General features: G+C 42.1%; 34 protein-coding genes (1 of these 34 cut by a window edge). 20 read left to right on the forward strand and 14 right to left on the reverse strand.

Going from position 1 to position 41,307, the window contains the following annotated elements:
• Nucleotides 1-84 carry the 5' end (the start) of a fumarylacetoacetate hydrolase family protein gene (locus tag FCR06_RS18510; RefSeq protein ID WP_138502254.1) on the reverse strand. Its footprint begins 690 nt before the window's first position, so 84 of the gene's 774 nt are visible here — the first part of the coding sequence; it begins with the start codon at nucleotides 82-84; the stop codon falls past the left edge of the window.
• Between the two features lie 402 nt (nucleotides 85-486).
• Here FCR06_RS18510 and rpsF point away from each other — a divergent pair, with 402 nt between their 5' ends.
• Together rpsF and FCR06_RS18520 are read left to right on the forward strand one after the other, a co-directional pair.
• Nucleotides 487-813 carry a 30S ribosomal protein S6 gene (gene rpsF, locus FCR06_RS18515; protein ID WP_138502256.1) on the forward strand — a complete coding sequence of 109 codons (327 nt, stop codon included), beginning with the start codon at nucleotides 487-489 and terminating at the stop codon, nucleotides 811-813.
• 254 nt (nucleotides 814-1,067) lie between these two features.
• Nucleotides 1,068-1,628 (forward strand): Npun_F5560 family protein, encoded by a 561-nt coding sequence (locus FCR06_RS18520; protein ID WP_138502258.1) that lies wholly within the window; start codon nucleotides 1,068-1,070, stop codon nucleotides 1,626-1,628.
• A 401-nt stretch (nucleotides 1,629-2,029) separates the two neighbouring features.
• Here FCR06_RS18520 and FCR06_RS18525 read toward each other — a convergent pair whose 3' ends face one another.
• Nucleotides 2,030-2,383 (reverse strand): STAS domain-containing protein, encoded by a 354-nt coding sequence (locus tag FCR06_RS18525; protein WP_138502260.1) that lies wholly within the window; start codon nucleotides 2,381-2,383, stop codon nucleotides 2,030-2,032.
• A gap of 488 nt (nucleotides 2,384-2,871) precedes the next feature.
• Between FCR06_RS18525 and FCR06_RS18530 the strand changes: the two genes are divergently transcribed.
• Nucleotides 2,872-3,504 carry a DedA family protein gene (locus FCR06_RS18530; RefSeq protein WP_138502262.1) on the forward strand — a complete coding sequence of 211 codons (633 nt, stop codon included), beginning with the start codon at nucleotides 2,872-2,874 and terminating at the stop codon, nucleotides 3,502-3,504.
• Between the two features lie 125 nt (nucleotides 3,505-3,629).
• Here the strand turns inward: FCR06_RS18530 and FCR06_RS18535 are convergent, their stop codons facing one another.
• Nucleotides 3,630-4,832, reverse strand: a complete 1,203-nt coding sequence (locus tag FCR06_RS18535; protein WP_138502264.1) for an argininosuccinate synthase — start codon at nucleotides 4,830-4,832, stop codon at nucleotides 3,630-3,632.
• A 268-nt stretch (nucleotides 4,833-5,100) separates the two neighbouring features.
• On the opposite strand from FCR06_RS18535, the gene FCR06_RS18540 reads away from it, so the two are divergent.
• A complete protein-coding gene (locus FCR06_RS18540) occupies nucleotides 5,101-5,661 on the forward strand; it encodes a PEP-CTERM sorting domain-containing protein (RefSeq protein ID WP_138502266.1) in 561 nt (186 codons plus the stop codon).
• A 58-nt stretch (nucleotides 5,662-5,719) separates the two neighbouring features.
• On the opposite strand, the gene FCR06_RS18545 is transcribed toward FCR06_RS18540, so the two are convergent.
• Nucleotides 5,720-8,080 (reverse strand): PhoX family protein, encoded by a 2,361-nt coding sequence (locus FCR06_RS18545; protein WP_138502269.1) that lies wholly within the window; start codon nucleotides 8,078-8,080, stop codon nucleotides 5,720-5,722.
• Nucleotides 8,081-8,493: 413 nt separating this feature from the next.
• Between FCR06_RS18545 and FCR06_RS18550 the strand changes: the two genes are divergently transcribed.
• Both FCR06_RS18550 and FCR06_RS18555 read left to right on the forward strand, forming a co-directional pair.
• A complete protein-coding gene (locus tag FCR06_RS18550) occupies nucleotides 8,494-9,462 on the forward strand; it encodes a glycosyltransferase family 2 protein (protein WP_138502271.1) in 969 nt (322 codons plus the stop codon).
• A 181-nt stretch (nucleotides 9,463-9,643) separates the two neighbouring features.
• A complete protein-coding gene (locus FCR06_RS18555; protein ID WP_138502273.1) occupies nucleotides 9,644-11,959 on the forward strand; it encodes a caspase, EACC1-associated type in 2,316 nt (771 codons plus the stop codon).
• A gap of 156 nt (nucleotides 11,960-12,115) precedes the next feature.
• Here FCR06_RS18555 and recG read toward each other — a convergent pair whose 3' ends face one another.
• The 4 genes from recG to rpsB form a co-directional block, all read right to left on the reverse strand.
• Entirely contained in the window at nucleotides 12,116-14,599 is a 2,484-nt protein-coding gene (gene recG, locus FCR06_RS18560) for an ATP-dependent DNA helicase RecG (RefSeq protein WP_138502275.1), read from the reverse strand.
• Between the two features lie 53 nt (nucleotides 14,600-14,652).
• Nucleotides 14,653-15,522 (reverse strand): hypothetical protein, encoded by an 870-nt coding sequence (locus FCR06_RS18565; RefSeq protein ID WP_138502277.1) that lies wholly within the window; start codon nucleotides 15,520-15,522, stop codon nucleotides 14,653-14,655.
• A 400-nt stretch (nucleotides 15,523-15,922) separates the two neighbouring features.
• On the reverse strand, nucleotides 15,923-16,867 hold the full coding sequence (tsf, locus tag FCR06_RS18570; protein ID WP_138502279.1) for a translation elongation factor Ts: 945 nt from the start codon (nucleotides 16,865-16,867) through the stop codon (nucleotides 15,923-15,925).
• Between the two features lie 334 nt (nucleotides 16,868-17,201).
• Nucleotides 17,202-17,996, reverse strand: coding sequence for a 30S ribosomal protein S2 (gene rpsB / locus FCR06_RS18575; protein ID WP_138502281.1), 795 nt, complete (start codon nucleotides 17,994-17,996; stop codon nucleotides 17,202-17,204).
• Between rpsB and FCR06_RS32795 the strand changes: the two genes are divergently transcribed.
• Nucleotides 17,921-18,085 (forward strand): hypothetical protein, encoded by a 165-nt coding sequence (locus FCR06_RS32795; RefSeq protein ID WP_189523485.1) that lies wholly within the window; start codon nucleotides 17,921-17,923, stop codon nucleotides 18,083-18,085. The genes rpsB and FCR06_RS32795 overlap by 76 nt on opposite strands.
• Nucleotides 18,086-18,264: 179 nt before the next feature.
• Here the strand turns inward: FCR06_RS32795 and FCR06_RS18580 are convergent, their stop codons facing one another.
• Nucleotides 18,265-19,317 (reverse strand): hypothetical protein, encoded by a 1,053-nt coding sequence (locus FCR06_RS18580; protein ID WP_138502283.1) that lies wholly within the window; start codon nucleotides 19,315-19,317, stop codon nucleotides 18,265-18,267.
• Nucleotides 19,318-19,930: 613 nt separating this feature from the next.
• Between FCR06_RS18580 and FCR06_RS18585 the strand changes: the two genes are divergently transcribed.
• Nucleotides 19,931-21,859 (forward strand): alpha-amylase family glycosyl hydrolase, encoded by a 1,929-nt coding sequence (locus tag FCR06_RS18585; RefSeq protein ID WP_138502285.1) that lies wholly within the window; start codon nucleotides 19,931-19,933, stop codon nucleotides 21,857-21,859.
• A 212-nt stretch (nucleotides 21,860-22,071) separates the two neighbouring features.
• Here FCR06_RS18585 and FCR06_RS34290 read toward each other — a convergent pair whose 3' ends face one another.
• Nucleotides 22,072-22,197, reverse strand: coding sequence for a hypothetical protein (locus FCR06_RS34290; RefSeq protein ID WP_262984683.1), 126 nt, complete (start codon nucleotides 22,195-22,197; stop codon nucleotides 22,072-22,074).
• A gap of 126 nt (nucleotides 22,198-22,323) precedes the next feature.
• Here FCR06_RS34290 and FCR06_RS18590 point away from each other — a divergent pair, with 126 nt between their 5' ends.
• Nucleotides 22,324-23,472 (forward strand): S-layer homology domain-containing protein, encoded by a 1,149-nt coding sequence (locus FCR06_RS18590; protein ID WP_138502287.1) that lies wholly within the window; start codon nucleotides 22,324-22,326, stop codon nucleotides 23,470-23,472.
• 299 nt (nucleotides 23,473-23,771) lie between these two features.
• Here FCR06_RS18590 and FCR06_RS18595 read toward each other — a convergent pair whose 3' ends face one another.
• Nucleotides 23,772-24,209: a CAAD domain-containing protein gene (locus tag FCR06_RS18595; RefSeq protein WP_138502289.1), complete on the reverse strand. Its 438-nt coding sequence runs from the start codon at nucleotides 24,207-24,209 to the stop codon at nucleotides 23,772-23,774.
• Between the two features lie 716 nt (nucleotides 24,210-24,925).
• Between FCR06_RS18595 and FCR06_RS18600 the strand changes: the two genes are divergently transcribed.
• The 7 genes from FCR06_RS18600 (at nucleotide 24,926) to FCR06_RS18630 (ending at nucleotide 33,642) form a co-directional block, all read left to right on the forward strand.
• On the forward strand, nucleotides 24,926-26,650 hold the full coding sequence (locus FCR06_RS18600; RefSeq protein ID WP_138502291.1) for an ATP-binding protein: 1,725 nt from the start codon (nucleotides 24,926-24,928) through the stop codon (nucleotides 26,648-26,650).
• A gap of 139 nt (nucleotides 26,651-26,789) precedes the next feature.
• Nucleotides 26,790-27,224 (forward strand): CU044_2847 family protein, encoded by a 435-nt coding sequence (locus FCR06_RS18605; RefSeq protein ID WP_138502293.1) that lies wholly within the window; start codon nucleotides 26,790-26,792, stop codon nucleotides 27,222-27,224.
• 219 nt (nucleotides 27,225-27,443) lie between these two features.
• Nucleotides 27,444-28,412, forward strand: a complete 969-nt coding sequence (locus FCR06_RS18610; protein ID WP_138502295.1) for an AAA family ATPase — start codon at nucleotides 27,444-27,446, stop codon at nucleotides 28,410-28,412.
• 1 nt (nucleotide 28,413) lies between these two features.
• Complete coding sequence (locus FCR06_RS18615; protein WP_138502297.1) at nucleotides 28,414-28,632, forward strand: hypothetical protein; 219 nt, start codon at nucleotides 28,414-28,416, stop codon at nucleotides 28,630-28,632.
• A 39-nt stretch (nucleotides 28,633-28,671) separates the two neighbouring features.
• Nucleotides 28,672-30,273: a hypothetical protein gene (locus tag FCR06_RS18620; RefSeq protein WP_138502299.1), complete on the forward strand. Its 1,602-nt coding sequence runs from the start codon at nucleotides 28,672-28,674 to the stop codon at nucleotides 30,271-30,273.
• Complete coding sequence (locus FCR06_RS18625; protein ID WP_138502301.1) at nucleotides 30,270-31,559, forward strand: CHAT domain-containing protein; 1,290 nt, start codon at nucleotides 30,270-30,272, stop codon at nucleotides 31,557-31,559. Before FCR06_RS18620 ends, FCR06_RS18625 begins: the two co-directional genes overlap by 4 nt.
• A gap of 4 nt (nucleotides 31,560-31,563) precedes the next feature.
• The gene (locus FCR06_RS18630) at nucleotides 31,564-33,642 is read left to right on the forward strand and encodes an ATP-binding protein (RefSeq protein ID WP_138502303.1); all 2,079 of its coding nucleotides are present in this window, start codon (nucleotides 31,564-31,566) and stop codon (nucleotides 33,640-33,642) included.
• 45 nt (nucleotides 33,643-33,687) lie between these two features.
• On the opposite strand, the gene FCR06_RS34295 is transcribed toward FCR06_RS18630, so the two are convergent.
• Complete coding sequence (locus FCR06_RS34295; protein WP_262984684.1) at nucleotides 33,688-33,819, reverse strand: hypothetical protein; 132 nt, start codon at nucleotides 33,817-33,819, stop codon at nucleotides 33,688-33,690.
• Nucleotides 33,820-34,011: 192 nt separating this feature from the next.
• Between FCR06_RS34295 and FCR06_RS18635 the strand changes: the two genes are divergently transcribed.
• The 4 genes from FCR06_RS18635 (at nucleotide 34,012) to FCR06_RS18650 (ending at nucleotide 39,145) form a co-directional block, all read left to right on the forward strand.
• A complete protein-coding gene (locus tag FCR06_RS18635; RefSeq protein WP_138502305.1) occupies nucleotides 34,012-35,379 on the forward strand; it encodes an NAD-dependent succinate-semialdehyde dehydrogenase in 1,368 nt (455 codons plus the stop codon).
• Between the two features lie 111 nt (nucleotides 35,380-35,490).
• A complete protein-coding gene (locus FCR06_RS18640) occupies nucleotides 35,491-37,134 on the forward strand; it encodes an acetolactate synthase large subunit (RefSeq protein WP_138502307.1) in 1,644 nt (547 codons plus the stop codon).
• A gap of 374 nt (nucleotides 37,135-37,508) precedes the next feature.
• On the forward strand, nucleotides 37,509-37,799 hold the full coding sequence (locus FCR06_RS18645; RefSeq protein ID WP_189523483.1) for a hypothetical protein: 291 nt from the start codon (nucleotides 37,509-37,511) through the stop codon (nucleotides 37,797-37,799).
• Nucleotides 37,800-38,020: 221 nt separating this feature from the next.
• On the forward strand, nucleotides 38,021-39,145 hold the full coding sequence (locus tag FCR06_RS18650; RefSeq protein ID WP_223280193.1) for an ATP-binding protein: 1,125 nt from the start codon (nucleotides 38,021-38,023) through the stop codon (nucleotides 39,143-39,145).
• A gap of 554 nt (nucleotides 39,146-39,699) precedes the next feature.
• Here the strand turns inward: FCR06_RS18650 and FCR06_RS18655 are convergent.
• Together FCR06_RS18655 and FCR06_RS18660 are read right to left on the reverse strand one after the other, a co-directional pair.
• Nucleotides 39,700-40,089, reverse strand: a complete 390-nt coding sequence (locus tag FCR06_RS18655) for a PLP-dependent transferase (protein WP_189523484.1) — start codon at nucleotides 40,087-40,089, stop codon at nucleotides 39,700-39,702.
• A 612-nt stretch (nucleotides 40,090-40,701) separates the two neighbouring features.
• The coding region (locus tag FCR06_RS18660; protein ID WP_138502311.1) for a radical SAM protein at nucleotides 40,702-41,307 on the reverse strand (606 nt) is incomplete at its 5' end.

Raw genomic sequence — 41,307 nt, forward strand, 5'->3', positions numbered from 1 at the left:
CACTTGAACGTCGAGGGATAGTTGTAGTAACCCATAATAAATCTGTCCTTCTTGATTTTGAATTCGCACATAGCGCTGCGCCATAACCTTGATGAATATCCTTTTGTCTTTTATTAAAACTTGTAAGCGCCTACTAGCAATCCTCAGTTAGCTTTTTGGGAACTGATTGAGCCTTGAGCAAATAAGCGATCGCTACAGATGTCCTTGGGGAAAGACTAAGCTGATAGCTAGATGATTTGCTGGCGAACACCAAAAGCTGGATTCTTATTTGCTAAAGAAATCTGGGGGTCAGCTGCCGACCTAGTATTTCATTAGGGACATCCAACAGATGAAATCCAAAGTTGGGCGGATCGGCTAATGATTCAAATTGAAAACTGGTAAGATTATAGTTCCTTGTTGCTTCAGATGTTGATCAATACTAGTATTTTTATGAGTCTAGTATAAATCTACACTGGCGGCCATATTTGTCCATAAGGAGACTAAAAAATGACTACAAGTTACGAAACAATGTACATCCTGCGTCCTGACTTGGGAGACGAACAAGTAGAGCAAGCTGTTACTAAATATCAGAATTTGCTTCGTGAACAAGGCGTTGAGGAGATCCAAATTCAAAATCGAGGTAAGCGTCGTCTGGCTTATGAAATTAAAAGACACCGGGATGGGATTTATATCCAGTTAAACTATACTGCACCTGCAACTGCGATCGCTCCCTTTGAACGTGCCATGCGCTTGAGTGAAGAAGTAATTCGCTATCTCACAATTAAGCAAGAACTTGAAGAGAATAAAGTCGCTAAAGCGGCTGCAAATGCTTAAGGGACTGGAAACTAGGGACTAGAGACTAGGGACTGGGGACTAAAAAATAAATACTTTAGGAATACTTTCTCAATATCGAGTATTCCATACCCAGCCCCCAGTCACCAATCGCTAATGCCCTTGAATAAAATTTTGTTTTTTCTTTACCAGTAAGTTGGCTCGCAATGCTAAATTAACAAATACTTGCCAAAGGTAGTACTCCCGCAGTTATACCTAAGATTGGACAAGATACCGAATGGGAGATGTAAGCTACTGTGAGCCAATCTAATACACCCAATATTCAAGCTCTCTCTACCGAAGTATCGCAACTACGCCAAGAGTTGCAACTTCGCGATCAATTAGTGCAACAGTTATCTCAAGAACTGTTTCGGCTGGTAAAAGGTAATACAAATTTTATGCCCCAGCAGTCAGATCTTGAGCGCGATATCACGCAGTTACAAGCTTTACAAGAACAACTCCAAGCTGTGGAAGAGCAGGTAGGATTCTATCAAGAGCAAATATCAACTCGTGACTCCGAAATTTACCAATTGCGACAGTCAGTCCAAGAACTTACCGATCGCAGTCGGATGTTGGAGCAAGTAGTCCAAGAGTTGCCTCAAATTTACCGTCGGAAGTTTGAGGAGCGAATGACACCAGTTAGAGAAAAAGTGGCAATCTTACAACGGGAAAACCGCCAACTACAAGCAGAACTGCAAAGTGTTAGTTACCGCTTAGCAATTAAAACCCGTAATTCTAGTCACAGCGGCATTGATTTGCCAAATTTTCCCCGGACTGTATCCGAACAAACTCAGATTTCTACTCCCCAGAATGCTTAAAAGAGGATGTTTTCAAAGCATTAACTGATGGATTAAAACTCTAGATCCCCTTACTCCTCTGATTAAAAAGAGGATTTTGATTGGGTTATTCCGAAAAATGTGTATACGACGATAAACTTTTCAAACTACTCTCGAAGGATGTTTGAAAAGCCATGCTTTCATGAGGCTGGGGAGTCTAATAAATAATTGCATCTGTTTTAACTAACTTTGGCCATTTACCATGCTACATAGGTAGCTGTAAAACTACGAGTTTTCCTCAATATTGATTCTTTAGGTAAAATAGGAGATTAGCCTACTAGCACCAGACTCTTATCTTTAAGACGAGGTGAGGATAGACATCATAGTGTAAATAAATGCAAACTCGCTTGACTCCACCATCCTTCTCAAGGTAGATTTATTTATTAGCCTGCTAGCACCAGAGTCTCATCTTTGATAGTGGTAAAGATGTCATCGTAAGTGTGAAAAATCTCAAACACAGTATCTAATTGGGTAAGTTCCAAAATTAATCTTACAGGAGTTTGCACGTTGCATAAAACTAAACGACAACCGCTCTGACGTGCAGCTTTCAAACCTTTTACTAGAGGAACTAAACCAGAACTGTCCATAAAGTTAACTTCTGCTAAGTCTATAACCCAGAGTTGATGGGGTTGGGGCACTACTCCAGCCATCTGTTCGCTCAAAGCCATACCAACTTCCAAATCGATGCTTGCTTGGGGTTTGAACAAAATCACTTGAAGTTCTTGTGTGAGAATCATGAATTTAACAGGGTAGTTGGAACACTTAACAAAAAACCGAAAAAGGACATAAATACATTTTCTCTTTCAACAGCAAAATCACTGTCTTACCTCAAAATTTAGGTAATTCCAGCCATGAAATTGAGAGAGATATTTTCAGTATTCATGTCGTATAATTTGTAATAACTTTTCCCAATATAGGCATAAGCGCCTAACAAATTCGGTATCAGCTGCGTCTTTTACAAAATTTTCATAATTATCTAAGATATTTATAAATTTTTTATAAATATTTTTTATTTATCTTACAAAAGTATGGTTTTGTGGTAGTAGATACTCAAAAAAATGATAATTAATAGTCAAAATTTGATAATCACCATAGATTAGAATATATGGATTATTCCAAATTAAAATTGAGTCAATAAATCTATGTAGCGGTTTGCATTGACAGCTTAGCCAAAAACAAGCAAAGATATAGTAAAAGTAAAAATTTATAAAGACGGCGGTGCGGGATGTCTTTAGAACTGATTTCACTAGAAAACATCCAGGAAGTCGCCCACAACTATGGCTATTGGGCAATCTTTTTGGGAATTTTGCTAGAAAATTTAGGCATTCCTGTTCCAGGCGAAACTGTGACCATAGTGGGTGGATTTTTAGCTGGTAGCGAGGAACTGAATTTCTGGCTGGTTCTCGGTAACGCAATTATGGGTGCTGTAATTGGCGGGGTTTGTGGCTATTGGATTGGTAGAGTTAGCGGTTGGCCTTTCCTGGTAAAAGTTGGTAGCATCTTTCGGATTTCAGAAGTGCGAATGCTCAATATTAAAGAGCAATTTAGTCAAAATAGTGCAAAAGCAATATTTGTTGGACGTTTTGTGGCATTGCTGCGGATTTTGGCTGCACCACTAGCTGGTATAGCCGAAATGCCCTTTAGAAAATTTTTTTTATACAACTTTTTAGGAGCAGTAGCTTGGGCTAGTTTAATGGTGACATTAGCTTTCTTTGCTGGCAAAATTATCTCCTTAGAACAATTGGTTGCTTGGGCCAGTAAATTTGCGCTCGTAGCATTACTGATCGTGGCAACTTTAATTTTTGTTCCAGTGTGGTTAGAGTCTCGTCAAGTTAAAGAAATGGGTAATGAGAAGTGAAGCAGTAGACACAAAGACGCTCTGACAAACAGACGTGGCCAAAGAGGATGCAGGGAATTATATCACAAACACTCTCTGCGTCGCTGCGTCTTTAGATCGGAGCGTCTCCCACTCTTTGCGTCTCCCTAACCCCTAGTTAACTGCGACCAAATACGAGTTGGTAGTCCCCAAACGTAGATAAAGCCTTCAGCAGCTTTATGATCGAATTGATCTTCGGCTCCGTAGGTTGCCAAATCGGGACTATAGAGAGAATTATCGCTCGAGCGTCCAACTATGGTGGCATTACCCTTAAATAACTTCACGCGCACAGTTCCAGATACTTGCTGTTGTGTCTTTTGAATAAAAGCATCCAGTGCGGCTTTGAGTGGACTGTACCACAGACCGTTATAAACGATTTGGCTATAAGTTTCTTCAATCCCACGCTTGTAATGAGTAACATCTGCTGTGAGAGTCAAACTTTCCAAATCCCTATGTGCTTGAATTAAGACTAACATCGCTGGTGATTCGTAGATTTCCCGTGATTTGATACCTACTAGACGGTTTTCGATCATATCAATCCGTCCAACACCATGATTTCCTACAAGCTGATTAAGTTGTTCAATTAACTCTGTCGGCTTTTTAGTTAAACCATTGAGGGTGGTGGGAATACCACAGTAGAAACCAATTTCGATGTACTCTGGTTCATTGGGAGTGTGAGCGATCGCTTTAGTCATCTCATAGATTTCTTCTGGTGGCTCAAATGAGGGATCTTCAAGTGAACCAGCTTCAATACTACGACCGAGCAAATTCTTGTCAATGCTGTAAGGAGAAGATTTTTTGACTGGTGAGGGAATACCAAACTTTTCACCATAGGCGATGGTTTGCTCGCGGCTCATTCCCCATTCTCTGGCTGGTGCAAGGATCTTCAGGTTGGGGTTGAGGGCGGTAACCGAAACATCGAAACGAACTTGATCGTTACCTTTGCCAGTACAGCCATGAGCGATCGCATCAGCACCATATTTTTCGGCTGTTTCTACTAATACTTTGGCAATCAACGGACGGGCAAGGGCAGTTCCTAGTGGATAACGATTTTCATAAAGGGCGTTAGCTTGAATTGCTCCAAAAGCATAATCTTTAACGAAGCTGTCTTTAACATCCGCTACTAAGGATTCACTTGCACCTGATTTGAGGGCTTTTTCTCTGATTGGCTCTAATTCATCTCCCTGACCCAAATCTGCTGCTAGGGTAATCACCTCTTCCACACCCCACTCATGTTTCAGGTAAGGAATGCAAACAGAGGTATCTACTCCGCCAGAATATGCCAGAACAACCTTTTTAGCGCGACCCATTAATTTCTCCAGTTAGGAAAACAAAGAATGAGTAATTATTATATCGAAACTAATCCATATATACTTTCTTCATGCAACAACCTATAGCAGGAGTTAAGAGTTAGAATTCAGATTCCAGTCTGCTCATAAAGCGATCGAATATTTTTTGATCTGGTTTTCAACGAAGATCATCTTTTGTTGGTTATTTCTTAACCTGTATACATTGGTTCAAAGCTTATTTAAGTGAAACTACAAAATTATTCATTTTTGAGCTTTGGAGTATTTTCTGATGAAATTAGCTAAAGATATTATCATTGCTGGTTTTGCAGTTACTATCTTGGTTGCTGCTGTTGCTAAACCAACACAAGCTGCCTTGGTTAATTACGGTTTCACCGTAAATGCAACATCTGGTCAGAATCCCGGTCAATATTCTGGCTCTTTTCAGTATGATGACTCGACCTTAACCGGAATAGGTGAGGAAAATCTAGGGGTTAGCAATGGATTATCCATTTTGTTTGACTACTTGGGTACTCAGTATACGCAGGCAAGTGATTTTGATTACCCAGCATCTCCTATAGTCAGTTTTACAAATGGCAATCTGTCAGGACTGAGCTATTTGGTTGAAGATCGGTTTTTTATTGGTAAGGATTCGGGTAATCCAAATATAGGAGGAACAAAATTTTATAGCATTCTCAGTGCCGACTTATTGTCTACAACAGAGCTGGGTACAGTAACCTACACTAAGAGTACACCAGTACCAGAATCGATGACTGTTGGTAGTGTAGCGATCGCCACTGCTATGGGTTTGGGAATGAAGCGCAAGAAAAAAGTATCTGGACTAGCAAACTAAAGTCAGCATGAAAATTAACGTAGAGACGTTATTATTTAACGCCTCTATACATACGTTTTTAAGTGAAACTACCAGTATAATTTTTACGTCTGATGGCAATCACAGATGGTTTGGGAAGACCTTTAGGTTGACCCTTACCACCGTCAGCTGTTGGGATGTTAGTTGGCCAACTACTGCCACGAGGTACAGTACGAGTCTGATTAAATGTAATACCATTTAAATTCAGTATTTCAATATCACGACTCAGTATCGTACCATCGTTGATTGGGCTATCTTCGCCGGGATGCTGTACCGAAATAATTAGAGTATCTCCCACAAAAGTTGGGCCAGTCATCTCACAGCGTACTGGGCCTTGAGCAAAAGGTATTAGCTCTCCTGCATGAGTACCAGAAGTAGGAATGTAGAATAGCCAGTTATTACCGAAAACTCCTGTCAAGTTGGAAACATTACCACTGGCTGTATGGTCGATGATAGTTACAGTGCCAGCTGCACCAACATTAAAACCATTATGAGTAGTGGTAGACATATCCGTCACACCCCAAATATTTGCCTTATTGTCGAACACTAAATTATCCACATTGGCAAAACCAGCACCAGAAATAGATCCGGCTTCTCCACCTTGAGCAAATCTCTGCCAATGGAATGTTAGACCTGTACCATCAGCACTATCTTCAATAATCTTGTACAATCCTCCCGATTGCTGCGTCGCGTTTGGATCTTTACTTAACTTGGCAACCTGGAAAATCCGGGAATCTGGATAACCGTCGCTTCCCGGCGCACCATCAGTATAGGAAATGAACACTTCTTTGGTACTTGGATGCACTTCCAAATCTTCTGGACGTGCGGTGGGAGTGCCACCGGCCAAGTTGGCTGCTAAGAAAGCATCAGCGAGAATAGCACCTTGGGAAGGGTAGAAATCAGATAGCTTTTTACTTTGATAAGCAGGCAGTATAACTGCTTCATTGGTGCGATCGACTGCGAGGGAGCCACCATCTGTGGTTTGACCTGCAATTCCATTACGTTTTGGTAGAGATAAAAGACCATTTCTTTGAGCCGAACCCAAAGCGCCAAACTCCACAGAAGAAATTATTGATGGTGCAATGGGATTGGTGGGACTGTTTAAATTTAAGGGTATCCATTGACCCGTACCATTTGGATTGTAGCGGGCGACATATAAAGTACCACTTTCCCACAAACTGCTGTTGGCTTTATTGGTTGGTGAAGAAATCACACCTGCACTGACAAATTTCCAGGTGTGTCCCCCACGCCTATCATCACCCATGTAGGCGATTGATGGCTTTTGAGCTTCGGCACGGATGGCAACGTTTTCATGGCGGAAACGACCCAATGAAGTATGTTTGCGGGGGCGGAAATTCGGATTAACGGGGTCAATTTCCACAATCCAACCGTATTTTTCCCCAACTAAGCCGAAGGTTTTACCTGTAGTACCATCGGTATAACCTGTTTGAGTACCGTTAGGGTTGACTGATTCTGTGACACCAACAAAAGCTGCCGCACTTCCTTGAAAGTTTTCTTCACCACTTAAAATAGTTCCCCAAGGAGTTGTACCGCCAGAACAGTTATAGCTAGTGCCAATAATTTTGTTACCTAGTCCATCAGAGGAGAGGTTAAATACTTGGGTGGCGGCTGGGCCAGTTGCGATTAAATAATTTTGGTCGCCTTTTTGGTAACTGCGACTTCCCCAAGAGGTGACATTTTTATATTCATCAGTTCTTTGGCTATTAATTCCCAACCCAGACAGACCGTGAAGGCGGCGGTTTCTCGCATCACCTTTAACCACGGCATAACGGTTATTAGAATTACGGCTGGAGATGCGGACGATTGAACCGCCTAAGTTATATAGAACTTCGCCGTCAAATTCAACACCTCTAGCGGCAGGTAAAGCCCAGCCAATAACTGATTCAAAGGTCGTAGGCAATCCTTTAACATCAGCGGGGGCTTCTGGTGCAAGATCGGAAAAAGGAAAACTCACGTATTCATGATTGACCCACAAATAGCCTACGTCGTTGGTTCTGCCAAGGGGAATAAAAGCCGTATAATCGTTGTTATAGCCGAAATAATCATCGCTGTTGGGAAATACGCGATCGCCCCAGCTGACAATTACATAACGGTCGTACTCTGGTGGTACTACTAGATCGTCAACTACGTTGTAGCTATTTAACTTCGTATTTGCAGATGCATTGATTACCTGTCCCTGGCCGATTCCCGTTGGCAAGAAACTTTTCTGCTGTTTATAAATGGGTAAAGAATGGGGTAAGCGCACTGGTGTAAAGCTCAGTGGCTTGTTGTTTGCTCCAGCAATATTAGAAACACCATCTATAATTGTCTCTCCCAACACAGCAGCACCAGCACTGCCAGCAAAAAATACTAAAATTTGTCTGCGACTTAATTTAGACATTAAACTCTCCTCTCTTGTGACATAAAAAATCTTGTAAAGGCAAATCTTGATTACTGACAGAAAAAGCCATCAATTCTTGATGTGAAATGCCACAGATTTTGAATAGTCAATAACCTCTTCTTAACAAAAGCTTGATTGCGTATTTAGGTCACTTAACTAGACAAAATTTTTTCAGTTTGTCATCTAAATCTAATGAGCAAAAATTAACGCCAGGTTATATCTTGATTAATGGAGATTTCTTGTCTACTTGACTAAAGTCTAGGAAATTTCAGAATCATAAGTTATAGCCGTAGTCACACTCTTTAGGACACTTGAAAAGGGTGAAAGAAGAGAGTTAGCAATAGTTTTACCTCCTGCCTCCTGCTATATCAGGTAAGGAACAGAGTCAGTACCCCATCTGTCCTATCCTGGAGATGGATAAATGTGTTGTGGGTGAGACTGTGTTTTTCAGCGTTGTGATACCGACTTATAATCGCCAACCGATTTTAGAAAAGTGCCTCCGTGCTTTGGAGATGCAGGAGTTGAGTCAGCCAAGTTCGGTTACTGATTACGAGATTGTCTTGGTAGATGATGGTTCTACTGATGGCACATTGGAGTGGTTAGCAGCACACAAAGAAGAGTTTCCTCATGTGCGCTGGTTTGAGCAAGATCATGCTGGGCCGGCTGCGGCGCGGAATTTGGGAGTAGAACAGGCGCTAGGAGACACAATTATTTTTATTGATAGCGATTTAGTAGTGCTGAAGAATTTTCTGCAAGCTCATAGTAAYGCACTTATGCAGGGGAAGGAGAGATTGAGGAGCGATCGCTTTTTCACTTACGGTGCAGTTATTAATACTTGYAATTTCAACAACCCAACTGCTGAACCCTACAAAGTTACAGATTTTTCAGCAGCTTTTTTTGCTACSGGAAATGTAGCAATTCCCAAACATTGGCTAGAGAAAGCCGGACTTTTTGATACTAGTTTTCAACTCTACGGCTGGGAAGATTTAGAATTAGGTGTGCGGCTAAAAAAACTAGGTTTGACACTAATTAAATGTCCAGAAGCCGTAGGATATCACTGGCATCCAGCATTTAACTTGGAACAAATTCCCCGATTGATTGACCAAGAAATTCAACGCGGACGGATGGGAGTTTTGTTTTATCAAAAGCATCCCACATGGGAAGTGCGAATGATGATTCAAATGACTTGGCTGCATCGCTTACTTTGGGGAATTTTGTCACTTAATGGTGCGTTAAATGAACGGACGATGGCTCCATTTTTGCAATGGCTAATTAACTTAGGTAAACCTCAACTTGCTTTAGAAATTGCTCGAATTTTTCTCAACTGGTACAATGTGAAGGGTGTTTATGAAGCCTATGCTCAAATGCAGCAAGTATTGTGATTAAAAATTGATTCCTGCTTATCGAAAATAGGATTGCGATCGCTCTACCTCTAGGTAAATCTCAGCACAGCAATCGAGTCTGGAATGCTCACTAGCTGGATTGTATAAGGTATAAGCTACTTATGATAATCTGAGCATTAACCACAGTAACAGAAATTCGTAGCAGGATAGAGAGTCACAGATGGCTAAGATAGGGTTGCTGATTGGGGTTGGCGAATATGGAAATGGTCTTTCCCCCTTGGCTGCGGCTCCCAAAGATGTGGAGGCGATGTATGAAGTATTGGGAAATCCTGAAATTGGCTGTTTTGATCAAGTGATACCGTTGATTAATCCTGAGCGACAGGCGATGGAGGAAGCAATTTATACATTGTTTGCAAATCGTAAAAAAGATGATCTCCTACTACTTTTTTTCTCTGGTCATGGAGTCAAAGATGATAGTGGCAATCTTTATTTAGCTGCTCATAATACCCGCAAAGAACAAGAAGCACTCGTTCAACCTACAGCGGTAGCAGCGAGTTATGTACAAAATATTATGAGCAGTAGCCGCTCGAAGCGACAAGTAGTGATTCTGGATTGTTGCTTCAGCGGCGCTTTTGCTCAAGGAATGACGGCCAAAGATGATGGTTCTGTGCCTGTCAAGCAACAATTAGGTGGAGAAGGACGAGCTGTTCTCACATCTAGTACCTCAACTCAGTATTCTTTTGAGAGTCAGGGTTTCGACCTCTCAGTTTATACGCATTTTTTAGTTGAAGGTATTAAAACTGGAATAGCAGATAAAGATCAAGATGGAGCAGTTTCTATTGATGAGTTGCACGAATATGCTAGCGAAAAAGTACAAGAAACTGCTCCTGGCAAAATGAAGCCTGAAATCTATCCAATTAGAGAAGGCAGTAAGATACGACTGGCTAAAGTGCGAGTTGAAGATCCAAAGCTGAAATATCGCCAAGATGTTGAGCATCGCCTCAAAGACGGTAATATTCCCCCTATTGCCCGCAAATTGCTAGACCTTAAACGAGATACTTTGCAACTAACTCCTGAAGAAGCTGCTGTCATTGAAGCAGAAGTTCTCAAACCGTATCGAGAGTACGAGGCAAAATTGCAGCAATACGAGCAGGTGTTATCTGAAGCACTTCAAGCTGAAAATCCTATAAGTAACGACACTCGCAACTACTTAAAAGAATATCAAGAATTTTGGGGACTTAAAGATGAGGATGTAGTATCGGTTGAAGCGCGAATTATTCCAGACAGCGAATCGACTAATAGCAATCAAAATGTATTTTCAACTGAAGCATTTAGCTTTAAAGTAAATAAAATTGATACCCCTAACAGCGTTATTTTTAATATTCAAGGCAAACCAACCACAAAATCCAGTTCTACAGAATCTCTAGTTGATGACTTCAGCGCTACGCCAACAACAGACTCTACTCAACTACGAGACTTGTTAGTAGCAGGTAAGTGGAAAGAAGCAGATCATAAAACTAGGGCTATTATGCTTAAGTTATCTGGTCGTGAACAAGAAGGCAATCTCCGATCAGAAGATTGTAGACAATTATCATGTGAAAGTATAAGTGAAATTGATCAACTTTGGGTTAAATACAGCAACGGGCGTTTTGGTTTTAGTGTGCAACAGCGTATTTGGCAAAGTATCGGAGGAAGCAAAAGTGCGGGATACCACACTTTTAAGAGTTTTGGCGATCGCGTCGGCTGGTCTATTGAAGGAAACTGGAGAAGTCAGGATAATCTAATCTTCAGCTTGAACGCTGCTGATGGACATCTCCCATATTGCAGAGAATGGTTGAATTGGAGTTATTCTAATACGGTAGTGCATCGATTTTCTGCACTCATATCAAGACTTGAGGAGTGCGGGATTAAACCTGCTATTGTTAGTACTGAACCTAATCTCAAGTTAGAAAGTCTAAATGCTACTATTATTTCTCCACAACAATTAAACTACCCTCAACTCTGTATATCACAGCCTCAATCAAATTTTGCAAAAGTTTATCAGCATAAAAATAAATTATATGTAGTGGGAGCATTTCTGTTATTTGGCTTCATGGGATATTTAATATATCAATCTTTAGAGAATCTAGACAAACCATCTATATCTAAACTCAATAAACAACTATTTGCTAAGAATTGGCGTGATGCAGATCAAACCACTTCTGATCTCATACGCCAGTTTTCTGGAACACAAGCAGGCTATATTACAAGTATAAACAGCAACAATATTAAATGTGGATATTTAACAGAGATAAATAACCTTTGGGAACAGTCCAGCCGTAACTTCGGTTTTCAGAAGCAACGGAATATTTGGGAAAAAGTCAAACATAACCAAAGTGAATTTGAAAAGAAGATTGACTGGTATGGTAAAAAGAACAGTGACTTCATATTTAACGAGACAGCACCTGTGGGGCATCTACCTGCTGTTGGAAGGATATTCTATAGTACAAAAGATTATACAAACAAACTTGAAGAATGTTTCAAAGCACAAAAATAGAGGATTTTTATAGTTTTCACTATAAAAATTTTCTATACAGCTTGACCTAAACTATGTATAACATTGCCATATTCCCCAGTTTCATCTGAACTTCTAACTAAATTTTCAGGAAAAATAGGTGTATCTAGTCGCTGTTTGTCATTAAGACAAGATATATTATGTCAAAATCGCCCCACCCATCAATCGCTCATACCGATACTTCAACTCTTCTTTCATTAAATACCAACGCTCTAAAGTAACATCCATTTCTATGATTTTCTCCGCTGCTTGGCGCGCTAAAAGTAAAACTTCTTCATCGTCAACTAAACTTGCTAAGGTAAAATCTGGCACTCCTGATTGACGAGTTCCCAGTACTTGCCCTGGACCGCGAAAACGCATATCCATCTCTGAAATGAAAAAACCATCCTGAGACTGTTCCAGCACCCTCAGCCGTTGTTGAGCATCAGGACTCCTAGAACTGCTCATCAACAAACAGTAAGACTGAGCCGCACCACGACCAACACGCCCCCGCAGTTGGTGTAGTTGTGATAAGCCAAATCGCTCCGCATTTTCAATGAGCATTACTGTAGCGTTGGGTACGTCTACACCCACCTCAACTACAGTAGTAGAAACTAGAATTTGTGTTTCGTTATCGCGAAATTTAGTAATTGCTTCGTCCTTTTGTGCTGAACTCATACGACCGTGCAACAGCCCCACTTGAAAGTCTGGAAAAACGCTTTCCTGTAGCTTTTGATGCTCATCTACTGCCGATCGCAAATCTAATTTTTCTGATTCTTCCACCAATGGCAAAACTACATAAACCTGTCTTCCTTGAGCAATTTCTCGACGCATCAAGTCGTAAGCATGGTTGCGTTGCTGACCTGATAATATTGTTGTCTGAATCTTTTGCCGTCCCGGTGGTAACTCATCAATTTGGCTCACATCCAAATCCCCGTGTATAGTCAATGCTAAAGTTCGGGGAATTGGAGTAGCTGTCATAGTTAACACATGAGGTTGATTGCCTTTTTGCTGCAAACGTGCCCTTTGTTCTACCCCAAAGCGATGCTGTTCATCTATGACTACTAACCCTAGTTGTTGGAAGTTTACAGGGTCTTGAATCAACGCATGGGTTCCTACCAAAAGAGGTAATTCACCAGTTCCTAACTGAGAATGTATTTGTCTGCGTTTAGCAGTTTTAGTAGAACCCGTCAGTAATTCCACTGGTAAATGCAGCAGGTTAAACCAGCTAACTAACTTGCGATAATGCTGCTCTGCCAAAACCTCTGTAGGAGCCATCAGCGCCGCTTGGTAGCCAGATTGAATTGCTGCTAGGATAGCCAGCACAGCCACAACCGTTTTACCAGAACCAACATCACCTTGCACCAAACGATTCATCGGTGCAGGTTTTTGCAAGTCGTTGAGGATATCGTTGATAACTCGTTGCTGTGCGCCAGTAAGTTGAAAAGGCAGTATTTCGTGAAACTTCTCTACAAGTTGACCTCGTGGGACAAGGATGGCAGCCTTTTGAATCGCCTTTGCTTGCTGTTGACGTTGGAGTAAACCGAGTTGTAAGTAGAAAAACTCGTCAAAGACTAGGCGACGACGAGCAACTTGCAGAGTTTCGCCATCTTTGGGAAAGTGAATATTAGCGATCGCATCTTTCAATTCCATCAAAACATACTTCTGCCGCAAACCACTTGGTAGAGGGTCTTTCAGGTGAGCCGCAGCAGGCAAAGCAGCAATTACCGCTTGTCGTACTGTATTCGCCACCACGCCCTCAGTCAATCCGTAAATTGGCACTACCCGCCCAATATTCAGCGACTCAATCGCATCTCCAGGATTTGCTAAAACCTCTAATTCTGGATTATCTAGTGTCAAGCCGTATTTACTTTCTTTCACCAACCCACAAGCAGCTACAATACTACCTACCGGATAACGACGTTTTAAACTTTCTTGCCAACCCCGACTACTAAAGCGTGTACCTGCGTAAAAACGCCCAATTTTTATTTGACCGCTGTTATCTTTTACTAGCAGTTCTAAAATTGATAATTTCTGATTCTTGGGGCTAGTAAAGCAGTTGCAGCGCTTCACCGTCGCCACTATTGTCACCGTCTCACCCGCCTGTAACTCGCGGATATTCACCTGACGCGCATAATCAATGTGGTCGCGAGGATAATAAAAAAGCAAATCACGGACTGTATGCAAACCAAGACGCGCTAAATTATCGGCTTTTTTAAAGCCTATTTCTGGTAAATCACTGAGTTTTTGCTCAATTTTCGGAGCAAGCCTGCGATTCACCTCAGCAACAATTGGAGATGTCGGATTTTGAGTTTTGGATTGATAAATTTTCCTTTGCTCCTGTGTTCCTCTGCTTCCCTCCTCTTTTTCCTCTTGCTCTAGTTGGTGAAGATACCTGCGAGTCTCTGCTACTAAATGTTGTCTTTCTTCCAGTGCTAAATGTGGATAACTAGCAAATTGCACCGCTAGTCCTTGCCAACGACGGCGCTCAGTGTGGGGTAAGCCGATGGGAAATTTACCTAAAGTCAGGCTCAGGAATTCGCTGAAGCGATATTGTCTGCCCATCAAGTCTGTAAAGCCATGTTCAGCTTCTATTGCTAGGGCTTTGTGCAATCGTATCCAATCTGGTTTTTCATTAGTCATTGGTTATTTGTCATTAGTCATTGGTCATTTGTCATTTGACTTTGGACAAAGGACTAATCCTCAAACCAACTAGCACGCCATGCAGCTTCAGCTTCAGCAATTGCCCTTTCTCTAAGTTTTTTTTGATACTCTCGCTCTAGCTTGTTTAGCTGAACTAAGATACTACGGATCTGCCTGCGTTCAGATGAAAGTGCAGGGTCAGCAAATTCAATTTCTCCTAGTCGCAAATTAAGAGCCATAATCTGCGTTAGACCAGAATCTTCTGATTGCTGCTCATTTTCAATTTCAATTACTAAGTTTAATAAGTTGGGCGGTCCTGGTATTACCTCAGTGGATGCTTCTGATTCAGCAGCAGCGGCAGCCGCAGCTGCTAAAATTGGTTCTGGTAATTTTTGGGATAATATCCCGGCTTTCTGTAATAAAAGATTAGCATCATGGGAAACTTTCTTGAGTATCTCTTGAGTAACCTGCTCTAAGTTATGTTGCCATTTTGACAGTTCTATAGGACTAGAAGTGTTTGGAGAAAAAGGTTGAAGGTTAGAGACACTAACAAACAGAGCAGATGATGATGTTACTTCCTCATCCTCCTCAGCCCCCTCATCTTTTTCATCCCCCTCGTCTTCCTCATCTGCTGCTGCTTCCTCATTCTTAATATAAGTAAGGAACTGCTCAGATGCCAGTTGACCTAACTTACGGATGGCTTGTTGCAATTGTTGGCGCTGATTTAATGACAAATGCAGGAAGTTTTCGGGATACCCTTGAGTACAAAGGTGGTAAGTAGCTAGAATCAATTGTCTTTGTACAGCTAGCCCCAAAGTGGTTAGATAACTAGCATAAGCGGTTTGTAGTTCTAGTGCGATCGCTCTAATCGCTTCTTTGAGTGCTGCAATATCCCGCTCTATTCGCTCGATTGCTCTTGCCATAACTTCTCGTTCTGACCCATATCAACCATTACATAGTACAAATGTACAAATTTATTTTAAGATAACTTTCCCAAAAATTTTAAATGCTTCTTTACTAATAAAATACAGGTCAGGCTATTGGCTTGACCTGTCTGGTAAAGGGTCATTTGTCATTTGTCCTCTCTCACAAAGTTCAGACTGACTCAAGTCGGCGAGTCGTGACTTTACACTTTGTCTTTTGTACTTTGTGCTTTGTCATTTGTTCTTCGTTTTTTAACTAATCACCAATGACCAATGACTAAGGGCATCAAGCCACTGCTACCTCAGCGCCCTGCGTCCCAAAGCAAGTGGCGTTGAGCGGAGGTTTCCTCTAATCGGAACTTTGTAAGAATGACCAATGACTAATAACCAATAACTAATACTACTTGCTGCCCATTTGTGCAGCGACTTCTTCAGCAAAGTTACTTTCTTGCTTTTCAATGCCTTCGCCCAGTACATAGCGGACAAAGCGATTTACTTGGATGTCTTCGCCTACTTGCCCCTTAACTTGCTTCAACAATTCTTCGACAGAAATACTTTGATCGCGAATATAAGGTTGATCTAGCAAAGTCAGTTCTTTGAGGCGTTTTTCAATCCGTCCCTGAACAATCTTTTGTTTGATGTTATCTGGCTTATTCGCTAAATCATCCTTGCCCATTTCAATATCTTTTTCTTTTTGGGCTACTTCGGCAGGAATTTGATCTAGGCTGACATATTCGACATTGGGGCAGGCTGCAACTTGCATGGCTGCATTCCGTGCCAAGCTTTGGAACTCTTCTTTGGCAGCAGCTGAATCTGTTTGGGAACCCAACTCTACCAACACACCAACTCGACCGCCAGTGTGAATATAGCTGTCCACTATACCTTGCGTGCCTTCTGCTAGTGCAAAATTGATAAACCGACGCAGTTGGATGTTTTCGCCAAGCGTGCCAATAGTTTGCTTGATGAATTCATCTACAGTCACGCTTTGATCATCAATATACGGTTGAGCTAACAAGGACTCAACACTATCAGCAGTTGTTGCTTGCTTGGCTAGGTTCTTAACCAAAGCTTTAAAAGCTTCGTTACGAGCAACAAAATCTGTTTGGCAGTTGACTTCTATGAGTACACCCACCCGACCACCTGGTTGAATGTAGGTGTCTACTAAACCTTCAGCCGCAATGCGATCGCTTTTTTTACCCCCGGAAGCAATCCCCTTTTTCCGTAGCCAGTCTATAGCTTCTTCTATGTTGCCATCAGTTTCTTTTAGTGCCTTTTTGCAGTCCATCATGCCAGCACCAGTTTTTTGGCGTAGCTCTTGGACGAGTTTTGCAGATATTTCCGCCATGTTCCCTCAATTCCTAACTTGACCTCGAGTTGTAATCGTTTATTTAGTTTAGTGCTGAGTCACCGTTCGCTGTTAACGTCCCCTTTGGGAGAAGTTCAAATGTCTTCTCTTGTGTAAAAGACACTAACAGCGAACGACAAGCCGCCATTTGGGCGTCTACAGCAAAAGCTGCTCTCAACTCCTGGCTGAGTTTTGAGTGCTGAGTTTTAAGTGTTTAGTTATCAATTTTAAATTGATGACTTACAACTTTCTACTTCAAAAATCAAGACTCAGCACTATCCAATTTGCTAAATATTTCTATCTTACTCAGCACTTTTGCACCAAGCATCAAGCACTATTCATCATCTTCATCGTCATCGGGAATCAGGCTGTCAGTATACTCACCTTCCTCGTAGTCTTCGTCATACTCAGCACCTTCATCCTCGTAATCCTCTTCAGCATCGAGTTGACCGTGACGACCTTCGTAAATGGCATCTGCCAATTTTCCGACTATCAGCTTAATCGATCTGATAGCATCGTCGTTTGCTGGGATAGGGATATCAACTACATCCGGGTCGCAGTTTGTATCCAGCATGGACACAATGGGAATGTTGAGTTTTTGGCATTCTTGAACAGCGTTATATTCCCGTCGTTGGTCTACAATTACCACGATATCGGGGACTTTTCGCATTGTTTTAATGCCACCTAAGTATTTTTGCAGCTTTGTCATTTCCCGACGCAGCATTGAGGCTTCTTTTTTGGGCAATAAATCCAGCGCGCCGCTTTCTTCCCGGCGTTCCAAATCTTTGAGACGGTCTACCCGTGTTTTGATGGTTGCCCAGTTGGTCAACATTCCGCCCAACCAGCGCTGGTTAATGTAGTGCGAACCGCAACGGCTGGCTTCTTGGGCTATAATTCCAGCAGCTTGCCGCTTAGTGCCAACGAAAAGAAATTTCTTTCCTTGCTCTGCCTGCGATCGCATATAAGTATAAGCATCTTCCATCAACTGGGCAGTCTGCACCAAGTCAATGATATGTACACCATTGCGAGAAGTGTAAATGTAAGGAGACATTTTTGGGTTCCAACGCCGGGTTTGGTGCCCAAAGTGAACCCCTGACTCCATCATTTGAGCCAATGAAACAACTGGCATATATTTTTTTAACTCCGATTCGGGTTAAACCTCCATCTAAGCGTATTTCCTCATTGGAAACACCCGAATTCTTAGATGTGCGAGATTAGTTAACCATACTAGGTTAGCATATTTGCCAGGGCATTGGCTAAACAGGGAGTGTGGGAGGATGGGAACAAATGCAGGTGTGGGAGGAAAAGGAGGTGTGGGAGGATGGGGAAGAAATCTTTCCCTCCTCTGTTCCCACACTCTCCACACTCTCTACACTCCCCCATCTCCCTATGCCTAACTATACAAACTCAATAGTCTCAACAAATTCTAAAATATTCTCCTTAATGTATTCGGCTTCTTCTTCAATAGAATCAGGAGTATCGCCGTTAAAAAAGCTGTGCTGGCTGCTAACTATATACAAAAATTCACCACTGATAAACGCAAGCAGCCCTCGATAGGCATCTAATCTCACAGGAGTTCCATTACTTTCTTGCTTGGAAATCGTCGAACCTTTGGGCATATCAACTAATGCGTAGTAAGCACCTTGCAAAATGTCCTCAAAATAACCAGTATATTCTATAGTTGCATCTGGTACATTAGCCAAAATTGCTTGAGGCACGTACTTGTCTAGTAAGATTGCTCGTAAATATTTTTGTTGTCCAGCAGACTCGATTTCCTCTAGCTGTTCTAGGGGGAAAGGATAATAATCGATTCTCAGCAAAGTACCAATGTCATCAGAAAAGCCAACTACTCCTTCCTGACTTTGGATTCTACCGCCATTTTCGGGGTCAACTGGAATCGGTACTGTAAAATTACCTAAGGGAGATTCATAAGTCTGTTGACTATATTCTTCTATAACTACTGTTTCATCTTCGTCATCCTCATCTGCATATTCTTCTTCTGCTTCTTGAAAAGCTGCAATTACCTCCTTAATGATTTCTTCTGCTTCTTCGTCTTCAAGTTCCAAGGCTGTTTGTAGCTTTTTAAGGTAGGCTTGTTTCTGTTTGGCAATGGCAAGTTCATCGTCTAAAAGCACTATTACACCGGCGGCGAAGCCATCCAATACTAATTCATCCGAAAGAGAAATTTTGGCAGTATTAAATAAGCAAGCGAGTCCTTCGTCTTCTGCAATACCTATGAGTCGATCAACAATTTCGACAATTTCATCTTCTGAGTATTCCTCAAAGACCTCGAATTCCCAGAGGATGCCTGCTAAACTTTCTGCATCTACATCTTCTATGGATAAATCAGCGATCGCTGTAACAGTTGCAATCGCTGCCACAGCTTCCTCTGGACTTAATGATTCCTCTGATGCCTCTGATGAGTTAAAAATCTTGTCATATTTGCTCATAATTGTTACCAGCAGCGATTGCTTTTTAGTAATAACAGTTTGAAAGTAGCAATGGTCAGTTTAGTAATCGAGTGAATCTCCAACAGAGAAACTTTAGTAATACGTGAATTACACAAATTTAATTTGAGATTAAAAGTCTTTACACAATATAGTGTTCGCTAAAATTTAAATAACACTATATTTTGTAGTACTTAATATTTGATTGTATTAATCAAGGTTTGTTCTAATCTAGCTGCATAAATTCTTGACTTTCCCTTTCCTGATTAGTGACATACACAAAGCAATGGTTATGTTTTCGTGATAATTCGTATTTTATAAACAAACTAAGTGTTTCTAATAACATTAAAAATAGTATTACTAAGGTAGATTTAAATAAAAATTAATAGTAAAAATTTTTACTATTCACCAATGACCGTTAAAAACTGCTGTGTTCCTTTGCTTTTATCCTCTCACAGATGAATTATATCTACCGATAGAATTATAAACTAGCTGGCGATAGATACCTACATCGCGAGCAGGATGTCAAAATACCGAAGTTTGTAATCACACAAAATATTTAAAATACTTACTGTCGGGTATACAAACGCAAATCCAGTGCAATTTTGAGTTTTTTATGGTAAAAACCCCTCCATCCCAATTTTCACCAGATCAATATAAAGTAGATCCTGCAAAGGAAAACGTAGAAGCTCTTATACAAGAACCGCAGTTAGATATTGAAATTGCTCTAGAGTTCCTTTACACCAGAGATATTGAATTTCGTCAAGAAACAATTTATTTTCTCGTAGTTGATCGCTTTTATGATGGCGATCGAGAAAACAGCGAAGGTGCAAACTCAGAATTATACGATCCAACTAGACAAGATTGGGGTAAGTACTGGGGTGGCGACTTACAAGGTGTGATCGATAAATTAGATTATCTCAAAAATATGGGAGTGACTGCCATTTGGCTGACTCCACTGTTCGAGCAGGTGGAAGAGTTATTTGTTGGCAATGCAGCAATACATGGTTATTGGACAAAAGACTTTAAGCGACTCAATCCTCGTTACATTGCTAACGGAGAGAACCCTTCTTTAAACGCTACTCAAGAAGAAAAAAATACAACCTTTGATCGGTTAATTACAGAACTGCACAAGCGCAATATGAAGCTAGTGCTGGATATTGTCTGCAACCATAGTACACCTGATACTAGCGGTAGCAAAGGTGAATTGTATGATGATGGCGTCAAAATTGCTGACTTCAATGATGATGTTAATAATTGGTATCACCACTATGGTCATGTCCAAAACTGGGAAGACGAATGGCAAGTGCAGAACTGTGAATTATCTGGTCTAGCAACCTTCAATGAAAACAATACTGAATATCGAGAGTATATCAAGTCAGCCATTAAACAATGGCTAGACCGGGGTGTAGATGCACTGCGGGTGGATACTGTCAAGCACATGCCGATTTGGTTTTGGCAAGAATTCACTGGCGAGATGACAAATCACAAACCAGATGTATTTATTTTTGGTGAGTGGATTTACAGTAATCCGAATGACGAGCGCTCGGTGGAATTTGTTAACCACTCAGGCATGACACTTCTAGACTTTGGCTTGTGTGTGGCAATTCGAGCCGCACTGGGACAAGGTTCAGAAATGGGATTTGAAACAATTCAATACATTTTTGATCAGGATTATCGCTACAAGGGGGCAACAGAGCTAATTACCTTCATTGATAACCATGACATGTCCCGCTTCCAATCGCTCAACCCCGACCCAGCGATGCTGAAGGTAGCGATCGCCTTAATTATGACCTGTCGCGGTATTCCCTGCATATATTACGGCACAGAACAGTATTTGCATGACGACACCGATGGCGGTAACGATCCATATAATCGCCCAATGATGGAAAATTGGGATACTAATAGTGAAATTTATCGTTGCATCAGGCTGCTGTCTGGTTTACGACGACTCAATCCAGCCGTATCAATGGGTAGCCACTGGCAAAAATACTTAACACCTGATATTTACTGCTATGTACGCCGTTATCGTGACTCTGTGTGTTTTGTAGCTTTAAATCGGGGAGGAGAAGTCACCCTACCAGAAGTAGAAACAGAATTGCCCGATGGAGAACACACCTGTATAGTGACTCGCAATAAGTATGAAGTCAAAGATGGAAAAATTTATAATTGGCAACTCGAAGAACGGGGAGTAATAGTTTTGAGCCACGTCGGAGAGCGGATTAAAGCTCAGACAATAGTACGGGTACAACTCAACGGCGTGCAGACCCAACCAGGTGAAATTATTGTTGTCATGGGAGACTGTCCAGAGTTGGGCAATTGGGATATCAGCAAAGCCTATCCCCTAGAGTACATCAACACTAATACTTGGTTTGCGGAAATACCCTTTAATGAAAGTGCTGGAAATCTCATATCTTACAAATATGCCATGTGGCGGCAAGGGCGATCGCCTCTGCGGGAAAATCTCGTGAACCGCCGCTGGGTGATTGCCAAAGAAGGTACTGTCAAATGGCGTGATACCTGGGCCTCTGGACCAGAATCGTAGAATGGGGTATTGGCCAAACAGGGCATTGCTTATTCTCAGCTCAGAGCGTCAGAGCATTTCCCTCATCTCCCTATCTCCCTATCTCCCACCTCCCCACTAAATGCGTCTGTGCTTGTTAAACTAAAGAACAAACTTCACAAAGAGCAGAACGCCTAACCGCTCAATTGCATAGACGCAAAGCGGCTTGTCGTTAGGGACTTCCAGAAAATAAATTATCTAATTTCATGCCCATCAAAACCACTTTCTCTCCCCCTGCTCCCTGCTCCCCTGCCCTCAAGGCGTTCGCGTAGCGTCCCGCAGGGATGGAATATTTTTTTAATTGGAAGTCCCTTAGACATCGCTCGGTCTTGAACCAGAAGCTTGATATTTTGCTATGAATTATTAATTCAATATGACTGGTGTAAAATTATCATCATGGCTTAATTTCTAGAGACACAGATTTTACTGCTAACAGGGTAATCACGATGACAAATAGACCTCCTTCCGAACCTGAGTCATCTCAAAGAACTGCCCTTGGCTTTGATGAATTTATAGCCATCCTGGTTGCTTTCACTACTATCGGAGCAATTCTTTTTTGGTCATTGTCCCGCAGAGATTCTAGCTGGAATTTCAACACTTTGCTGCCACCTGCCTCCACCCCGTCTAGTAAGGTTGAACCAAATCAAGTATTGCCCTCCCCTACTTCTAAAGTAGAACCAAATACAGCCTCTGAATTTAACTCGTCTCCTCCTGCAACTGTTGAACCCAAGACACCTTACCCGACTAATAACGCAACTCCTTCCCCCGAAGTATTACCACCTGCTGAGGTAACCCCGACTCAATCCCCACAACCACAAACGTCTGTACCCTCTTCAGTAGACCTTGAGTCATCAATTACATCATCAGCCTTGCCTTTAGTAACTCCAGCAAAACAAAAATCGATTATTCCGCCGCCAATTGCATTTAACGATGTGCCTAATAACTTCTGGAGTCGGCGTTTTATAGATGCTCTTTCTTCCCGTGGGATTCTTAAGGGGTTTCCTGACTATTCTTTTAGGCCAAATCAGCCTGTAAACCGTGCCGAATTTGCTGCCATACTGGAAAAAGCTTTTGACCAAGAACTGTCTAAAAGTGCGATCGCATTTCAAGATGTACCAGTAAAATTCTGGGCAAATCCAGCAATTAACCAAGCCATTAGTGGTGGATTTCTCAAAGGTTATCCGAAAAACACCTTCAAGCCACAACAAAATATTTCGCGAGTCCAAGTTTTAGTAGCTCTTGTTAGTGGGTTGAATTTGAAAACACCTACTTCGCCAAATCAGATTTTAAGTATTTATAAAGATGCTAAAGAGATTCCGCCGTATGCTAGCRGTAAAATAGCTGCTGCTACAGCTAATGGCCTTGTAGTTAACTATCCAAACCCACAAGTCCTTGCTCCTAACAAAGTAGCGACTCGCGCTGAAGTGGCGGCGATGATTCATCAAGCTTTAGTCAAACAAGGCAAGTTGAAAGGAATTTCATCTGAAAACATTGTACGTAGGCATAGCCAGTCGCAGGCATCACCAAATCTATCTCCAGAACCCTTGTACACTCCAAAACAGAACCCAAAAGTTAGTTTATCAGCAGGGGGCTGATCTCAATAAACTACCATTTTGATTTTTAGATTTGGATTTAAGATTCAGCTTTGGTAAATTTTGGTTTATTCAATCCATCTTTGGCAATCATTTTTATAAAAAAGAAAATTAAAAAAGTTTTTCATTTAAAAAAATCTCACCCTCAGCTTTTGATAAATCAACAATCTTGAGTTTATTTAGAGCAAAACTTCTCCCACAAAAGATGCTACGTTAAGCAAGATCCCACACTCACAGCAGTGGATGATTTTGGATTAGAGCATTAGCTTGACATCTTTGCAGGAGAAGCGATAGTTCAGATATTAAGCTTCTGGAATTTCTTTACCGACAACTTGTGATTTAAGAGTAGTGATTTCACTATTTAACTCTTTCCTTGTTGAGGCTTTGAGTAAATAGCGGTAAACAAACCAAGCAGAGTAACCAATACCAATCAACTCAAAAGTAGGAGCTACTAAGGGAATATCATTCAAGGCGTCTAATACTGCTAAGAGTACTCTAACCCCAACAATCGCTCCCAAAATTAAACCAATGGTAACCAGGGGCTGCTTATATCGATTAAAGAAGATTGCCACATATTCGGGCAATGTTGCTAAAAAGCTAGAAATTTGCTCTCCGTATTTTAGCCATTCATCTTGAGGCTGCACTGGCGGTTGGAGTTTGGTTATAGTTCCCGTTTGACTGTTGATTTCTGGCACTGTAGCCTCTTTAGATGTGGTTTCCGTAAATTCTTGTTCTGGCATTTTCACTTCCATAAATTTGACAGTTGAGTTTTTCTAATCTCGATGATTACAACCAAGAGGCTGTTGATTAGGTAATACACTCCACTACAATCGGGTCAAGAGCAGAAAACAGTTTTAGTATCCTATAACCATAATTGCCCGGTAATATCTACTGCATCAACTACAAGGTAGAAAGTCAGTAGAAGGATAGAACTCAAAAGGCAGCAAAATGTATTATAATCAACTCTCTAAGTTGTATTTTTGATCATCAGCTAGAATCCTCAGGTTGTAGATTATCCGATCCCGTGTCATTTGCTCATAATCGTACTAAATCTAAGTACAAATCATGCAAAAATCAATCCACTTCTCATTTATATAAGCTTAAAAGTCGATTAGATTCCATATTAAAGCTATCTTAAGGCGGGATGCTTAATCAGCGCATTGGTATTGATATTAATACGTAATATCAGTTTTTCTGTGTTTGCGTATACTAGACTTTAAAATGGTTTTATGATATGGGCATTGGAGATTCGGTTGTGGTATTGGCAAATTTTACTAATCCCTAATCCTCAATCCCCAGTCCCTAGTCCATAGCATAAGCTTATGCTAATTATCTTGAGAGTAATGATTTGCTCTTGCTATAAAAGAGGATAATCTAGATGTTAATCACCGTTGAAGTGTTTGCACAAGCTAGACTGATTTGGTGATGTTTGCGGGAAGGCAAGGAGGTTTGAGAAATGCCAACTCAAAAGCCAACCCCTATCGACAGCAGTTCAGAAAGCAAAAAAGTGTCAGCGTCAGAGCCATCAACAGACGAACTCCCCACTATAGAGTTTCCCTCACGAGGGAAACTCAAAGCCAGTTCTTGGCGCATTCATCAAAAAATTGGCTATGGCTACTTTGTAGCTATTGGAATTGGCTTTTTTGGTTCACTGATTGGGTTGGTAATAGCCAACTATTACCGAGGAAGGGAAGTCAGGCAATTAAATCAAGCCCATGAACAAGGACAACTATTGAGTAATTACAAAGATGCAGTAGTAGGGGCACAATTACATAGTTTTAATTTAGTTGCTGTGTTGGAAAATTCACAACGCTTAGAAGGCAAAAAAGCTGATTTTATCAAAAGTTTTGAAAAAGCTCAGCAACTAGAGTCAGAAATTAACGTATTTATTGATACTAAACCTCAAAGATTGGCTGCAACAAGTTCTACTTTGCAGACGTTATTGCAGGATTACAAGACTAATTTAAAAGCTTATTTTGACCAAATTGAGGCGGTTTTAAAGAAAATTGATTCTCAGCCAGTAAAGCCTCAGGAGATTTCTTTAGCACGATCGCAGTTATTAAAAATCATGCGTAGTGAAACAGCTATGCGGCTAGATCAGCTTTCGCAAAACTTGACTAATATCCTGCAAGCTGCTGAAGATCAAGAGCAACAAAGGCAACAATCTGTTGAGCAAGCAAAAGTAGTTGAACGATTCATCGTGATTGCGAGTATGCTGGTTTCGGTGGCGATCGCAGCTATCATCGCTTGGCGCACTAGTCGAGCGATCGCTGAGCCAGTGATCGTTGTCACCCAAGTGGCTGAGCAAGTGGCGAGGAAATCTAATTTCGATTTGCGAGCTCCCATTACCACTGAAGATGAAATTGGTCTACTCGCCAAATCTCTGAATCGTTTGATTGAGGGAGTTTCTGAGCGAACTAAAGAATTACAACAAGCCAAAGAATTAGCTGAAGCTGCTAGCAAGGCAAAAAGCATATTTTTGGCAAATGTCAGCCATGAGTTACGCACACCTTTGAATGCTGTGATTGGTTTGAGCCAACTTTTAGAAGACGATGCTACCGATCTTGGTTTATCGCCAGACTTTATTACAGACTTAGAAACAATTAACTCTGCTGGTAAACATCTACTGCATTTGATTAACGAAATCCTCGACTTGTCAAAAATTGAAGCGGGGAAAATGACTCTCTATCCAGAGACATTCGAGATTGCTATGCTGATTCATAATGTCGTGCTTACAGTCAAACCAACTATAGAAAAAAATGCAAATGTCTTAGAAGTAGATTTTGATGAGCAACTTGGCACTATGTACGCCGATCAAACTCGGATGCGCCAAGTATTATTAAATTTACTGAGTAACGCAGGTAAATTTACGACAAACGGCAAGGTAACGCTGACAGTCAAAAGAGAAAAAGATGACTTTAAATTAGAAGCTCCTTTGGGAACCATTACTTTTACTGTCAGCGACACAGGCATAGGTATGTCTCACCGTCAGCAGCAGCAGTTATTTCAACCTTTTACACAAGGGGATACTTCGACTACGAAAAGGTACGGCGGTACGGGACTTGGTTTGGCAATTAGCCGTCACTTTTGCCAAATGATGGGTGGGGAAATTATTGTCAACAGTCAGCCGGGAGTTGGTTCTACTTTCACTATTTGTCTGCCAATGACTGTACAGGAATAAAGTGGGTGAAAGTGCCTTAGCGAAGCTCGTCATAGACATCACTGCTCATCGCTACTCACTGAGAAAATTATCCGTAATCGTATAAAGATAACATGTATTTACTCTACGGAATGGTTAAATTTTAGGTGGAGAAATATCTGTGCCCATTATTAAAAGTACGAGCTTGGTAGAAGGACAGCTAGTTGATATTTACATTGAGGTGGATCGAGAACCAAATGTAAATAACGGATACGACCCATATCAGAATACAAGAGACGGTTCTCAACAAAGGGTTGCCCAGGCTGTCCAGGATGTGGGCGATGTTTTTGGAGAAGGCATAACACTAGCGCGTCAGTGTGCTGCCAAAGCCATACAAAGTTTTCAACAAATGCATCATGCTACCAAACCTGATGAATTAGAGCTGCAACTGGGTATCAAGGTTGGTTCTGAGGTGGGTGCAGTGATACCAGTAATAGCAAAAGCTAGTGGGGAAGCACAAATACAAGTCACGATGAAATGGAAACTCAAAGAAACTCCCCAACAATTAATAACTAACGACACTTCTCAACAATCGGTAACTTCAGCACCTAAGTAAGTAGGCTGAAAAAATTAAAGCTTTGTAGTAAGCGCTTCAGCGCTAAAGTGCTTACTACAAGCTTTACTTTTCTTTCTAAGTCTTCTAAATTCTGAATTCTGAATATTGAGCTAGGAGTAATACCAAATTGGCATAGTTAAGTATTGTTTCAAATTGCTGAAACATTTTTGTAGTAAAGGCTTTTAATCCAAAATCCAAAATCTAAAATCCAAAATTGGTATGAGTGTGGAATCAATTTCGCCATTAGCTAATATATTGCCTTATACGCTGATTGTTGGTCAAAAACAGCTAAAGCTGGCTTTGGAACTGGCATATATTGCTCCACGCATTGGTGGTGTGTTGCTGAGCGGACAACGTGGAACTGGTAAATCTACGGCAGTACGGGCTTTTTCTAGGATGATGTATGAGCGACTTCCGGTAACTTTACCAATTAATGCTACAGAAGACCGAGTAGTAGGGGGTTGGCGGATTGATAAATTAATGCAAAGCCAGCTCGAACCGCAATCAGGATTGCTCAAAGATGCAGATGGTAGCTTACTTTATATTGATGAGGTGAATCTACTTGATGACCATATCGTGAATATTATTCTTGATGTCACCTCCACAGGAGTGCTGGAAGTGCAACGAGATGGGCAAAATGAACAACTGTCAGTTTCTTTTACGTTGGTGGGAACGATGAACCCAGAAGAAGGGGGACTGCGACCACAGTTACTAGACCGCTTTGGTTTAATGGTCAGCGTTACAGCAGAAGCTAATGTAGATGAACGAGTAAAAATTCTGGAAACGGTTTTAGAATTCGACCGAGCAGTAAGTGAATTTAACTCTGATAAATCTTCACCTTATATCAATAAAGCTTTAGAAGCAGATAAAAAACGCAAGGATGTACTCAAAATAGCCAAAAATAAGTTTTCCTCCGTTAAAATCCCTGAAAACATTGCGAGAAACTGCGTCAAGTTAGCAGCAGAGGTGAAGGCGCAAGGCAACCGGGGTGACTATATTATCGCTTTGGCAGCTCGTGCTTATGCGGCACTTCAAGGTGTGGAAGAAGTAACAAACGAGCATGTAGCAACTGTAGCTGAGCTGGCACTTCAGCATCGTTACTCTGAAGGACTTCAGAATAACCAAATGCTGTGGAATGAAAAATATCAGCAGCTTGTAAGAGATATTTTAAATCTGGAAGGTGACTGAGTTGGCAAAATCATTTCAACTCTGTTTGACTGACTCATTTACGCGATCGCTTGCTTGTGCTGCCATCACTCCAGGCTTGCGGAGTATTTTGCTGTTTGATAGCTCTCTGGAAGTGTTGCAGTTAGCTGCTCAAATCACAGCTGACATGCTAAAGGTTATCGTTGGCTATTCAGTGAAAACAGTTTATCTTAACAGCTTTGAGTCTGAGGAGAACCTCTAGGGTAGCTGGCAGTTGGGCGCTCAATCAGAAAAACAGGCCTTGCAATGGAAACCCGGTTTGCTGGCAAACGATTCCGAACTTCGTTTAGTAATCATTCCAGACTTGAGTAAGCTGAGTCTGGCAGCAGCACGAGCTTGTGTGGTGCTAATGGGAGCAGATGTGGCACATCTAGAACGTCACGGACAACAGACCGAATGGCAACCAGATATCTGCTGGTTAGCAGGTTGCGCCACCAGTGAAGTGGGAATGGTTTCTCCACACTTGCTAGACAGGTTTGCTCTGCGGTTAAAGGGACAAGTGAGCAAGACGACAGACAGGGCAAAGGAAATTCTGGAATTGATTGATAACCAAGAATTAGAAAAAGCCAAGAAACCTGAACTTGTAACTCTACCAATTGAAATTAGCGACAAACTCAAAAAAGGTCTACAACATCATCCTCAAATTACCCCGCAAGCCATAGCCAGAATACTGGATTACACCTCACAACCGGAAGTTTATCCACGTAGAGAGATTGCTCTGGCGCGATTGTCTTTGGCAAATGTGCGGCTAGAGGGTGCAGATGAAATGAGCGCAAATCACGTAGATATTGCTGCTCGAATGATTGGCTTGGAAGCTATTAGCGAACCGATAAAAGAAATACTAAATCCAATTACTGAACCTGTCCGAGAACCCACGCAAAGACCAAAAGAACCGTCGTCGAAAAATCAAAAATCTTTAGGCACAACACAGAAGATAGTTGAGACTGTGTATCAGCCGGATAAATCTGAGTCTTTAGCATCAATACCCCTGAAGCTGAGTTCTAAGCTAGAAAATCCTTACCCAGAAGATACTGCTGCTGTTGAGCGGGAAGTAGATTCACTGCGTTTGCCTACGAGGCGTTTCCGGTCGAAGGCTGCGCCTAGAGGGTTGATTATAGGTGTGGAGAAAGCGAAAACTCTCCAAGACATAGCATTAGTGACGACGTTATTGGAAGCGGCAAAATATCAGCCAATTCGTCGCAAACATCAAACGGCAAACGAAAAATCCTTATTGCTGTTATCTCCTACAGATTTTTATTCCTATCGGCGATCGCCCGTAGCAGAGCAAATGCTCATGCTAGTAGTCGATTATACCTGTTTAACAGATTGCGACTGGCAAGAGAAATTGTTGCCTTACATCAGTTGGGCGTATGTAGAGCGGGCTAGTGTGTGCTTAATTCAGGTGGGAGCAGCAAATGCCAGCAATTTTTTACAAGCTGAGCGCATCATGGCACACAGCATACTTGTGCCTCGGATTAATACGGGACTAGAAGCCGGACGGGGTAAGGCGACTCCCTTGGCTCATGGACTGCAATTAGGGTTGCAGACTCTACGCCATGCATTGCAACACGGACGTAGTACTGTGCAGCAGGCGGTACTGATAGTAATTAGCGATGGGCGGGGAAATGTACCACTGGACGGTTGTATTAAACCGCCTGTGGGACGTAGAGGCGTGGAAGATGCTTTGCTGGTAGCTCAAAGTATCAGCAACTTGGATAGAGTTAAGGCGGTTTTGCTGAATCCGCAGCCCAAACAATATGCAAATTTGCCCTTACAACTAGCCGAAAAAATGGGTGCATCGGTAATTGCGATTCCACCACTGGGGATAGTGGAGGAGGAATGATGGCTGAGAAATCAAAGTCTTTGATTCAAAGAGCGATCGCTTCACCAAAAGTTTCGAGTCGCACCAAACAATTACCCTCTGAAGGTTTAGATACAGCACAGCCAACGCCAACCACACCGTCGATACCAAAAGATACCGAAATTCCAATAGAACGAGAATTACCCGAAGCTAAAAAACTTTACATCACAATCAAGCCACCGCAAAATGTGGCAATTTTACATATTTCTGAATATGGAGAGAATAGATATAGTGTCTGGGGAGGTAATTTATACAAAAATCTAGACAGAACTGACCCAGAAAACAAACCCGATCTCTCTTTAGGAAAACAAGTAGCAGAGAAAGTTTATCCTGACGAAATCAAGAAGCGCATGAATAATTTTTCCCATGTAAATCTTGAGCTTCGTAAGTGGATAAAGCATCTCAGAGATAAATTTGGCGAAGATTTATGTTTAGTAATTGCTGACTATACAGATTTTGAAATTCCTTGGGAGATGTTAGAATTATCGCCTTATCAATCACCAAACCAATATATAGGTGCTTTGATTACAATAGTCCGTTGGCGAAAAGTCATTAGCGTTGTTAAAGATGATTCTCTTGAGTTGGAGTTTAAAGTCGATGAGTGCTGTGGGAAAACAGTTGCGTATTTACTCGATACAGAATTAAAAGGAGCAAGAGATGAATTTGAAACTTTAACAAAATTGCAAGCAACAATCTACCAAAGCAGTGAAGATAACAGTATACATAAATTCCATACCCATTTACAATGCGATGATGCTGACCATAGTTTTGTTTATATCTCTTGTCATGGAATCTTTAAAAATAGTCCGAAGGAAATGGCTTTAGGTTCGGCATCAAACAATAACCAACAGTTAAATTTAGACGCTTTAAGAGAACTGCCGCTGAATTTAGTTCAAAAATCTCAAGGAATTGTTTTTATTAATGCTTGTCATTCTGCTCGTGAGCAAATCGATCCTGTTATTCGCCACAGCTATCGTATGGGTTTTGTAGAACTTTTTTTAGCTCAAGGGGCACGGGGTGTAATTGGTACGTTAGCTGCTGTAGGTGATATTTATGCAGCAGAATTTGCTTGTGAATTAATTAAAGAATCTTTAATTTCTCCTCAGCTTTCCGTTGCTGCAATATTAAAAAAGCTACGGTCAAAAGCAGTAGAAAATTTAGGTAATAACCCAACTGAAAAACAGCTTTTATCTTTAATATACAGATTCATGTATGTCTACTACGGCAATCCAATGACTGTACTTCGGCTAAAGCGACGAGGAGAATAGCTTTATGTTTAATACTCAGGAACTAGCCCTATCTATTCAGCCTATTATTAGCTATCCGCATCAAGCACAGGTGGGTAAAACTTACCTGATGACAATAGACTTGCAATCATCTGAGGATGAGTGGCCTTATGAGGAAGAAGAGTATCCAATTTACTGTATGTTGGATACTTCGGCGTTGTTTAGTTGTCAGCCCTTGGGTGAGTCGGCTGTGGTTTTACATCGCTTTGGCGGGAGTTATGGAGCAGCAGAGTTTTTGCTGACAGCCGTGCAAGAAGAGATGCAGGGAGAAATTACGGTAACCTTAGTAAATGGTTGGGGAGTGCCAATTAGGGTGCTGAGTCTTGGCAAAATTAGCGTTACTCAAGTAGTAACTGACAAGGAAGAAACTATTGAAAGTTATGAGCGTGGAACTTCTGTCCCTCAGAAATTGGAGAGAAAATCAGATATTAGATTTGCTCGCAATCCTTACATTATTGGTCGTCCAATACGTGAAGGTGAACGCAGCAAATTTTTTGGTCGTGAAAATTTATTAAATTTTATTCAAGATAATCTGAGCCAAGGTGTAAAAACTATCTTATTACATGGTCAAAGACGTATCGGAAAAACTTCTGTACTCATACAAATTCCAAATCTTATTAAATCTAATGAGTTTATTTTTATTCAATTTGACCTGCAAGATAAAATTCAGTCAAGTCTAAGCAATATCATCCATGATTTAGCTACAGCCATTACTGAGCAAGTTGGCATAGAAGTAGATAACTTACAAATACCAACAAATGCAGAATTAGAACAAGATACAAATTTATTTTTTCAAGTTTTTTTGCAAATTATCTATGAAATAATAGGAAATAAAAAAATAGTATTACTAATTGATCAATTTGATTTTATCAATAATGATATTAACGAGATTAATATCGACAGTCAGCACAAATTTTTCCTTTATTTAAAAAAAATATTAAAGGATCAAGATAAATTATTTGTAATTGCAGTAATTGAAAGATACCTTGATGATTTACCAAAATTACTGAATCTATTTAAGGATGCATCAATCCAAGAAATTGGATTACTAGATGATATTAACGCTAAACGAATGATTGTTAATCCTGCTGAAGAGATTTTGACATATGAACAAGAAGCAATAAACAAAATTATGCAACTCTCAGCAGGACACCCATGCTATACTCAAGTTATTTGCTCTGCTCTTTTTGAACAAGCAAGAGAAAATAGTAAGTGGATTATTGAATGTGCTGATGTAGAAAATATTGTAGAAATAGCAATTGAAAAAGCTGATTCATTCTTTCAAAGTTTGTGGCATATACTCACTCTAGAAGAAAGAATCATTATGTCAACTGTAGCAGAGGCTCAAAAGATAGCTATTTATGAAGGAACAAAGTTCCCGGAAGAACCATTAGATTTGCTTAGAAGAAATGGCTTAAATCGCACACAAAAGCTATCTGAAGCATGGGAAAGAGTTATAGGAAACCGTTACTTATCTAATAACGGACGCAAAGTAAAAGTAGAACTAATCCGTCTTTGGTTGCTACAATTTCATCCACTACAATCTGAAATACAAAACTTTAAAACACATGAATCACAAACAAAATTACAAATACAGAATGGACAAGAGGATATTGTTAAGAACCTGATTGAAGCAGCAAATTATTTGTGTCAACAGGGACAAAACCATCTAGCATTAGAGCTTTACGAGCAGGCTTTAGCAAGAAACCATAATGATTTAAATATAGCAGTATCTTTGGCTGAACAATATTTACAAGCAAAAAATTTTGAAAAATATTTAGAACTTCACAAACAACTTTACCAAGAAGATTCTCAATCTTCTAAGAAAAGATATTTAGATGCATTGTCAGAATATGGACATTATTTATTAATGCAAAAACAATACGTACTAGCAAAAGAACAATATAATAAAATATTAGAAATTGAACCTAATCTAAAATCAGCTAGACAGAAAATTTTAGAAATAAAAAATTATGAAAATACAGTAATTAATAATGAAGTATCATCTAAGCAGGGATGGTTTGGGAAGGCTGTAGCTGCTTTTCGACGAATATTTGAAAACTAATTATTTACGATCGCCACCCACACATATCACTCATAAATACCTAAATCATTTTCTTTGATCGCCATTATCTCTCACACAAAACCAAAAGCGATCGCCAGGGAATAACAAGCAAGAAACAAATAACCAATTCTCCTGTGCCTGATAAAATTCGCTACCAACCAATGCAGTATAGTCCACAATCTAATCTACTCATCACCAATAGTAATACTTATTGATTGGTATATTTTTTTTCACAAATAATTGCAAAATTGTAATATTAAGCAGCTGCTTCTTAACTAAGAGATTAGAATTTGGATGGTGGCTTCCAGAATAGATCTGTGTAACACTAGGAAGCCTACCTAAAGCTATTTTTTAACGGGAGGTCAGGTAATGGCTATCGCCACGATTAATCCTGCCACTGGGGAGACGCTTAAAACCTTTGAGCCACTCAAGGATGTAGAAATTAACGCTAAACTCGATTTGGCTGATCGCGCTTTTGCAGACTATCGCCAGACTAGTTTCTCTCAACGATCGCACTGGTTACAAAAAGCTGCTGACATTCTAGAGCAAGAAAAAGCAGAATTTGCGAAGTTGATGACTCTGGAAATGGGTAAGCCTTTGAAAGGTGCGATCGCTGAAGTCGAAAAATGCGTCGGTGTCTGTCGCTATTACGCCGAACACGCCCCTGATTTTTTGGCTGATGTTACAGTAAAAACCGATGCCAATCATAGTTTTGTTCGCTACCAACCCTTAGGTGCAATTCTGGCTGTGATGCCGTGGAATTTCCCCTTCTGGCAAGTTTTCCGCTTTGTGGCACCCGCACTGATGGCGGGAAATGTCGGCTTACTCAAACACGCTTCCAATGTGCCGCAGTGCGCCTTGGCAATTGAAGAAATTATTCGACGGGCAGGTTTTGCAGAAGGTGTGTTTCAAACTTTATTGATTGGGGCTGCCAAAGTTACCGACTTAATGGCAGATGACCGCATAAAAGCCGCCACCTTGACAGGAAGCGAACCAGCAGGCGTATCCCTCGCCGTCGCAGCTGGCAAACAAATTAAAAAAACGGTTTTGGAATTGGGAGGAAGCGATCCTTTCATTGTGTTAGAAAGTGCTGATTTAGAGACAGCAGTTGTCACAGCTACTACAGCGCGGATGTTGAATAACGGGCAATCTTGTATAGCAGCCAAACGCTTCATTATCGCAGAAGCGATCGCTGACAAATTTGAAAAACTGTTGTTAGATAAATTCGAGGCGCTGAAAGTGGGCGATCCCATGCAACCAGATACCGATTTAGGGCCACTCGCAACTCCTGGGATTCTCCAGGATTTAGACCAACAAGTACAAACTGCGACAAAAAGCGGTGGTAAAGTCCTGATTGGCGGACATCCTTTATTGGATCGTCCGGGAAACTTTTATCCGCCAACCATCATCATAGATATTCCGCCCGACACACCAATTGCAAAAGAAGAATTTTTTGGCCCAGTAGCTTTGTTATTCCGGGTTTCAGATATCGATGCTGCCATTAAACTCGCTAATGACTCACCCTTTGGCTTAGGTGCAAGCGCTTGGACAACCAACGACCAAGAACGCGATCGCTTAGTTGAAGAAATCCAAGCCGGTGCCGTATTTATCAACGGTATGGTTAAATCCGATCCCCGATTGCCCTTCGGTGGCATTAAGCGTTCTGGATATGGCAGAGAATTGAGTATCCAAGGTATACATGAGTTTGTCAATGTTAAAACTGTTTGGATTAAATGATTAGTCATTAGTCATTGGTCATTAGCCAAAAAAATGACTGATAACTAATGACGAAGGACAAATCACAAACAACAAAAGTCTTATTCATTAATAGAGTTGTCGGAAAATAAAATGAATACAGCAGAATTATTGGTGCAATGCCTAGAAAATGAAGGAGTGCAGTATATTTTTGGACTTCCTGGTGAAGAAAACCTGCACGTTTTGGAAGCGCTAAAACATTCTTCCATTAAGTTTATTACGACTCGTCATGAACAGGGTGCAGCATTCATGGCGGATGTCTATGGACGCTTAACCGGAAAAGCCGGAGTGTGTCTTTCTACTCTTGGCCCTGGGGCAACAAACTTGATGACTGGGGTAGCAGACGCGAACCTTGATGGTGCGCCTTTAGTGGCGATTACTGGTCAAGTGGGAACAGATAGAATGCACATTGAATCCCATCAATATTTAGATTTGGTGGCAATGTTTGCACCTGTTACTAAATGGAATAAGCAAATTGTTCGACCGAGTATTACACCAGAAGTAGTCCGGAAAGCATTTAAGCGATCGCAATCAGAAAAACCTGGTGCAGTTCACATTGATTTACCAGAAAATATTGCTGCCATGCCCGTGGAAGGCAAACCTTTGCGTAAAGATAATAGCGAAAAAACCTATGCATCTTTTGCTAGCATTCGGGCCGCAGCAGCCGCAATTTGCCAAGCAGTTAACCCATTAATTTTAGTCGGAAATGGGGCAATTCGCGCTCATGCAAGTGATGTAGTCACGCAATTTGCTACCTTGCTGAATATACCTGTTGCCAATACTTTTATGGGTAAAGGTGTGATTCCCTACACACATCAATTAGCTTTGTGGTCAGTGGGATTACAGCAAAGAGATTTTATTACTTGTGGTTTTGATAACACAGATTTAGTAATTGCGATCGGCTATGATTTGATTGAGTTTTCCCCGAAGAAATGGAATCGTAATGGTGAAATTCCCATTGTTCATGTTGGGTTAAATCCAGCAGAGATTGATAGTAGTTACATTCCCACCGCTGAAGTAGTGGGAGATATTTCTGATTCCCTGAATGAAATTTTAAAATTGGCAGACCGACAAGGTAAACCCGATCCCTTTGCTATCAGTTTAAGGTCAGATATTCGCGCTGATTACGAACAGTATGCCCATGATGACGAATTTCCAATTAAGCCGCAAAAGTTAATTTATGATTTGCGGCAAGTGATGGGGCCAGATGATATCGTCATTTCTGATGTTGGCGCACATAAAATGTGGATGGCGCGTCATTATCATTGCCATAGCCCTAATACTTGCATAATTTCCAACGGCTTCGCAGCTATGGGTATTGCCATTCCTGGCGCTTTAGCAGCAAAACTCGTTCATCCCAACCGCAAAGTCGTAGCTGTAACAGGCGATGGCGGCTTTATGATGAATTGCCAAGAATTAGAAACAGCCTTGCGTGCTGGTACGCCCTTTGTCACCATAATTTTCAATGACGGTGGCTATGGATTAATTGAGTGGAAACAAGAAAATCAATTTGGCAAAGGAAACTCATCCTTTGTGCATTTTAGCAATCCTGATTTTGTCAAATTAGCCGAAAGCATGGGTTTAAAAGGCTACCGAGTTGAATCAACTCTAGATTTGATTCCGGTACTTAAAGAAGCCCTCGCTCAAAATGTGCCTGCCGTGATAGATTGTCCCGTAGATTATCGGGAAAACTGGCGCTTCAGTCAAAAAGCCGGCGAGTTGAGTTGTAGGCTTTAAGAGTACAGACGCGATAAATCGTACAGACGCGATTAATCGCGTCTGTACAAGAGTTTTAGTCTTTGGCTAAAGCACCGTTTTTCTGAGCTTAATTTATAAGTAGCTGTAAGAAATTAAATATAAAATGTCATTGCGAACGTAACGCAGTGGAGTGTAGGCGAAGCCTTCCCGCAGGGTAGCAATCGCAAACACTGAGATTGCTTCACTTCGTACCCTACGGGAACGCCAAGGCTAAACGCAATGACAAACTATCCTAATATTTATTTATATCTATCTATCTACTTAAATCTATTTCTTCTCCTTCTTAGCATCCTACCCTGTGGGAACGCTCCGCGAACGTGTCTATGCGTTCTTTGCAGTTCGCTAAAAAAACTATGAGCCTCAAAGACTCGTCAGCGAGTATCAAAGACTCATTCACGAGTATCAAAGACTCGTCAGCGAGTATTAAAGACTCATCGGCGAGTATCAAAGACTCGTCAGCGAGTATCAAAGACTCATTCACGAGTATCAAAGACTCGTCAGCGAGTATTAAAGACTCATCGGCGAGTATCAAAGACTTGTCAGCGAGTATCAAAGACTCATTCACGAGTATCAAAGACTCATCGGCGAGTATCAAAGACTCGTTTACAATAACTTATAAATTATTGATTCTAACTCCTTACTGATTTTTACGTATATTAATCAAGTCAAGTCAGCACTTGGATGCAATGGCTATTTTAGCCAGGAGTCCTTAGCTACTTACATCAAGCTTTCTGTATCCATAGTCAAAAGCTTTCTCACTGGCAAACCTGTTGACTATCTCAATTTTGTAGAACTTACGCAAAAATTGGGGCTAGATTAGTGAGAAATTGTATACAAATAACCAAAACCTCAATTACCTCGAACCTTGAGTATAGAACAACAAATTAGATTAGAGAAGAAACGAGACGGACTTCAACAAGCCTGGAATATCCAGCATGAAAAAGTCAAACAGATAAGGCAAAGGCTGGTAATTGAAAATGGGACTACAAATCAGTTTCAACTAGAACAGGAGTTGAAACAAGAAAAAGATAAATTAGAAAATCTGGAAGCTGAACTTAATCAAATTGAAGCAGCATTGCAATTAGCTTTACAAACCCAAATATCAGAAAACAAAGTTAAAATTTCTCCGCCTAAACCTCAGCCAACTAACGGGGAAGCACCACCCTTCATCACTGGCGCACCCATCACCCAGCCGCGTTACTTTTTCGGACGCGAAAAAGAATTAAAACGCCTCTTCAACTTACTCAAACGCCATCCCCTGCAAAACGCCGCCATTATCGGTAAAAAGCGTACTGGTAAAACATCCCTGCTGCACTACCTAAAAAATATCACCACCACCCCAGCTGAACAGCTGCGTCCTGAGCAAAAATCTGACTGGCTACCGCATCCAGAAAATTATTGTTGGATTTTCGTAGACTTGCAAGACGCACGAATGCAAAGCCGAGAAGGACTGCTAAAGTACATCCTAGAATCACTGAAGATGCAAGTGCCGACACCTTGCGATTTAGATAGTTTTATGAATTTAGTCAGCGATAATTTGCATTCTCCCACAGTCATTTTATTAGATGAGATTGGCGTTGGGTTGCAACGCTGTCGAGAATTAGATGATGGCTTTTGGGAGAGTTTGCGGTCTTTGGCGACTAACCACACAGGCGGAAATCTCGCGTTTGTCTTAAGTACCCCTGAATCACCAATTGAACTAGCGCACAATACAGGACATAGTTCACCATTTTTCAATATTTTCGGCTACACCGCATATCTGGAAGCATTAACTGAGAGAGAAGCGCGAGAATTGATAGCAAGTTCGCCCATTCCCTTCACTGACGAAGATGTAAAGTGGATTTTGACAGAAAGTCGCTGCTGGCCACTGTTGTTGCAAATCCTGTGTGGAGAAAGATTATTTAACTTAGAAGAAGGAGAAAATGATGATAATTGGCGTCAGGAAGGTTTACGACAAATCAAATCATTTACTCATTTATTAGATTCATAATTGGCAGAGTAACCATGAAAGCACACCGAACTGAAACAAAGTTAACTTAAAACGCAACCTTGATTCTTGATTTGAGCCTACTGTACCCATAGAGGATTGGAAAGTCTTGGAATGATAATTGTTAGATATTCATTGCGATCGCACCCAGGTAAAGCATAGCAATCTGAGCCTTTGCGATTGCTTTATTCCGCTAGCGCTACATTCGCAATGACATACTCTGTCATTGTGAGCGGAACAAAGTGGAGCGAAGCAATCGCAATGACACACAGTATTAAATAAGGAGTGCAAAAACGTTGACCTCACCACAACTACCCCCCAACGCGTATACTGATGCACCCCAGCAGCACCCCAACTTAATACTCGGTAGTCTGCAATTGCTTTTCTGGCTTGTCTTCCGCCCTTCAGCTTGGCGTAACCACCTTGAGCGTATTGACCCTGCTTTAGACTCTGACTCCTCTCTAATTATCTTGTTGAGACAAGAGCGATGGCGGAACCTTGCTCTGTGGCGGCTGTTCATCCAGGGATACTTTATCTTACCTATCCTGGCTAACTTATTATTGGGCTTGGTGCTGTGGGCATTGGGTGAACCAATCGCAAATATAGCTTTTCGTGTGGCGTTCGGCGTGGCGAGAGGCGTGGCGGGAGGCGTGACGGGAGGCGTGGCGGGAGGCGTGGCGGGAGGCGTGGCGGKAGGCGTGGTGGGAGGCGTGACGTTCGGCGTGCTCCAGCGTCGCGATGCGCGCGGCCAGCGTGTAGGTCGTGGGCGTGCCGGGCAGGCCGTAGCGGTAGCTGATGCCGTCGCGCGGACGGGGCGCGTGCAGCTCGGCGGTGCTCTTGAACAGCACCGTCGAGGCCTTCATCACCGGCACGGGCACGGCGTCCCAGCCCTCCGGGGCGTGGAAGGGGTGATGGATCAGGTCGGTGGCGATGCCGCGCTGGGTCACGGGAGTCCTCGGAGGTCTTTGGAGAGATGCTGATTCTCGAACATCAACACGATTGGCGTTCGGCAACCACTGACCATGCCCTTGGACTTCTCCACGTTCGAACATGCGTCCGAATCCATGCCCCTCGCCGCAAGATCCCAGCTTCCTTCGTCTGCTGGGGACCTACGAGGTCCACGACGTCTGTCCGGACAAGGCCGCCGCTCAGCCGTGGCACCGGGACTACCCGGACTGGAGCCAGCGTCGCCCCGGTCAGCAACTGAACGGCAACGCCCTGTGCCGACTGCTCGCGGAGCTCGACGACAAACGGCGCCATGGACGGGCGCTGGATGAGGGGCTGCTGGCGCACGTGGTGGAGTGCATTCAGGGTGCGCCGTCGATCTCACTGCGGATCGAGCCGCGCGGCTGGCGCGACATCGCCGCCGCGCAGCGCGTTCTGCGCGACGACTTCCTGCTGTCTGCCTCCGGTTGCCCGCTTGAGCAGACAGTCACCTTCCGCGACCTCTGCGGTCAGCTGATGGCGTTGACGAAGCCCAAGAGGTTTGCGCGCGCCGAGACGATCGTACTGACCCCTGCGGCCGCAGCGTCTCAGGGTCCCGACGCCGCCACGGTCGATCAGATCGGCAGCGCGATCAGGTCGTGMCCCTCGGCGCCSACGATGCGSGCGCGSGTGAACTCSCCCACSYKSAGCKKCTTGCTGRYCTTCTCCGGCGGCAGCAGSCGMACGGTGCCGTCGATCTCGGGSGCGTCSGCGTAGGWGCGKCCCACGCCRCCCTTGCGGCCCAGCGCSGGCGCKGARTCSACCAGCACCTGCATSGTCGCGCCGATGCGGCGCTGCAGCTTGGCGATGGAGACTTCCTCGGCCACGGCCATGAAGCGGGCGCGACGTTCCTCGCGGACCTCGTCGGGCAGCGCGCCTTCCAGCGCGTTGGCCGGCGCGCCCTCGATGGGCGAGTAGGCGAAGCAGCCGGCGCGGTCGATCTGGGCTTCGCGCATGAAGTCCAGCAGGTACTGGAACTCGGCCTCGGTCTCGCCGGGGAAGCCGGCGATGAAGGTCGAGCGGATGACCAGCTCGGGGCAGATCTCGCGCCAGCGCTGGATGCGCTCGAGGTTCTTCTCGCCGTTGGCGGGGCGCTTCATGCGCTTCTGCACGTCCGGATGGGCGTGCTGGAACGGGACGTCCAGGTAGGGGAGGATCAGGCCCTCGGCCATCATCGGGAC

Source organism: Nostoc sp. PA-18-2419, assembly GCF_005869855.1.
Taxonomy (GTDB): domain Bacteria; phylum Cyanobacteriota; class Cyanobacteriia; order Cyanobacteriales; family Nostocaceae; genus Nostoc.

What these genes read in the sequence shown, in the direction of transcription:
- FCR06_RS18645 (WP_189523483.1), top strand. Translation starts at nt 37,509, where the DNA reads ATGAGCCTCAAAGACTCGTCAGCGAGTATCAAAGACTCATTCACGAGT.
- FCR06_RS18525 (WP_138502260.1), bottom strand. Translation starts at nt 2,383, where the DNA reads ATGATTCTCACACAAGAACTTCAAGTGATTTTGTTCAAACCCCAAGCA.
- FCR06_RS18640 (WP_138502307.1), top strand. Translation starts at nt 35,491, where the DNA reads ATGAATACAGCAGAATTATTGGTGCAATGCCTAGAAAATGAAGGAGTG.
- recG (WP_138502275.1), bottom strand. Translation starts at nt 14,599, where the DNA reads ATGACTAATGAAAAACCAGATTGGATACGATTGCACAAAGCCCTAGCA.
- FCR06_RS18535 (WP_138502264.1), bottom strand. Translation starts at nt 4,832, where the DNA reads ATGGGTCGCGCTAAAAAGGTTGTTCTGGCATATTCTGGCGGAGTAGAT.
- FCR06_RS18600 (WP_138502291.1), top strand. Translation starts at nt 24,926, where the DNA reads ATGCCAACTCAAAAGCCAACCCCTATCGACAGCAGTTCAGAAAGCAAA.
- FCR06_RS18585 (WP_138502285.1), top strand. Translation starts at nt 19,931, where the DNA reads ATGGTAAAAACCCCTCCATCCCAATTTTCACCAGATCAATATAAAGTA.
- FCR06_RS18530 (WP_138502262.1), top strand. Translation starts at nt 2,872, where the DNA reads ATGTCTTTAGAACTGATTTCACTAGAAAACATCCAGGAAGTCGCCCAC.
- FCR06_RS18625 (WP_138502301.1), top strand. Translation starts at nt 30,270, where the DNA reads ATGATGGCTGAGAAATCAAAGTCTTTGATTCAAAGAGCGATCGCTTCA.
- FCR06_RS18580 (WP_138502283.1), bottom strand. Translation starts at nt 19,317, where the DNA reads ATGAGCAAATATGACAAGATTTTTAACTCATCAGAGGCATCAGAGGAA.
- FCR06_RS18630 (WP_138502303.1), top strand. Translation starts at nt 31,564, where the DNA reads ATGTTTAATACTCAGGAACTAGCCCTATCTATTCAGCCTATTATTAGC.
- FCR06_RS18595 (WP_138502289.1), bottom strand. Translation starts at nt 24,209, where the DNA reads ATGCCAGAACAAGAATTTACGGAAACCACATCTAAAGAGGCTACAGTG.
- FCR06_RS18555 (WP_138502273.1), top strand. Translation starts at nt 9,644, where the DNA reads ATGGCTAAGATAGGGTTGCTGATTGGGGTTGGCGAATATGGAAATGGT.
- tsf (WP_138502279.1), bottom strand. Translation starts at nt 16,867, where the DNA reads ATGGCGGAAATATCTGCAAAACTCGTCCAAGAGCTACGCCAAAAAACT.
- FCR06_RS18565 (WP_138502277.1), bottom strand. Translation starts at nt 15,522, where the DNA reads ATGGCAAGAGCAATCGAGCGAATAGAGCGGGATATTGCAGCACTCAAA.
- FCR06_RS18545 (WP_138502269.1), bottom strand. Translation starts at nt 8,080, where the DNA reads ATGTCTAAATTAAGTCGCAGACAAATTTTAGTATTTTTTGCTGGCAGT.
- FCR06_RS18635 (WP_138502305.1), top strand. Translation starts at nt 34,012, where the DNA reads ATGGCTATCGCCACGATTAATCCTGCCACTGGGGAGACGCTTAAAACC.
- FCR06_RS18610 (WP_138502295.1), top strand. Translation starts at nt 27,444, where the DNA reads ATGAGTGTGGAATCAATTTCGCCATTAGCTAATATATTGCCTTATACG.
- FCR06_RS34290 (WP_262984683.1), bottom strand. Translation starts at nt 22,197, where the DNA reads ATGTCTAAGGGACTTCCAATTAAAAAAATATTCCATCCCTGCGGGACG.
- rpsB (WP_138502281.1), bottom strand. Translation starts at nt 17,996, where the DNA reads ATGCCAGTTGTTTCATTGGCTCAAATGATGGAGTCAGGGGTTCACTTT.
- FCR06_RS18540 (WP_138502266.1), top strand. Translation starts at nt 5,101, where the DNA reads ATGAAATTAGCTAAAGATATTATCATTGCTGGTTTTGCAGTTACTATC.
- rpsF (WP_138502256.1), top strand. Translation starts at nt 487, where the DNA reads ATGACTACAAGTTACGAAACAATGTACATCCTGCGTCCTGACTTGGGA.